The following is a 57,671-nucleotide window of genomic DNA, read 5'->3' on the forward strand; positions in this document are numbered from 1 at the left end:
GTCAAAAGTGAGTAAGGGGGTTCTAAATAGAAAGTCCATCTGTTTTTAGCTAGAAAATGCGACTTGTGTCCTAGCTAAGTAACTTATGGGGACAAATGACAAGGTTTTGTTAAAATTTGGGTCAAACTGCTTACTGTTATGGATGAAAGCAGAACACTTTAACTGCCACAATAGCAGACGAGAATTTTAGCAGTTCTACGCTAAGCGCGGGAGTACTGTATTCAAAGCAAGTCCACAGAATCCACAGAATCCACAAATTCCACAAAGAGTTTGATCATTCACCTAAGCATGTAAGATTTGGGAACATAAGTTATTGTCCATCGGCGGAATGGAGGAAAGTATCAAACACAGAAATGGATTTCTTCACCCGCTATAAACATCTTCAAATCATGCCAAAGAAAAGATGCATAGTTTATCCTAAAGATGTACAGAACATCACGGGAAGAAGCGAGCGCTACGGACAGTTGCTGCTTCAGAAAATCAGAGTTTTCCATAACAAGAAACCTCATCAATATGTCACTATACAAGAATTTTCAGATTTCTCCGGAATACCACCTGGCGATATCACCGACTATCTGTACTAGAAAAAGCAGCCTAGGTAATGATAAAACTTAGTGCTGCCCATGCCGCAGTAAATCCCCAGTAACTAATCATTCGGGGTTCCTCCCAGTCTCCTTCCTATTTTCGTCCTCCTATTTCCCTTTGGACTGAGAGTAGAGCGAGTGTAGCGTAAAAGAAGTGGGGTGATATATACAAAGAGGGAATTACTGCGAATTCACTTCCAAAATATCTATAAGTTAATCAGTTGTTCACTTTGAAAATCAAAAATAATGGGGATAATACATAGCAGCCTATTGGGGACAATAAACGGATCCATGGGCAATCTGGTGTTTTACCAGTTGAACGGAAAAACAGTGGTCAGACAAAAGCCAGGGCCCAGAAAGAAACCTGCCAGTGAAAGGCAGCTTTACCAGCAAAAGGCTTTCAGTGTAGGCCAGAAATTCGTGACTCCGCTTAGGGAAGCATTGAATTTTACGATGAAAAAAAAGGGTTCAAGTTTTGAATCCGGAACCAATAGGACACTGAGCTGGCTGATTAAAAATGCCATTCTCCCTGAGGAAAATGCTCCCGTGCTTTATCCGGAACGTGTCAAAGTATCCAAAGGATGGCTGGTGGGTTTGGAAGAGGGATTGGCAGAAAGGGAAGGTACCTCTATAAGAATCACATGGCAACCCAATGCCTGGCAGGGTTCAGGAAGAAATGAGGATAGTTTGTTTGTTATTGCTTACGCACCTGGATCAAAGCGAGTGTATACGCTATATAAAGGAAATTATAGAAAAGCAGGTGTTCAGGTGTTGGACCTACCATGGAGTGAACCTGAACTTGGACAGGTGTTTGTTTACGCTGCCTTTTACGCCCAGGATGGCTGTGTTCGTGAGTTTTCAGATTCTATTTGTCTTGGCAAGATATGAGAAGGCTGCGTTAAATAAATCAAAATCCACCTTTTTGCGAAGCTTGCGAACAGACCGCATATTCCATTGATAGTCAATATAATAAAATAGAATTTTCCTGCATGTTACACTTAAAACCCATATACATATGGCAAAACAAGCAGGAGTAATTACACTAAATGGAAAAGTAGGAAGACTGTCTTTCTACAAGACCAAAGACGGGTATTTGGCCCGTGAAAAAGGAGGCGTAAGCAAGAGCCGCATCATGAACGATGCCCGCTTTGCACGTACCCGGGAGAACCTCAAGGAGTTTGCCGACAATGCTACCTCGGCCAAACTATTCCGGGATGCACTTCGTCCAGTGATCGCCAAGATCGGAGACAGCAGACTGAACCTGAGAGTAACCCAGGTAATGATGAAAGTCCTTCAGTCAGATCTGATCAATAATCGTGGTGAACGCATGGTGAGAGCAGGAGACTGGACTTTGCTGAAAGACATGGAGCTGAATGCTGCAAGTTCTCTGGGAAGTACGCTCTTTTTGGAGATTACGTACACCGATACCCTTACGGAATGGGCTGCGGCTATCCCGGCATTTGTCCCGCAGGATTATATAGCCTTGCCTAAGGGTGCAACCCACCTGAGAATTACAGCCACTGGAGTAGGGCTGGATTTCACAACTGGTGGTAGAGCAGTGCAGACCAGTGTTTCAGGCTTGCTTCCAGTGATAGATCCGGTTCTGGCAATTAGTCTTTCAGTAGACAAAGCATTGCTGCCAGGTACACACCGAGCCTTTGTGCTGAGTGTGGAGTTTGTTCAGATGGTCAATGGCAGCGAGTACTCCATCAACAATGGAGCGCACAATGCTGCCAAGATCACTGGAGTAGAGCAAGTCTAAGATGAGACTGGTACTTCACCGTAAGTACAGAGCAACTCTTACCCTTGGGAGATTACTTCTTGGTCAAAACCAGATCTGCTTTACCCGGGAGCCTCCCAAGGCTTGCTTTGGAAAAGATATAGCATGTCTGGATGAAGGAGTCTATGAACTGGTAGCTATTCATTCCGAGGAAAGAGGCTGGGAGATAGGGATTGGCGATAGAGGCAAAATCTCCACCTACCAAAGAGAGGGAAAGTTGGAATCCAATTCCATCTATCCTGTGACCAGCTATCGAGCCGATGGTACTCCACTATTCACCAAACTCGCATTTCTCAAGCTGATGGAAAGGCTGGAGCGGGAATGGGAGAGGGGAGAAATAGTTGAGTTGCAGATAGTATCAGAGCGAATTCCTTATCTCCTGGAATCATGTCTGGAGCAGAGCTATTGCTGAGTTTGGCGGGAGGAGTAATTGCGCTCCTCCTTTCTGTCATCGCCTATTTTCTGAAACTCCTGATTCAGGATTCCAGACAGATGAATACCGAGCTTTCCCGAATGAAAGAATCGTTTATCCGACTGGAAGCAGAACAAATACTGATGAAGGCTATCCTACAAAGGAATACCAAGTCCACTTCCCGCAACCGAACTCTCAAATGGGATTGAAATCAGTTTGTTGAACCCGAAACCGGACATCCGACATCCAACACCGGACATCCAACATCTGTCCGCCGTGGCGTAACAAACAACAAACAACAAGCAACTAACAACTAAAAATGAACATACTAACCGAAATAAAAGACCGGGCATTAGCCCCTACACCGCCGTTTTTCCAGAAAGTGAAAAAGGCCGGATTGATCATCGCAGCTATTGGTACCGCAGTACTGACAGCACCAGGATTGGTGCCTGCTGTATTGCTCGCCTACGCTGGATATGCCGTGACAGCCGGAACTGTCTTGGTAACGATCTCTCAATTAACCGTCGACGACGGAGCATTTGAGAAGTTGTTGATGCATTAACTAGAATCTATTGATAATATTAAACCGGAGGGGATTCCTCTCCGGTTTTTTTGTGATTCTAACCCATTCTGACCTCTTAGGCCAATGTGAACACCGTATCCATGTAGGGGCGAATAAACATTCGCCCAATTAACATTTTGGGTGTCAGCCTGAGCATTTGAGAGACGAGATTCTCGAAATCCAAGGATCATCGAAGGTTTTTGATTCATACATTCCTTGCCACCGTTTCTGCCAATGGTCACGGTTCAAATTGATTTTGTATTACGCCTCCGCCACAGCGGACAGGCATTACAGGGCTAGAAATCGGTACTATCAAATTCAGCGATGGGCTGCACCCATCGCTAGGCTATTCTGACCTTTCAGGCCAATGTGAAAACCGTATCCATGTAGGGGCGAATAATCATTCGCCCTATTAATCCACACCGTGGTCTGTGTCTCACAGACCATTTTTCCATATGGATTCGTTTCCATTCCTCGGCAGAATTATCCGTTTCCCATGATGATCTAGGGCCGAGGGAAATGGCTACTTTAACTTTTTTGACCATGGGTTTCACCCATGGCTATTAATGGTTTCACCCCTTCAGGGTGATTCTCACACCTCTCTATTTTCATATATTTTAAACTTCCAATTACTCATTTTAAATTTTCAATTTCTTTCATTTTAAATTCTCAATTCCCTCATTTTATCCTGATAGCTATTGGGACCTTCATTTTAAATTCCTAATTCCCTCATTTTAAATTCTCCCAAACAACCAACAACCATATTCCGTTGTCCTGCTTCTCCAGAAGCTGGACGGATCCGACATCTCGTTTCCATCCCTTGCCTGTCCGCCGTGGCGTAGCTACCCATAGTGCCTACCTATGGCAGGCTTCCTAATCTCCAGCTCCTCATTTTAACCCGATATCTATATGGACCTTCATTTTAAATTCCTAATTCCCTCATTTTAAATTCTCCCAAACCAACCATTAACCAATAACCAACAACCAATAACTCCCGATTGCTATCGTGGACACCCATCTCTATGTTATTTTGGCCTTTCAGGTCAATGATATTACCGTATCCATGTAAAATCCCTGTATTTTCAATTTAAGCTTGGTTTCGAAAAATTTAAAATTTATTATCTTTGTTGTATGGGGACCAAAAAAGATAAGCTTACAGTGCAGATAGAAGATTTGACTCATAAAATGAAAAGCCAGATGCCGCGCATTAAAAAGGAGATCTGGATATATGAGCAGAAAGTTGCCATGGGCACATTGACAAAAAATCCTAAGGTGTCTCCACAGTTTAACTAATGGTAAAACTCCAGCTTGGTGAATTGGTTAAAAAAGCTGATCTCCCATTTTTTATTAGAGGATATAATTTCTACGCTGTATAAACAGTCAAAGAGTTAATCGTATATTTCTATTTCTCATTTTAAATTCTAACAAATCCACAGTATTCGATATTCAAAACTGTTTATAATTTATTATTTCCACTGTTTTTATTCCAGTCTTCCGACCTGCCTGCCTCAGACAGATTTGTGCTTTTGATATTGCAGTCTACCGACTGCCTCCAACTTCATCATTCATCATTCAGATATTCAACATTCAAAACTCCTACTCCAAGGGGGAGTCAGATCCGTTTCCAACTTCCCGACTCTTCAATTCCAACCATTTTAAATTTTAAATTCATCTCATGTTAAATTAATAGCACCCAATAACCAACAACTAACAACCGCTCTCTTCAGTATCGGAGCTACAAACCTGCTTCCTTAAAAAATAAAATAGGATACAAGTGCATAGCAAAGAACATTCGTTTTCTGAAGTGCAGCTCTGAAGTTATGTAAGGCGAGATTAAGGTGGTTCTCTACAGTCTTGGTGGAGATACCCAACTCTTCGGCAATTTCTTTATGAGATAATCCCTTAATTCTGGAAAGTTCAAAAACCTCTCGCCTTCGTTCTGGAAGGTACATCAGTGTCTCTTCTACCAGGTTTTTCAAATCTAGGTAATCCATACTCTCCTCTACATTATTGCTCGGCATGATCAAACTCATCTGATACTCTTGGGTTGCTTGAGTTTTAATCTTCTTCTTGAATTCATCAATGATCACATTCTTTCCGATTTTGTATAAATAGGAGTTGATGCTTTTTTCAGAATCAAGGGTGTTTCGGTATAGCCACAACTTCACAAAAACCTCCTGAGTGATCTCCTCTGCATCCATTTGAGAAAGACCGTAGTTAAGGCAGAATAGATAAATCTTCTTATGAAAAAGGCCATACAATTCATCAAAGGCCATTTTGTCCCCCTCTTTTAACCTACATACAAGCTCCTTTAAATGCTGACTCATTAATATTGGAATTGTCTAAAAACTGTGGCTAGTTGAGAATAAGGAATATTTCTTAAATATATAAAACCTAAAGTAAAAATTTTACGGAATAGGTAATTCCATTACTATTTTATTGTGTAAATCAGTTTGGGCAACTTGCACAAGATTTATTTTTTCAACTCGCTTGGGGGGTACATGCCTTTTTCCAGTATTACTATAAATGAAATCAATGGACCCAGAATTAATTAGGAAATTCTTTGACGGAAAATGCTCTCCCGAAGAGGTACATCAGGTGTTGATCTGGATTAATTCAGAGGAAGGTGCAAAGGATTTACAGGAGAAGTTTGAAAAATTCGAACCTACCAATAAGCAAGTGTACATCAATAGTCAGTCAGTATTAGATAAAATCCATGACAGAATAGAGCTGGAAGAAAATGAATCACTTTCCGCCAAGGAGAATAATGTAAGAAATATCCCTAGTAAAAAAAGGACTAAAAATACGCTCCTTAAACGATGGAAATTGGGGATAGCAATGTCCTTTTTACTCACTGTTATGGCATCTGCGGTTTGGCTGTTTTCAAACAGGCGACATGAGGAATTACTGACTTTAGATAAGGAAAATCAGATCGAGTACCTGACAAAACAGACTCAATCAGGGGAGAAGTTGACACTTAAACTAAATGATGGATCTATTATTCAGTTGAATTCAAATACTACAATCCGTTTCCCGAAACATTTTGAAGGGAACACCAGAGAAGTATACATGGAAGGACAGGCATTTTTCGACGTACATCGGGATGAAAACAAACCTTTCATAGTGCACTCCAGGGACTTAATTACAAGTGTGCTTGGTACTTCTTTCGCTATACTAGAAGATGCTGCCACTCAAGTCAGTCAGGTTGCCGTTCTGACCGGAAAAGTTAAAGTCTCTATGAGTTCAGAATCAGACCTTGAAGAAGCTGACGACCTCTACCTAGACCCAATGGATGCTGCTAGTTTTAATGGAGTACAAGGATCATTCGAAAGAATCAAAGTGGATTACGACAATGCTTTTGCATGGAAGGACAATGTGATTGTATTTCAGAATGCAACATTTATTGAGGTCCTAAAAAAATTGGAGGATTGGTATGGCGTCAACTTCCAACTGAAAAGTTCTTTCAAAGCACACAAAGATTACTCAGGAAGATTTGACGATCAGACGCTCGAAGAAATACTGATAGGGCTTTCCTTTACCTATGACTTCGAATATGAAATCAAAAACGATACAATAATTATTCACTAAAAACACTGCCTATGAACAGATAGAAGTAGCCGAAAAAACAAAAAGACCATCAATCAAAGCTGGATTTTGCCGTGCAGCGATGACCAATGATCTGATTGATTACAGACAACAGAATATTATCCATAAACAGAATTATTATGAAAGCAAAGTTACTGAAAAAAATTGTAACCATGGGAAAATACGCCTTTCTCGGAATGGTCCTTCAGTGCTTATTTTTAAGCACTTTATTGGCTAGTGAGAGCAGTGGCCAGACTAAAATGGAAGAAGTTTTTGTTTCTATAGAGCAAAAACAAATGCCTATTGAAGAAGTATTCAAGAAAATCGAAAGGGAAACGGACTTCCTGTTTTCTTTTAGAAAGCAGGACCTCAAGGACGCTGTGTTTACCAATGCAAATATTGGTGAACAGATCTCCATTGAAAGCCTTTTGCATGAGATTTCAAAAGAATCTAATCTTAAGTTTAAACAGGTCAATAATACCATTCACGTAGGAATTAAGAAATCTTCCTCAGCTGAAACAGCACTGGAGAAAGGGGTACTCGTGAAAGGTACTGTGGTGGATGAAAATCAACTACCTATGCCTGGTGTAACTATCTCCGTCATGGGAACTAACACAGGTACCGTTACCGATGTAGATGGGAATTACTCAATTGATGCACCCGCAGGATCTACTCTCGTTTTTTCTTTCATTGGTTATGTCAACCAAAACATTGAAATCGGAAGTCAAAGTATCATCAATGTCACCCTTGAGGAAGATACCCGCTCGCTGGACGAAATTGTTATTGTAGGTTATGGTACTCAGAAAAAAGTAAATCTCACCGGAGCAATTACTTCTGTGAAGACAGGGGATATCAATGAAATTCCAGCTACCAATTTATCCAATACGCTTGCAGGTAGAGCACCTGGTGTGAATGTTACTGGAACATCCGGCTTATCTGGAGCTTCTTCATCCATCAGAATACGAGGGAGCTTTGGTGACCCTTTATACGTCATCGATGGTATAGTACGCGATAAAAGTGCATTTGATGCGCTTAACTCTAACGAGGTTGACAACTTGAGTTTCCTTAAGGATGCTGCTTCCGCTTCTATCTACGGCTCTAGGGCTGGTAATGGAGTGGTATTGGTTACAACCAAAAAAGGGGTAGAACAGAAAATGACTATAGGTTTTCAAACCTCATACTCTACGTTTAGACCTACGCAGGAATTGCTTTCTGATAAAACTACTGCAACAGATGAACTGATTTACCAAAATAGAGTTGCTGAATTTTTAGGAACCGCTCCTCCAAATGGTCCTGAGGAATTTGCCTATTTTGAGAATACCAGCTATAACGTGAATGATTTTATTTGGCAAAATCCAAACAGTCAAAACTATGTGTTGAGTGTTAATGGAGGGAATGAAAAAGTCACTTACTATTCTATGTTAAGCTTTCTTGGCGAACAAGGAGCATACAAAAGTGTAGACCACGGCAAGTTTAACCTTCGTAGTAATGTGTCTGCAAAAATCACAAACAGAATCACGCTTGATCTCAATATAGCCGCTACTCAGCAAAACCATGATCGCTTTTACTGGCCGTTCTCAGGGGATGACGATTACGATGTATCGGATTTGTATAGAGTGAGTTTCAACTGGCCAAAAGTCTATCCTTATTATACTGAGGCAGACGGAACTCCTGCAGATCATGTCACTGAATTCCCTCTTCAGACTCCAATGGGAAGCTGGCAGGCATGGAGTGTAATTGACCAGATAGTAGGGGATCGCTACATCAAAACCAGAAAACGTCAAGTCAATTCTATTCTATCTCTGAATATAGATTTGAGTGATATGATAGATGGACTTTCTACCAAGGTCGTCGGTAGCTACCTAGCCACAGATTACATGAGAAAGAAGTACCTGACTTACCAGAAAAATTATGTGTTTACGCAGGCTGATCCAGATGGAAATAGATTTATTCCTGCTGCTCCGGATCCTGATAATTTCAATATTTTTAATTTTAGCCAGAACCAGGAGTTTTTAAGCTATGATTTGGAGACTGGTTGGAGTTACCAGTTTGATTGGTTTTTAAATTATGTAAAGACCTTCAATAAGCATGGCATCAATGCTATGCTTGTCTATGAGCAGGCTGAAAATGGTGCGTATGGAGCTTATTCCAAAGCAGAAGACCCTGTTACCAATTACGATCAGGACTTTGTTTATTCTCAGGATTCTGAACGCAGATACGGAAGTGGATGGGAAAACGTAGGAGCTAGACAATCTCTGATTGGTAGAGCCAATTATAATTTTGACGAAAAGTATATCGCTGAATTCTCCTTTAGATACGATGGCAATACGCTGTTTCCAAAGGGTAACCGCTGGGGCTTCTTCCCTTCAGTGTCTGCTGCCTGGAGAATAGCTAGTGAAGATTTTATGGCTGGCACCTCTAGCTGGTTGGACGACCTCAAATTGAGAATGTCCTACGGTACCACGGGAAATGACTTGGATGTTTACAATAACAGAATCAGTCCTTTCTCCTATGTCAATACCTATAGCAACGGTGGTAGCTACATTTTCGGAGATGAACTTTACACCAGTATTGTTCCGGGAGCTACACCTAACCCCAATCTGACTTGGGCTACTTCCACCACCTACAATGTAGGTTTGGATTTTGAACTGATAGATACCAGACTTTCTGGAACCATGGATGTGTTCTACAAGCAAGAAGTTGATATTCTTGGTTCGAGATTAGTTACACTTCCTGATAACTATGGTCAGTCTCTAGCACCTGAAAATTATGCGGAAAGATCCTGGAAGGGTGGAGAACTTTCACTCCTATGGAGAGATCAATCTGCTGGCGGTAAAGTGAAGTATTCTCTTTATGGCAACTTGGGCTATGCGCGAGATCAATGGGATAAACTGGATCAAGATCCTATCTACCTAGCTGGAGGCAACCGCGAAATGGAATCGCAGATTGGTCAACCTAGTGGTAGAATATTTGGACTTCGTTCCCTCGGAATTATCAGAACGCAAGAGCAACTTAATACGCTTTTGGAATCTGGCTTAAAACAATACGGAAGAGATCCGTACTTGGGTGGATTATATTTTGAAGACGTACGTGGAGACGGTTATACTCCAGGTCCAGATGGGAAAATTGATGGAAATGACTTCCAACTACTTTCTAACAATGCTACTCCAAGGTTGAATTATGGCTTTGGTTTTAACCTAGACTGGAATAATTTCTCAATTATTACCCATTTCCAAGGAGTAGGAGTGTATGATCGTATAATCAGCAACCAAGAAGGTGCGGGTATGAGACAACATGGAGGTTCAATTAGGCCATATTACCCTATATGGGCGGATGATGTGTGGACCCCAGATAGTCCAAATGCCAAATACCCTCGCCCAGTTGGTAAAAACTGGTATGAATCAGGAACTGGCTCCACTTCCTTCTGGATCAAGAATGGAGCCTATTTAAGACTTAAAAATCTAAATATTGGCTACAATGTCCCAACTAAAGTACTCTCGAACTTTAAGATCGCCAGTGCTAAACTCTTCTTTAATGGCACTAATCTCTTTGCTATCTCAGAAGTAAAAGAATTCCAAGACCCAGAGCAAAAGAACTACGATTCTTTCCCTTTGATGAAATCCTTCACACTTGGTCTTGATGTTAAATTTTAAAGAAACTATAATGAAAAGATTACTATATATACTCGGATTTATTGTGTTCTCCTTTGGCTGTAATGACATTCTTGAAATTGAGGATATCAACCATTACAGTCCTGAACTTGTGTGGGGTGATGAAAACCTTGCGAATGCTTACATGGCAAACCTTTATGGTATGTTTGGGAATTGGGATACCGGGGCGGATAGAACCAGTCAGCAAATTGCCGGTATTACCTGGTATGCAGATCGGATCACTATCTCCAACGGAGATTATAAGGATTGGAATTATAACAGAATTCGGCTTATTAATCAGGCCATTGTGGATGTAAATGGAGGCGGACTCGATCAGGAATTGAAGGATAATATTACTGGCCAAGCCTTGTTTATGCGTGCATTTACCTACTTCAACATGGTGATGTATCATGGGGGAGTACCTTATGTGAAAGTGCCTCAGGATCGATATGAAGATGATTTGTTCGTTGCAAGAAATACAACTGCCGAATGCTTCGATTTTCTTATTGAGGACCTAGATCAGGCTATTAGTTTGCTACCTGAAAGTATATCTTCAGGTTCTGGAGATTACGGAAAAGTCGATGCTAGTTTTGCCCTGGCATTCAAAGCTAAAGTACTGCTTTATAAAGCGTCCCCACAGTTCAACCCCTCCAATCCTTGGGAGAATAGCTACTGGACAGAAGCCCAGACAGCCAACAAAGCAGCTTATGAGTCTCTATCTGCACTCGGTTATGGGTTGGAAGATATGTATTCGGACATTGCTTTAGATGAAGGAAACAGAGAAACGGTGTTTTCTGTCATTAACAGCTATCCTAATAAGTCTGCCAATTGGGACTTTGGAGTACGCCCAGGTTCTGAGAGTAGAGGCCCTGCTTCAGCTTGCCCTACTTGGGAGTATATCAAAGAATTCCCCATGCTGGATGGGAAATTATACAATGACCCCACTGGACAATATTATATGACTGATGCCGAGTTTCTGCAGAATTACTGGAAAAACAGAGATCCTAGGTTCGACCAATCCATTGTATGGAATGGAAAAGTGTATGAAGTTTCAGGCAAATCCGGAAAAAGGCAATATACCTCACTTGGAATAGCGCATGAGCTGGACGACTTTGGTGTTAATCCGAACGCAGGTATCAATTCTACTAATCTGGATAGATATACAGGTTTCTTTATACTGAAGAATAGTATGTTGGATTTGACTCAACCAGAAGTTCAGCAATATGATGTGGATTATGTATTGATGCGTTTTGCAGAGGTCATGCTGAACTATGCTGAGACTTCCAATGAAACTGGCGATATGACAACCGCCAAGAATATTCTAAAGGAAATCAGAGAGAGAGCCGGAATACTTCCTGGAGTCGATGGTAACTATGGAATTGTGGCCACTACGCGTGAGTCTATGAGAGAAGCAATCTTAGCTGAAAGAAATATAGAATTTGCTTTTGAAGGTCATAGGTTCTGGGATTTACGCCGATTGAGAATGCTTGATAGGTTGGATGGACAGACTAAGCATGGGGTGGAAGCAATTGCAATTGACGAAAATGGAACAGAAATTTCTTTAAGTGTTGGAAGACAATTAGCCTCTAGCTATTCACTTACAGAGAAAAACTTCAAATATCAAGTGTTACAGGTTCCAAGGTCTGGTGTTCAAAGTAGCGTATTGCCAGAAAATTACTATTTCTTCCCTATACAGAAAGCCGTTTTGGACAGAAACAAACAAATGGAGCAAAATGTAGGTTGGGGCGGGACATTTGATCCTACCTTAGAATAAAGAATTTGCGTAGAATTTAATACAGGTAAGAAGGCTGGTCGAATTTCGACTGGCCTTCTTTGTAATTAACTGTTTCAGGGTGCTAAAAACTCTTCTTCATTCAACATTCGGGATTTTAAATACCTTCATTTTAAATTATACCCCCCTCCACAGTAGTCGGTCTTCATCCTTTTTCACAATTTATCATTTCCAATGTTTTTATTCCAATCCTCCTTATGTCCGGCGCGGAGGGCTGTCAAAATAGCGGGCCAGCGTCCGGCCTTGCGCGGGGAAGCATTATTTTGACGATGGTTTTTGGGTACTTTTGGCCGAAACCAAAAGTGCCAGAGAAATAAAGGGCTCATCTAGAGCAATTCTCCAGAGTTATGCTGTTGATATTGCAGTCTCCAGACTGTCTTCCAAATTCAACTTCCTCTCATTTTAAATTTCCAATTCTCACATTTTATCCTGATAGCTATCGGGACTTTCATTTTAAATTCCTAATTCCCTCATTTTAAATTCTCCCAAACCACCAACCATTAACCAACATCCGACAACCAACAACTCTCACGCCCAATTAACCTTCGTGAACATCAGTTTGGAGAGGGAAGATCTTCTCAGGAGCTGATTTCAAGCTTATAGCCTTTGCCTCGTATAACTACAATGTTGATGTTCGGATCAACTTCCATTTTTTTTCTGAGTTTTGATATAAACATATCAAGACTGCGGCCTACAATTACACCATCGTCCTCCCAGATCTCTTTTTGTAGCCGACTCCGCTCTATAACCTCGTTAGGAAACAACGCGAAAATTTGCAATACACGGGTTTCAGTTCTGGTCAGTTCGATGGTCTTTCCATTTATCATGAGCTTGCGAGTCTCTGCATCGAATGACATGGATCCCCAAGTGAACAAACTAGTATTCCGACTGTAGTGTGAGGACCTCCCCGGCTTGACAGATCTCAAAAAAACAAAACCAACAAATACTATTGCCAGAAGAGATCCAAATAAGTACACATTTTTTGCCAAGGAGATGCCCGCTGGATTAAATTGAATGTTGACCGTGTAACATCCTATAGGTTGCCTTCTTCCTAGGCAGGCTATAATGTCATCTTTCTTGTTTTTTGATATTGCATATCCATAAACTACACTGGCATCGGTACAGTTAACTACGTTCACAACATAATCACGTGCAAACGGACCTTCGGCTAACAAACGTTGTATAGTATTTACGAGGGAGTCGGGCTGAAAACTAAGCTCATTCTCAAAACTGACCTGATATTCATTTTCGGCTATCTTTTTTACCGGAAGCACCCGTGATGTACTGTCGCCTGACTGTAAAAGTATCTCATGCCCAATTCTGCGAAGTAAAACTTCCTGCCTGGCAAGATCAAAGTCATCACTGCCTACCATGCTGAATCCCACGCAGATCAACGAGATAAAGATAACCAGTACTGATCCATACAAGTAGTTGTGTTTTTCGGAGAGGAGCTTTTGTATGAGATCCATCGTGTCAATAGTTTATTTACAAAGTTTACATTCTTCTTTACAATCAGGATTCTTCGGACGGAGGATATCAAAGTAGATTCGTTGAATGAAACAATTGTAATGTAATAAAAACGATAAAATGATAAAATACTTTTCAGTCAACGCTTTATTCTTGATGTTAGTTTTTCTTACCTCCTGTGAACAAAACCAAACGAAGGAAACAAAAGAAATTATTAGCCCTATAGTTATCAAGCCCGAAATCAAAGACTCAATTACTACATACGTTTGGGATATCAAGCAAGACAGAAAAGGAAACATTTGGTTTGCAGCTAGTGATGGCGTTTACCGATACGATGGCAAATCGTTTATTAATATCACAGGTAAACTGATCTCAGTTTTCATTTTTTCTATTTTGGAAGATAGCAAAGGAAATTTTTGGTTCGGTACCTATGGCTCAGGTGCTTATTATTACGATGGAAAAACCTTTCAGAATTTCACAACCCAGGATGGGCTTGCACATAATTCGGTAAGGCCTATTTATGAAGATAAAGATGGTATTATTTGGCTTGGAACCGAAGGTGGAGTGAGCCGTTTCGACCCTTCGGTTCCGCTCAGGATAGGTGGGAAATCGTTTCAAAATTTTACAACCTCGGAAGGATTGACCAATAATGATGTTCATGCTATAGTTCAAGACAAAACAGGAAAAATGTGGTTTGGCACAAGGGGAGATATGACCATTTATGATGGAAAAACATTTACTACTCTTACCGATAAAGACGGCAAAACTTTTAAGAATGTATGGGCTATAATCAAAGACAAAAATGACAATATCTGGTTCGGTGCCGATGCTCTTTGGCGCTATGACCCTTCGGCTTCGCTCAGGGCGGGTGGCAGTGCCTTTACCCAAATTGATCAGATAGGTGCTGGTGTTATAATCAATGATAAGAAGGGAAACGTCCTGACTAGTATAGGTGGCCCCATTTTCCGGTATGATGAACATACATTGTCTGATAATAAGCCAGATGTAACAGTAATAAAGACAAAATATGAAGGACGTAGTATGCCTTTTGGATTGTTAGTGGCCGATGATGGAAGTATTTGGATTAGATCTGAACGTTATAGTTATGATGGAAAAACCCTCACTTTGTCTAAGTAAAATCACTAAATGAACTTTTAGAATATGAAATCGAGCATGAAGAAAAACTCCACACACTGGCATGATTATCAGCTTTGCGAGAATCCATGTGACAATTGAAAATCAAATTATAAACACATGAAAAATAAAAGAAAAGTTTTGTCCTGCCTGATTATCCTGTTAACAGGAGTAATCTATTTTGCCGTACATGCTCAACAAAAAAATGACACGCAACGCGCTGACTTTTCCGGTGTATGGAAATCCAAAGAGTCTATAAGTATGGGCGGAAATATTGTTTGCAGCTTCGATTCAGGTGATCGTATGCTGGCTAATTTTATGAAAATATCACAGCAGGAAAATGCTCTAAATATAGAAATATCAAGCTCTTTTCCTGGTACAGCGCCAGTTGCAGGCAAGGAAACACTAACCTTCGATGGAAAAGAAAGCCAAATTAATCATGGTCCGGAAAGAGGAAAAAAATTTAGCGTAAAGTGGTCAGCTGATGGACAAACTATGACTGTTAACTCAACTGTACACCTGATGATTGCCAGTCCTTATAAAGTAAATTCTCATGAACAAATGATTGTTTATGTAACAGAGGTTTGGAAGTTGAGCAATGATGGCAAGTCTATTTCTGTTCAGGCCAAAGCAAAATCAGACTCCCTTGGGGAAGAGCGTTTCTGGACTACCGTATTCGATAAAGCCAATTAGTATTCAACGACCTATTTGTGCAAGCTCGAGGTTCGGGCTTTTTTAAACATGCTTGTTTCCAGCTGTTTGTTAACATTTATCCACAATCCACTATGTTGCTTTTGTAGTTAATTGAGATTAATGTTTTTCAAATGGCCCGACTTTATAACGAATCATTGATTTTATATCCCTCCTCCGCCTTTTTTCTCAGCAATTCCCACCAGAACCATAGTAGAGGAAATGCTACTCATTTGTTCGAAACCCTCAAAGCTTTGTCCCTTTATTATGCCCAGGCATTTTCGCCATTATAAGGTATACAACCTTCAAACCTGCCCGGAATAGGGTTATAACGAAGTGCCTTTGTGGCTCCTGGCTCTGAAGTAAAATACCCCCATATGCTTAACTCTTTCATCATGGTAAAGAAATGAGGTTTATTGCCCAGTTGATTTTTCTTAGCATCTCTATCAAACTTGGATAATAATGCTAGTCTTTGCGGTTCTGAAAGATCAAGAAACCCTTTACCATAAGCAGTGTCAGCTTCCTTATCAATTGTTTTCAGGCCTTTTATGAAAATCTCTGCTTCCTCCTGATCATAACAGTCATTGACCATTGCTTTCATAAACTCACCTATGTGCCCTGCCTTGGCACCCGGGGACTGTTCAGTGTCAGGAAGAATGGTTTCACCTATTTCATCTAGTAAGGGCAAATCAGTGTCCCACAGCAAGGTTGAACTCTCCTTGGGAGTAGAACAGCCCGATAAAAATAACGGAGAGCCAATGACACTACCTCCTAGTAGGCTAGCTGTAAGTTTTAAAGCTTCTCTTCTTTCCATAGTACTATTATTAATTTTATGTATATCCGCTTTGTTACCAGTAAGGAACTGGTTAAAATTAGCATTTAGGCCACTTCGGTCACCGGTCACCGGTCTTCAATCCTAACATGCAAAGAAACTATGGCTACTGGCATCATACTATAGCTATAGGATCCGTATAATCATATTAATTTATACGCTCTTTCCATAGTTTATACGGCTTATCTACATCAGATTTGAAAGGTAACATCACCTTTTTTCCAGTGCCTGCGGATTCATAGGCTGCAAAAATTACTTCTAAAACAGCCCTGCCATCTTCTCCTGTCACTAAGGGTTGCTTGTCATTTTTAACGCAATCCACAAAATGTTCAAACTCCTGAGGGAAACCGTAGTTCCAACTTTCTTCATACATAGTATAGCTCCACCCGATGGTGTTTCCCGCTTTTTCTACAGCATAATCAACTCCCTTATTACTGTAAGTTTGAATGGAGTTACCCTGAAGCACATCAGCATAGGCTACTCCTTCTGACCCATGTATCTCTGCTTTATCATCCATGCCGCCCAGTTTGGTCCAGCTTTCCTCCATCACAGCTACTACCTCATCTTCAAATTCCAGGATCACAATGGAGTTATCGTCTCCCTTGGTTTTATCTTTATGTACGCTCGTCATCATTTGAGCATACACAGATTTGATGGCCTTGCCCGGATGCAGCCAACGAAAGAATTGTATGGCATGACAGCCCATGTCCATGGTCACCCCACCTCCCGACAGTTCTACATCCCAAAAGTGATCGGCATGTGGCCCATCATGTTTCTCTGACTGCTTGAAAAGTACAGGTTTGCCTAAAGCTCCCTGGTCGAGCAACCCCTTCATACGTACGTACTTAGGCGTAAAACACAACTCCTCAGCATACATGAGTTTGACATCGGCTTTCTTACAAGCTTCAATCATTAAATCAGCTTCTTTCAAATTCATGCAAAATGGCTTCTCCACCACCACATGTTTACCAGCTTTGGCAATCTTCAATGTGATTTCACAGTGCAAATAGTTAGGCGCTCCGATCACCACCATATCTATACCTGGCATTGCCAACATTTGATCCAAATCGGTAAAGTGATTTGGAATGTTAAACTTTTCTGCAAAACTCCTGGCATGTCCAGCTGATGGTGACATCACTGCCAAAACTTCCGCATCTTTTACCTTACTTAAAGCATCTGCATGTATGCTTGATATAAACTGTGAACCGATTAATCCTACTCCAACTTTCTTATCCATAGCTAAATTTTAATTGATTATAATTCGCCACTTTTAAATTGCTCCACCGCATAAGTTGCCGCACGGGCAGTAAGTGACATATATAAAATAGAAGGACTCTGATTACCGGTACTGCTCATACAAGCTCCATCAGTGACAAATACATTCTTACAGGCATGTAGCTGATTAAATTCATTCAAAAGCGAAGTCTTGGGGTCATTGCCCATTCTTGCTCCGCCCATTTCATGAATATCCAGCCCGGGTGCTTGTTTATTATCATAGGAGGTAAGATCTGTACAACCCATTTTCTCAAGCATTTTTCGGCTTTCCTTTAGAAAGTCCTTGACCATTTTTTCATCATTGTCATCATAACCTACATCCGTCACCAGCAGAGGTATACCCCAATCATCAGTTTTATCAGGACTTAAATAGACTCTATTGGAGGCTTTGGGTATGGTTTCACCTTGCATGTACATATAAATGCGCCAATCACCAGGTTTACTCAGTTTGTGCTTAAAGTCGGCTCCAAGTTGAGCTTCATTATCGGGCACTTGTTCTGTTCTGTTTCTATACGCTCCCGTGAAAATTGTATACCCACCAACGAAGTCGGTATCCTGCTCCTTCAAATTGCGATAGTTAGCGATGATACATTCTGTAGGGTTTTTTCCATAGAAATAGCTGTCCTCAAAACCATCAATCTTACCACCAGCACCTGCTCTATAGTTATGAAAGCTCACATATCTTCCTAATAGGTCATTATCGTTGCCCAACCCATTAGGAAAACGGGCTGACTTGGAATTGAGTAAAATCAAGCTGGAATTAAGCGCTGAAGCATTTACGAATATAATTCTGGCATTATAGATCATCTCCTCCTTGGTATTTGTATCTATTATCTTAACTCCGGAAGCTTTGCCGGAGGCTTCATCATAGATGATAGAATGCACCACAGAAAATGGCCTCAAAGTAAGGTTTCCCGTTTTTTCAGCCCAAGGCAAGGTAGAGGTGTTAGAACTGAAATAACCTCCAAATGGGCAACCCCGCATACACAAATTTCTACATTGGCACTTGCCTCTTCCCTGATCCAAATGGATCTGCTTGGGTTCGCTTACCTGAGCCCATCGTCCCTGTACCAAATGTCTTCCAGGAAAGTTTTCTTTGAGCGTATCCTGCATGTGTTCCTCCACACAATTAAGCTCATATGGGGGTAAAAATTCACCATCAGGCATGGCTTCTATACCGTCATTATTACCGCAAACTCCAATAAATTTTTCAACATGGGAGTACCAGGGAGCAATGTCATCATAGCCAATAGGCCATTCTATGCCATAGCCGTACTTTTTAGGAGCTTTGAACTCATAATCACTCCAGCGCTGACAGGCCCGCCCCCAAATCAGGGACTTACCACCCACCTGATAGCCCCGAATCCAGTCAAATGGGCGCTCTTGCACGTATGGGTGATCAGCATCCTTTACAAAGAAATGAGCGGTATCTTCTCCAAACCCAGCCGCCTTTGTAATTAATGGGTTTTCTAGATAAAACTCTTTAGGCATGCGGCCCCTATGCTCAAAATCCCATGGGGCCTTGGTCATGGTGGGGTAATCCTTCAGGTGCTTTACGTCTCTGCCTCTTTCCAAAACCAAGGTTTTTAAACCCTGCTCACAAAGCTCTTTGGCTGCCCAGCCTCCTGATATACCTGATCCAATTACAATGGCATCAAATTGCTTCTCCATAAGTAACTATAATTTAAGACTTCTTCTTTTTATTTTAACGCCTAACAAACTCTACTATTCAATTTCTGGCTTCCATAGCCCTTACGTCAACCTTGTTAGAGAGCTTCCATGTGCCGCACTTCATAGCCTGATTGACACAATCTTCCATTGGTTTGCTCTGAAGCCAATCTTATATAATTCGGCTCCTATATTATCTGCAGAAATGCTGTTGGCTTTAATAATCAGAGTTTAAGGTAGCAATTCTGTATTACTAAATTTAGTAGAACTGGGATCTAAAGGCGATCGAGCCTATAGAACCCAACATAATTTCCTCTCATTTTAAATTCTCCATTCCCTCATTTTAAATTCTTCGCTCCAGCACTCAACTCCATTCTCCCCTTTAGGGGTCGGGGGTCACCACCTCTGCGCCGTTGCGGAACCAACCAACAACCAACAACCAACAACTAATAATCTCCTCTCATTTTAAATTCCCAATTCCTTCATTTTAAATTTTCAATTCTTTTCATTTTAAATTCCAAATTGGTTCATTTTAAATTTCAGATCGTTTAAAATCCCCCTAGCCCCCTTTGAAATCAATTTTCTTCCATTCAAAGCTCCTACTCTAAGGGGGAGTCAGATCCGTTTCCAAACCTCCCAACTTCCTCTCATTTTAAATTCTCCATTCCCTCATTTTATCCTGATAGTTTGCGGGACCTTCATTTTAAATTTTCAATTCTTTTCATTTTAAATTCCCAATTCCTCCATTTTAAATTCTCCCCTCCGCGATAACTATCGGGAAGGGGTCGGGGGTTGCCACCTCTGCGTCCTTGTTCTCCTCGGTCTGGGGAAAGTTTGTCTGTTATATAAACAGTACTAATTGTCTTTTTTTGCTTACATGGACTTAAAGCATGATTACCATCATTGGTAAGTGTTTTGATTACTTATAATAAGCTTGATGAAAATTTAGTTTATTAAACTTCATTCTTCTATGACTTCAAATTACTGTCAGGATAAAGTCCTATGGTTCCCTGTAGGAAAGAAAGAGGAAGTTCAGATGGAGATTTCATTGTTAGAGAGAAAGAAAATCAAATCGATTAGAGTAGGTATAAGTCATGTAGATTTTAATACAGCACAAGGTGCACTCTGGTATGATTGGTTGATGTCAGTTTTGAGTAAAAAATTTGATCTTGAACTCTGTTTCGATAAATATTCCCTGGATCAACCTTCAAATAGCAATTCTGCGAACAATTCCCTATGCGAATTGGTTGAGTTGTTCATATATAAGTATGGACACCAATTTGATCATTTAGAATTGTGGAAAAATCCCCTGGATAAGTTTATTCCTATTACATCTTCTACTAATATCTATTCTGATGAACTGGTATTTGCAGCATCTTGGGCTATCTTTTTAAATAAAAAGGTCAACATTGGTGGGATTCAGGCTGGAGATTTTGAATGGTTGATCTTGTTGATTCATTCAGGGCTTCTCCGGAATGTAACCGCTATTAGATTAGATTCTGAAGGTGATCTGTGGAGTACTAATACACAGTTTTTTGCACAATCTATTAGAAGTATGTTGAAGGAAAATGGATTTAAAACACTTGTGTTTGATAACGCACCGACTATAAGCATGGAGTCCGTTTAGATCTTGCAAAAGCTGACTGAAAAATAAAAGGACCAAGTAAAGCAGACATATCTGGAGTCCAAACCTGCTGAGAATAATGTCTATAACCTGATTTCTGCCTCAATAATAAGTGATCATATATGTATCCATACATTGAAATTTTAAACATATAATTTTCTGTAGGTATGGAAGAAATCGAGCGTATGCTTTTGTCTACGGTATTTGAGGAGCTTGGAGAGTTACTAAAGAATCGTGCTACTGGAGTAGATACTGATAGTTTCGTATATAAATATTTGTTTAGAAGAATGCCCCAGATGTTCGAGAAGCATCAGGTAGACCTTCGTTCTCTTTCTATAATCTCCTTCACAGATTACTATTTGGTGACGGTCAATTTTAAGCATACTGCTAAGTTAAAATTGAAACCTTAGGCGATCTCATCAATTACCTCATAACTGAAGCCTAAAGTGCAAAGGGGATGATTTCAGCTCCTTGTTCAACCACCGTGGTCTGTGTCACAGACCATTTCCCATTAGGAATTCGTTTCCTTCCCTCGCCTGCCCGCCGCGGCGCAACTACCAACCACCCAACTCCATTCTCCCCTTTAGGGGTCGGGGGTCACCACCTGTCCGCTGTGGCGAACCACCAACCACCAACTTCCCACTTCCCAACTTCCATCCATTTTAAATTATCCATTCCTTCACTTTAAATTCCCGACTTCGACTCCTGTCACACTGAGCATTTGAGAGACGAGAGTCTCGAAATCGAAGTGTCAGTCTGACAAGTTGCACATGTTCAGCAACTAAAAACTCCCCAACCAACAACCACCAACCAACAACCACCAACCAACCCCTCTCTCTTCAATCAATTAACCTTCTTTTCCTCCAGACTGTCGAATAATATCTCTGTAAATTTCTCCCCACCTTCTTTATCCAAATGATCCATGTCTCTAAACATATAGTCTTGTTCCATATATAGACTATCAAAATCTATAACATGTAAATTGTTGATTATCAAAATACTATCTGCATTATAGCTTTCATTGTCCAAAATACCTAAATATGTCTTGGTCAATGGAAATCTCAAACCAATTAACTCTATATTGTTTGCCTTACAAATAGCTATAATCCTTAGCAAGGAACTTGACATTACTACTGAAGGCAAAGCAAATTCAAAGTAATTATTTATACGGTCTGTACTTATTTCTTTTTGCTGCAAAGCGGACATATCCTCCCAAGAATTCTTAGATCTACTTCCTCCCCACTTTGAGATATCAAACAATTCATTCTGCAGGAAATTTTTTATTATTAAACTATACCTATCATTCACAAACACACAATAATAGTTAAGGTACTTATCATGTATGAATTCCTTATAACTTGAATAATCCTCTCTATCACTATAATAAGCAGATCTGTCCAGGTTATTTTGATCCTCTCTCGTTGGGGATAGGGTGTGGTCATCTACACTGATATAGATTTTGTTTACGGTGGTATGTCGTATCAGAAATCTCAACTTACGCTCCATATCAAGATAGGAATCGCTTTGACCCGAGAAATTATGTACATCATGGATTTCAGTGAAATCACCTAGGGGAGTGCCATGGGAGTCCGCAAGAAGGTATTCTGAATACCCTAAATCAACTTGATCATAATCTCTAATATAAAATGCACGGATTAAAATGAACAATAAGAAATTGAGCACTACTAATAATAAGAGGAAAATAGAAACTTGTTTGAGGAACAGTTTTATCATCATAATATCAAAAGTTGAAATATATAAACTCTATTTCTTCTGAGGTATTCCCGAATATATCGATGATCAGGATGATCAGGAAATAAATGGACCATCTGTGGGCTTTGCTCGGCATTGCTTGCATCCTGGAAATGGCATATTGACCAAATCTGCCCTTCCATTCCACTACAAGAAATCCGAAGATCAATATCAATATGGTAAGTGCTCCGGGGAACACCGAGAAGTCAGGAACCTGAAATAGCTGTGCAGTAAATATCCCGGATATGTAGCTCATGGCATGACTCATACTCTCAGCCCTAAAAAATATCCATGAGAACACGGTCAATGCAAAAGTGCCTAGAATAGAAGAAAATTCCCTCAAACTCGGACGTCTCTTGTCCATTGCTACAGTCTCAAGATTTTTTCTGTTGGTACCAAACAACAACAATGGAATAAAATAAATGGCGTTCAGAGCTCCCCAAACTATAAAAGTCCAATTTGCACCGTGCCAAAATCCACTGACAAGGAAAATGATGAAGATATTCCTTATCTGCTGCACCTTACTTCCTTTACTGCCACCCAACGGGATGTATAAATAATCTCTAAACCAGGTGGAAAGTGAAATATGCCATCGGCGCCAAAACTCTGCTATATCCCTTGAGAAATAAGGGAAGGCAAAATTCTGCATCAAATTGAACCCAAATAATCTTGATGTTCCAATTGCTATATCAGAATAACCCGAAAAATCCCCGTAAATCTGGAAAGTGAAAAATACTGCGCCCAGCACTAAAGTACTACCTCCATATTCAGTGGAGTTGTTAAATATCGTATTGGCAAACTCTGCACAGTTGTCTGCAATAACTAATTTCTTGAATAAGCCCCATAGCACTTGTCGCAAGCCATCCTTTGCTTGTAAATAATCAAACTTTCTTCTTTCAAAAAACTGTGGAAGCAAATTAGATGCTCTCTCTATCGGACCGGCTACAAGCTGAGGGAAAAAACTAACGAATGCTGAAAAGGCTACCAAGTCTGTCGTAGCTCGTAATTTCCTTCTATATACATCTATAGAATAACTCATGGTTTGAAAAGTGTAAAAACTAATTCCAACCGGTAATATAATATTCAGGCTATTAGCTTTTATAGGCATGCCCATAAATGTAAAAGCTGTAATAAAATTATCTAAAAAGAAATTGTAGTATTTAAAAAACCCAAGCAGTCCTATATTGACTAAAATACTCAAAACCAAGAGACTCTTACGTAGGTGACGATCTTCCGCTTTATCCAGTTGTTTCCCTACTATAAAATCTACTAATGTGCTGAATGCTATTAAAGCCAAAAACCTCCAATCCCACCAGCCATAGAAAAAATAACTCGCGATTACAATTAGAAAGTTTTGTGACCTGATGCTTTTTTTAAAAACAAACCAATATAATACAAATACTATTGGTAAAAATACAGCAAAGTCAAGTGAATTGAAAAGCATGTGTAATTGAGGTTAATCCTTAATTGAAAAATAATTTACACTTAGTGCTGATCTATAAACATATGTATAAGTTTCTCCCTTAAAGTGTGTTACCAAAATTATTGCTCTTCATAGAATTATTTTTTTTTTATAGGAATGAATAGTCAAGAAAATATCATCCTCCAGATTCACTCACGCTCAGGTCCTTTCCTACTTCAACAAATCATGTTGATGCTAATTTTCCCACATCAACACGAATTCTTTAACTATTCCGGAGCTTTTTTTCTCCCTGCAGCTATCGCAAAGCCTTTATTAACGTACCTCTGGTATTTCAGCTCCAAGTAAACGAATTTTTGTCAGCTTTATCATTTTGCTCACTCATCCAGCTCATGTTCCCATCCACCAGTCCGTGGATTTTGAAAGGACCGTATACTTCTTAGGCATGGATAATTGATTCGAAAAATAGGAAGATAAAAACTAAAAGATGCCATTTCTTGGACTTTAAAATTTGACATCAACTCCCACTAATCCATTTCCTGACTTCTTTCATTTCCATTCCGCACCTTTAGGCCTGGGCTATTATTTGATCCACCTCCTCTGTAGCGGAATCAAGAGGCAAGAATCAAGTCATAAGAATCAAGATTTAACTTGATTTTCTTCCCTAGAGCTTTGGTACTTAGGTTCAGCCTTCTGCCTTACAGTTTACTTTTTAATTTGATTTTCGAAGAGGAAAATGCCATTCTTATTTGCGATTACGATGTCAGGTTTGCCGTCCTTGTTCATGTCTTCTACGGTGATATTCAGCCCAGCGCCCGAGTCATTGTCTATGATATGCTCGCGGAAAAAGGGACCTATCATGGGTGTGAATTCTATATAAAACAAATAAGGAGTATCAGCATCACCGGCGTCATTTCCATTATGCGCCAAGTATCTTTTTCCTGTAATCATTTCCTGATCTCCGTCACCATCCAGATCAGCCATTACCGTGGCATGAGTTTGTGCCGTTAGATTTGTGATTAGATGAGTTTTGAAAGTAGAATCATCTAATTGCTCCTGCCACCATACGCCAAGAGAATGCGCTGATGCACTGACCACATCATTTTTCATATCCCCATTTACATCTAGAATCTGCATGTGCGAAGCAGGTTCGCTGATTAGGACAGGGTGAAAAATCCAGTCGCCAGATTTCTGATTGGCTTTACCTTCAAACCAGCCTTCAGCTATCACTACATCATTGATTTTGTCACCATTGATATCACCAAAGCCAAGACCATGTGAGTAGCGGTCAGTTCCCGGTACATTTTCTCCCGAAAGAGCAAAGCGCTTCCATTTGGTTTCTCCGGGTTTGGTAGGAGCCTGAAGCCATATAATTTGCTTCTTTTCCGGATCTCCGCAAAGTATATCCAGTCGTCCATCTCCGTCTATATCAATGAATCCGGGCGATTCAATTGAAATCCCAACTGAATCAGCAATGATATGCTTTTGCCAACTGCTGCTTTCAGTTTTTGGGTTTTCAAACCAATAGCCGGGAGTTCCGGGATAATCTACAATTACTACATCATCCCAGCCATCCAGATTGACATCCATGCCAAGATTCAGGAAGGAATTACTGTATTCCTTTCTAGGGTCAAAAACCCGAGATGGTGAGATTTCATGTCGCGTCCAATTAGGCGCTTCAAACCAGAAATATCCAGCAACTATATCCATCAGGCCATCCTTATTTAGGTCAGCTACCGCTACTCCTTCGGAAAGGAAGTCGCGGGTAATTGTCGTTTTCTTGAAGTCAGACTCATGTTGTTCTTGACTAAGAGCTGGATTTGAAAAGAAGGAAAGAGCCAAAAGGCTAAACAGTCCTGTTCCGGAAATTTTAAAAATTTTACTTTTCATAATGTTGTTTAATTATGTCTGAGGGTTTTTAAGGTTCTAAGGTGATTTTAGCTAATTGCATTTTCAACTCATGATTGCTGTGAGAATCAGATTCAGCTAATGATTGCTTGAGTTTTTGCAAAGCTGCTGTTGATTCTGCAGTTTTTAGCTCACCAAGTTTCTGCACGGTGTATTTCAGAATCAATGGATTTGAAGCTTTTTCTGCCAAAGCCAAAGCTCGGTCAGCATCAAGATCTGCCAAGGGTTCTACTGCATACCAAAACATCAACGGCATATTGTGATCATCCATGTCTTCGGATCGCTGAACCAATGCATCCATCACTTCCCAACGCATAGCAGGTTCCAATCGAAGCATAGCAGAAGTTAAATAGAGTCTCACTAAAGCTGATTGATCTTTTTTAGCCATGCTGGCGAATTGTGCCAAAGTTTCAGTTGATACCCTTTCATCTTCCACTTCTAGTTGAATTGCCCAGCTTCGGATGTATTCATCAGGATCTGAAATCAATTCATTTAGGTCTTTTTCCGAAAGACTATTTGTCACATGCAATGTCCATAGCGCTCTTAGCCTGTTTGTCGTTTCTGGATTGCTCGCCAAAATGTTCTTTAGCACAGCCACGGCTTCCGGAGTCGCACCTCGTTCTTGTAGGATGGTTCTAGCTTGGCGGGCATACCATTCGTTTTTATGCGTTTGGTAAGTGGCAAGTTCTACGCTGCTGGCTTTGGATAAATCCACTTTTACCCAGACATCATTTTCATGGGAAATCTTAAAAATTCGCCCCAATGACTTGTCATGCACGTCTGGATTTGGGCTGTGACACTGGTTTTGATCATACCAGTCAATGGCGAATACTGAGCCATCTGGGCCATACTTGAAATTGAGCCATTGTGACCAGGAGTCGTTCATGGCCATAAAGTCATCCTGATGTTTCGCCACATAGCCAGATCCATCTCGGGTAAGTTGATCAATATTCAGTCGAGAGCCATTGATGTTATTCATGAAGATATTGTCGCGATATTCTTTGGGCCAGGTATCTCCACCCAAGTAAATCATGGCACCGGCATGTGCATGTCCGCCACCTGCAGATGCTGAGCGGAAGTTGCCGGCATGTGGCCCACGATCGCCTACCCAGTGCACATGATCTGCGATGGTTTTGATATCATCATAGGTGTAAGGGTTGAAATGTTTTCCGGCTTGTCTTTGGTAGCGAGCTCCCTGAATGACATGATACATATGAGGAATCACACAGACAGTGATGAATGGATGTCCGTAGCTATTGAAATCAATGCCCCAAGGGTTGCTGCTGCCTTCGGCAAAAACTTCAAACTCATGTCTCGTCGGATGATAGCGCCAAACTCCGGCATTGATTTTCGTACGCTCATCATCTGTGGATCCGGGCTTGCCTACATTGGAATGGGTGAAAACTCCATGAGTTCCATACAGCCAGCCATCTGGACCCCATCTCAGATTATTTAGTACCTCGTGGGTATCGTCTGTTCCCCAGCCATCAAGTAGTTTGACCGGTGGGCCTGTAGGTTTATCATTTTCAAAATCTGCAGGGATGAATAAGAGGTAAGGAGCTGCTCCAAGCCATACTCCACCCATTCCGACTTCTATTCCACTGACCAGATTGAGTCCTTCGGAAAATACTTTTCTGGAATCCAAGGTGCCATCGCCGTCAGTATCTTCGAAAATTAAGATGCGATCCTTTCCATCACCTTCTGGCGCTGGAGTAGGATAGGTGTGCCCTTCAACTACCCAAAGTCTACCCCTAGGGTCAAGTGTAAAGCTGATTGGTCGGATGATATCCGGTTCGGCGGCTGCAAGTGTGATGGTGAATCCTTCCGGTGGAGTCATGGCTTTGGCAGCTTCGATTCCAGAAAGTCCAGAGTTCAAAACTGGATCCAATGGAGGTAGAATGATAATGTCTTCTTGTTTTAATTCATTGGGAAAGTTTGGACGGCTTGCATAAAACTGGAAATCATCAAAGTTGATATGAGCCCATTTGTCATCTGAGATGTATGGGATTTGGGAGATGCCTGTTTCCTTGTCGATGATTCGGATGAAAATAGACTTGTCTAGATAGGAACTTAAATCCACCACAACTGGCTGTAGCGTGGCGCGACCTTGCCCTGTGGATTTGTAAATCACTTCATTCGATTCTGCTAATACCAGTTCTACTCGTGTATCTGCCAAGGCTCCTCCCGAAACCAAAAAACTTGCAAATGGCTGAGTCACCTGAAAAGGAACTGAAGTCAGCGTTCCTGTCAATTTATAATTCTTCGTTCCGCCGCTACTTAGGAAGTCTTTTCCCTCAAAGTTTATCTTATCCTCTTCGCTGTGAACGGGAGAAGGATCAGTAGTGAAAATAGGACTGACAAATGCATCTCCAGAAGCTGTCCAATCCTGAAGCGTACCTGTTTCGAAATTTAGATTTAACGCCTTTCCATCCTTCTGCGGGATAGTTCCGTTTATTTTGGTTTTGGTTTCATCTCCTTTTATCAATTCGAATCTCCCTACCATACCTGCCGCTCGGTGTCCCGGAATGGAGCAGAAATACGTGTCATCGCTAACAGCAATGAAGGTGATGCTTGTTGTTGAGCCTTTTTCCAGAATGGTTTCACTTTTGATTCCAAGCTTTTCCATGGCTACATCGTGCGTCATGATCTCTCCATTCGTGATGGTAATGGTGATTCGGTCACCTTTTTTCGCCCTAAGGGTAGGATTTCTGGTGCCATCTGGAGCAAAATATCCCAGGATCGTAGCTTGTAATTTGAATTCTATATCTGCAGGAGGATCATTTGGATCTATAGATGTGGCTTTTGAGGAAAAAGAATTGGCGCATAGAATGACGCAAAAAGCCATTAGTAAGCAATTTTTGATCATGGTGTTTGGGTTGATTGATAAATGAAGTAAATCCTAAATCAATCTATAATCTATTCTTTTTGAGGCAGTTCTTCAATAAAAATATCCTTAAATGCTACTTGAGCTTTTCCACCTCCATGAATTTGTAATCCAATCAAGCCTGATTGGGGAATTGTTTTGTCTTCTTCTGTATAATCTACCGTCTGATGTCCATTGATATAAAGCTGAATTCGTCCATTTTCAGCATGAACTTTATAATCATTCCAGTCATCTACGTTGATCCAAGTTATTACTTGAGCAGAGTCTGGGGCGGTCAAGGTGAGGTTTCTCCGGGATTCGTCATACAAACTCGCCCAATATCCTTTGCCCCAGTCAGCCTGATAGCCCTCCATTTCGTAAGCAGGATTTGTTAAACGTTTGCTGTGAAACTGAACTCCTGAATTAATGAAGCCTTCGTCTCCAGTCAGTTTGATTTTTAAGGTCAGGATGTAATTCTCATAACTTCGGTCGGTGACTAGGAATTCATTAGTTGGCACTGTTTCATCCAAAGAACCACCTACAATCATCCCGTCTTCCACACGCCAGGTATTCACCGTATCTCCTTGCCACCCAGCTAAGCTTTTGCCATCAAAAAGAGAAAGGGGCGAATCCACTGAGCTTTCTCCACAACTCATCAGGATGAATAAAAAAACAGCGAAAATCATATGGGTGGCTTTCATATGTATTTGATTGAAATGGAGTTTATGTCCTTATTATATATAGCTGTTACTAATTGATGAAACTTCGAATGTAGCATGTGAAATTTCGAATAATGAAGACTACAAACCAGCCAAATCCCACTTTTTGATGATCTCTTGGATGAAGGCTGAAACTTTAGCATTTACTTTTTTGAAATACTCATCGGCCTGTTCCTGATCAAAATTTGGATAGCCCTGACCTGCCTTGTAAAGTCCGATTGATGATGGGAACGGACTAGCAGACCATGTTCCAGCAGCAGGATATGCTGTGGTCATCTCAGCACTGTATTTTTCCTTGTGCACCAAAGTTGGATCGATAGCCTGTATGTAGGCAGTTTCGTTTAACCCAGCATGTCCACCGTCTTCATCGAAGACTTCAAATGTGACATCCGAGGCAAAAGACCACCAGTTCAGCACGAGAGTTCTCACGCCGAGCTCATTGGCTACTTCGGCAGCTACTTCTTGAAGGACTTTAGTTTGTCCACCTCCGTGTCCGTTGAGAATGATGATGTTTTTAAAACCATTTTTGGCTAGACCTCTTAGAATATCTCTGATGAAAGGACGATAGGCTTCTTCGGTGATTTGAAATGCTCCTGGAAAAGCTGCCATGCTTCCCGTAATTCCATAATTCAGAGTAGGAGCAATGAGTGCATTGAGATCATTTGCCATATCTCTGGCCATAGCCTCTGGGGCGCTATTATCAGCTCCATTGTTTATTACACCATGAGGTTCTAGTGTTCCGGTGGGTAAAAGCACGGTGGTGATTTTCTCTGGTACGAAGTCTGCAAACTCCATCCAGTTGATTCTATTCATTTCCCGGGTGGTTAATTGTTGGGAGAGAAGAGGCAAGGAAGTCAAAAACGCTAGAGTAAGTAGAATAAGAGGTTTCATTATATTTGGGTGAATATGGACTTATTGATTAAGATTCAACATTCTCGTTTGAGGAATCGATTTTCTCAAAGCTAAGGATGATTTCAGTTCCTTCGTTTGGTTTACTTTGGATGCTGAAAATCCCTTGGTTTTTCTCTGTAAACTGTCTTACGAGTAGTAATCCCAAGCCGGTTCCTTTTTCCTTATGGGTGCCTTCTGTTGATTTGATTCGAACCAAATTAGAGGAGATTTCTTCCATTTTGTTTTCAGAAATACCTACCCCTTCATCCTTAATATGAAGATTTATAAATCCATTCATCTGATTTACTGAATTCCATAATTTTATTTGACTATTAGGATTGGAGAATTTGATGGAGTTTTGAAGGCAGTTTTGTAAAATAATACGTAAGTGCTGAGGATCTACAAGTATGTGGATATCTTCAGAAATCAATGAAAAATCAATAGTGATATTTTTGGCAATCTTCTGGTAATCCAATTGGTCTACCTGTTCTTTTATAATTACAGAGAGGTTAGTCGGGGTTCTTTTTGTGAGAATTCCATCAAGCTGGGCATGGGACCACCGAAGTAGTTTTCTTAGCATCTCATCTGTATCGGAAACTTGTTTGATAAGAAGTTTCCTGACACTTTTTTGTTCGTCTTCATCTAGCAATCCTTCTTCTTCCAGTTCCAACAGTTCTTTTACAGACTTAATAGGAGCTTTGAGATCATGTGAAAGAATCGAAAATAGTTTGTTCTTTTCTGCATTGATGGCTTCAAGCTTTCCATTTTGGATTTGAATTTCCTTTTGCTTTTCCAGAAGAACTTGGTTTATTTTTTCTTTTTGTTTGATCACTCTTCCATAGAGGATAATCCCTATGATCAGCCCGATTAGGGCTATTATCAGAATGAAAGTAAATTTTTTATTGAATAGAGCATTGCTTTCTGCCAGTTCTTTTTCCTGTAGTAGGTTTTGATTGTCTGAGTTGGTCAAAAGAAGCTGCAGATAGCTGATTTCGGCATTTTTATTTTCATTATATAGGCTGTCCGAATAGGATTTATAAAGTTTGGAATGCTCAAAGGCCTGAACATATTGATCATGGGCTTCATAGATAGTCATCAGTGCTTTAGATAATCTAGCTTTGTCCCAATATCCCCGGGTTTTGTTTACGTAGCCTTTGGCAATATTTGCCAGTTCTAATGCTTTTCTTTGGTTTCCTCTGGCAATTTGTATTTCTGCCAATCCAGTGTAGGCAAATGCTTTTGCCCAATTGCTCAGCTCTCCAGTATAATTCAAAACACGGTTATAATAATCCTCAGACTCTTTCAGTTTTCCCTCATCAAAGTAGATCTTACCGGCTCTATTCAAAGTCATCGTGTAGATCACCCGATCATGATGCTCTTTTAGGTATTCCAAAGCCAAATCAATCGAATGATGGGCCTTTTCAAACTGACCGAGGTCAGACTCTCCTATACTTCTGTTGAAATAATTTTTGCCAACCCCGTAAGTGTCTCCCAGCCCTTTGTTTATCTCAATACAGCGGTCAAAAATTTCAATGGCTCTTTCAAGCTCATTCTGGCTAAGGTAAATAAGCCCCCGTCCGTTGAGGGCATAGCTCAAGCCTGATTCATCTAGGGTTTTGTTGAAAATTTCGCTTGCATTGGAATAATATCTCATAGACCTCACATAGTCACCTTCGACGTAATATAAGGTACCAAACAAGTTGGCTATATTTCCAACTTTATTGTCTTGTTCTAATAGTCGAGCGAGAGAGTCTGCTTGGGTGAGGTAGGCAAATGCACTATCCCATTCTACATATAAATAATATTCACTTTTCTTGATTAGCGAATCTAGAATCGCATCAGATTCCATTTCAGTAGTACTTTTTTGTTGAAAAGTGGTGAAAGCCCAAAGCAGGGAGATCAATAAAAAAGAATGGGACATTAGGTGACGTATGGAAATAAACTGTTTTAAAGGGGTAAGATAATTCACTTGTGATGAATTTATTAAAAAATAACTGTAAATACTTTTTAAAGAGATTACTATTTAAAAGCTAGAAGCATAGTGGCTTACATTCTTTTCTGATTTGGAAAGATTGCTTAATGGTTTCTTGTGATAGTATTTCGAAGCAGTTAGTTTGGAGAAGCGGTTATGTGGAGTATATAAGTGATCACTCATTGCTGATTTTTCACTCTGATCCATTTTTCAACGGCAATAATTATAATCTAATAATTAGGGTAAGTTTTTTAGCTGTACGTGTTTGTTTTATTCCACGCATTATTTTTTTATGTATATCTCCTTTTCTGCCAGGAAAGAGACTAAAGCATCATAGAATTTAGTAAATATTAGCATTTAGGCAACTTCGGTCTCCCGATTGCTATCAGGACCTCATCGGTCTTCCTGCCTTATAAGCAAAGAAATTTTGAGACTGGCATCATTGCGGATACACATAAGTGTGCCTTGAAGCGGAGGAATAAGTCCAACGCATGCTGTTGAAAAGATGATGGTAGGCCCATCGTGCAGGCTGTCAGCCAGACTTCACAAACCACTTTATGGTGCGTTTCACCGAAAGGTATTCGTATTGAGCGATAAAGAAAAGGCAGAAGTCATCTGTCAGGTGGGTAACGGGGAGCTGAACGAAAGTGAACCTCCATAGTAAAACATCGATATATCCATAGACCATACTGAAACTGAGGGGGTTTATGTGTCCTCAGGAATAAAGTCCGGCAGGAGTAAGCTGTTATTGGCCGGACAGTATGCGGTGTAAAGGAGGCAGGAACCCGTTACAGGCTTTTCAACGGAACAAGGGAACTCTTTCAGCAGTGCTAAGGGAAAGTACAAGCAGGGAACCTGTAAGGCGAATACCGAAATGCTGAAAGGGGGCGGATTCCATCGTAGTAGTTACGATATTCTGTGAAAGCAGAGGGGAGCGAAGGGTGGAACCAGAGTCGGTTTACATGGTAACAACAACTTGTAAAATGGGATGATTGATTATTATGAAACAAAGGAGCATCCTGTAAACAGGATAATGGTACTGGAGGCCTTCAAAAAGGTCAAGTCCAGCGGTGGAAGCGGTGGAATAGACGGACAGAGAATCAGCGACTTCGAGGAGGGACTAAACAGGAATGTTTACAAACTCTGGAACCGTATGAGCTCAGGAAGCTACCACCCTTCAGCGATCAAGGAAGTGTTGATTCCCAAGAAATCGGGAGGTACCCGAGGACTAGGGATCCCGACAGTTTCGGACAGGGTATGTCAACAGGTGGTCAAAACCTATCTGGAACGTATAGTAGAACCGACGTTTCATCCTGACAGCTATGGCTATCGCCCTGGGCGGAATGCTCATATGGCGATCCAGTCAGCAACCAGGAGATGCAGCAAAATTGGATGGGTACTGGACATCGATATCAGTGGATTCTTCGATAACATCCCCCACGATTTATTGCTGAAAGCGGTAGAACACTATACTAAGGAGAAATGGGTTCTGATGTACATCGAGCGTTGGCTTAAGGCTGATGTTGTGAAACAGGGAACAGGATTGATTGAAAGACGAGAGAAGGGTACTCCTCAGGGAGGGGTTATCAGCGGGCTGTTGGCAAATATGTTTCTCCACTTTACGTTCGATAAGTGGATGGCGAAACATTTTCCAAAAATACAGTTTGAAAGATACTCGGACGACATCATCGTTCACTGCGTAAGCAACAAGCAAGCAGCATTCATGAAAACCCGATTAGCGGAGCGACTGAACGAGTGCGGATTGTCAATGAATGCGGCAAAGACAAAGATTGTCTACTGCCGAAACGACCGAAACAGAGAGAACCCTGAGACGGCATCCTCATTCGACTTTCTGGGATATACGTTTAAGCCCCGCTATTGTCCTACAAAAGACGGACTGAAACTGATCACCGCTGCGTGTATGAGTGAATCTTCCAAGACCTCAGTCAGGGATAAACTCAGGAAATTTTCGATAAGGAAATTCAGAGGAAATATCCAAGAACTGTCGTCTGCTATCAATGTCATGTTAAAAGGCTGGATTAACTACTACTGTAGATTCCACAAATGGACAACAGTGGGGTTATGGTTTTGGCTAAACAGGAAACTGATAGAATGGAAGATGGCACAGAAACGAAGAATGGGTAAGCGGAAAGCAATCAGGTGGCTGGAAACAGTTTACCAAGGAAAGCCAAATCTGTTTGCCCATTGGCAATTAGTACCTCCAACTCTTGGCAGAAACAGGAGGCCTGACTTTGGAAGCGCCGTGTGATGGGAGACTATCACGCACGGTGCTGTGAGAGGTTTGGGGTGAAATTCCCCTTACCTACTCGACTTTTTAAGAATTTACATCATCTGAAATAGGTAGATAATTTTTTTTTAAGTGTACTCAATCCAGTCGCTCACTCTACTTCGTAAATCTTTTTCAAATCACCCAATCGAAGCAAATCCCGATAAGTGATTGAATATTTTAAGATGAAAACCAAAACCGGATTATTAACCTAAACACTCAGAAAATGAAAAATGAATTAATTAAGCCCCAGGGACTGGTGAAAAATGCAAACCGCAGACAGTTTCTAAAAACAGGCTCACTTTCAGTAGCCGCCGCCGGACTTTTTTTGGTAGGCTGTAACGACGATGACGACATGATGCCTCCTATGGATGGTGGAGTGAAGCTCGGATCGGGTGATATTGGAATTTTGAATTATGCATATGCATTGGAGCAGTTGGAAGCGGCATTTTATGCTGCCGTACTTACAGGAAGCTATTTCGCTAATGCAAGTGCAGAAGAGAAGACCATCATGGGGGATTTGGAGAAGCATGAAAGAGCTCACAGAGAGTTTTTCAAAGCGGCTTTAGGTGATGCAGCTATTGCTGATCTGGAAGTTAATTTCAGCGCTATTGATTTCAGCAATAGAACATCTGTATTGATGGCCGCTAAGACGTTTGAAGATTTGGGAGTTGCAGCATATAACGGCGCAGGACAATTCATCGAGAATGTAGATTACTTGGTGATTGCCGGTAAAATTGTTTCTGTAGAAGCAAGACATGCTGCTGCGATCAGAGATTTGATCAATCCAGGTTCTGCTGATTTTGCAGGAGATGATTTGATTGATGCAAATGGACTAGAGCGTACGCTAAACTTTACTCAGGTATTGACTGCTGCGAGCGCATATGTCACCACACCAATTGACTTCAGTCAATTGCCTTCATAATCCACCACTTTAAACTACACAAGACATGAACTTATTAAAATTGCTAGATAAAATGTGCCCGGATACCAATAGTCCGGAAGAGAAAGATATGTTTTTCTCCAGAAGAGAGGCTTTCCGCCAGTTTGGAGATATGAGTAAAAAAGTAGCGATGGCTGCTGTACCACTTGGACTTTTGTCGGCTTTGCCAAGAGTGGCAAAGGCAGATACTGCAAGTTTGATCGGCGTATTGAATTTCGCCTTAACCTTGGAGCATTTGGAGTACAGATACTACCAGACTGGTATTGAGTCAGGAGTAATTGATGGAGCAGATGCTGCGATTTTTAACAAAATCAGAGATCATGAATTGGCTCACGTAAACTTCTTGACTGAAGTAATCTCGAATGTGCTAATGGGTACGCCTGTAGCAGAGCCGGGATTTGACTTCACAGCTGGAGGCAACTTCTCTCCATTCACTGATTACCCTACATTTTTGGCCCTTTCTCAGGCATTTGAAGATACAGGAGTGAGAGCTTACAAAGGCCAAGCAGGTAATGTGATGGAAAATGATGTGGTATTGACTGCTGCGCTTTCGATACATTCTGTGGAGGCAAGACATGCTTCTATGGTAAGAAGATTAAGAACTAAGAAAGGTCAGGATACTGTAAAAGGTTGGATCACTAATGGATCTAACGGAACCCTTCCGGCTGCGACACAAGCAATCTATACGGGCGAAGAAAACGTCACGCATGGGGGTGTAAACGTCGTTAATTTGACTGGCATAGATGCTGGTGCTGTATCCGAAGGATGGGATGAGCCGCTTAGCAAAGATCAAGTGTTAGGAATTGCTTCACTTTTCCTAGCCTAGTAAAAGGTTATTAGTTGGGGTTGAGTGGTTTGATGTCACTTCCGTTTGGAGGTGGCATCTTTTTTTTGATTATTAATCTCCCGCCAAGGCGCAACGGCGTAAAGTTATTTTAATCATTCACTTGGTTACTCAGGTGAAATCTAAGTTCTAGCCTTTATAGTCTTGCTTTTATTGTTATACTGCTTCTCCAGAAGCTGGATTTTACCTGAACTTTCTTGAAAATTTCCCGCAGAAAGACGGAGATAAAATTCGCAGATTTCCGCAGATTTTGTTCCGCTTATCACTTAACATTCACTAACTGACAATATTCACGTTGAAAGGTTATAGCTCAATCTTATATAAACTACAGGGCTGCAATCTCGGATATTCCAAGAGGTCGGGATGCTCAAAATCATATTCGTAGGTCATACCAATTTTTTGCATCACACGGACGGAAGCTGCATTCTTAGAAGAAGCTAAAGAATACACTTTCTCAATCCCCAATTCTTTGGCAAATTCAAGACATCTGCTTGCTCCTTCACTGGCAAAACCTTGATTCCAAAACTTTTTCTGGATTCTCCAGCCTATATCCACGCAAGGCGTGAAGGGAGCGATGAAAGATTTTGTGCCTAAGCCTATCATTCCTAAAAACTCCCCACTTCCCAGAATCTCAACAGCAAAATAGCAATGGCCTCGATCAGCATAGAGTCTCGCCATCCTATCCATCAAAGCTTGGGATCCCTTTTTTGAAAGCGGATGCTGGAAATAAGTCATGGTCTCCGGGTCGGCGTTCATTGCAGCAAACGCTGGCAAATCTGAAGGATGCCAAGTGCGGAAACCAAGTCGCTGACTTTGGAATAAATAGGGTGAATCCATTGCTGAATTTAATAGATTCCAAAAAATAGTTGATCGAAATTTTTGATTTTCAAACTTAGTTTATACTTTAGTGTCATAATACACTATGACAGTATAACACTATGATCGTTTCAGTCAAAGATTTGAATTTTTCTTACCGTAAAAGGCCCATGCTTTTCGAAGGACTTCAGTGGTCTGTTCCCGAAGGTTCGGTGGTAGGTTTACTTGGTAAAAATGGAGCTGGTAAATCCACCTTGCTTCATTTGCTTTCCGGATTATTGTTTCCTAAAAGTGGGACAATAAACCTTGGGCAACATATTCCAAAAGATAGGAGGCCAGCTTTCTTAGAGGAGATATTCTTCCTGGCCGATGATGCCGCCTATCCGGGAAATATGAGCATTGGAGAATACCAAAAGTTAATGGGGGCTTTTTATCCAGCGTTTGACTCCTCCCAGTTTGATCAGATTTTGTCTGACTTTGGGCTGGAAAAGAAAGTCAAACTGAACGAGCTTTCATTGGGAGAGCGAAAGAAGGTTTTTCTTTCCTTTGGACTGAGTACGAATTGCAGGTTTTTGCTTTTCGATGAGCCGACTAACGGGCTGGATATTCCTTCCAAAAGTGTCTTCAGAAAAGTAGTGGCGGGTAATCTCAAGGATGAGCAGACCTTGATAATTTCAACGCACTTAGTAGCGGATGTGGAGAAGTTGATTGATCGAGTGGCCATTTTAAATGCTGGTAAGATTCAGCTGGATGCTGATTTATTGGAATTATCAGATCACTTGCTTTTCGGCAATTCTTCAAGTCTTCCTGATGATGGGTTGTATGCTGAGAAGTTTGGGACGGGCTACCAGTTTATCCGGTCTAGAAAAGAACAGGAAGCGCAAACTCCTATCAGTCTGGAACTGCTTTTCAATGCCGTTCTGAACAAAAGTTTAAGCAGTAACTCAATTTTTCAAACTCAAAATGCCGAAGTCCTATGAATGCTAACGCAATTAGTGCACGTCGTATAATCAATCTATTTCGCTTTGAGTTTTCGATACATCGTAAGTTTTATGAGATGGGTATACTCGGTATTTTTTTCATAATTACAGGTTTATTTGTCCTTATTTTTTTCGCCAATCGATATACTACAACCTTTGGACAATCACAATTCACTCTTTTATTTTATGTGGAACTTTTATTCTTAGTGTTTTTTGGAGTAGGGTTTAGCTTTGTTGATCTCCGAACCAAAAGGTCCTCGTTAGTTTATCTTTCGATGCCAGGCTTAGCCACAGAGAAGTATTTTGTTCAGTTCTTTACAAGAGTTTTGATGTTTCCTGTTCTTTTTACTGTTATGTATATTCTTTCAATATCAGTTTCTAAAAACTTGTTTCGGATGTCTGATTTTACCACTACCGATGTTGGTACTTCCTCTGTTCTGCTGGTGATAGATAACTTGGATATATGGGAGATGCTTGTTCCATTTTATTATTATTGGAATAAGTCTGCGATGGCGTATTTTTTCTTATTCGGGATTGCTGGATTATTTATTTCATTGATGTTTTCCGGAGGCATTATTTTCGGAAAATGGAATTCATTACTGATGCCATTGGTGTTTATTAGTTTTTGCGGATTGATTGCTTGTACTCCCGTAGTTTTGTCATGGATAGTAGTAGGTATACCTGAAGATCCTTCAAAGATTTTTACTCCGCAAATACATTTTCGACAACCGAAATTTTTTGAAAACACCCCATTGTTGTTGTTTGTCTTCACTGTTTTGGCTTGGGTGGCAATGGTTTTTTTCTATTGGATTACTTATTTAAAGCTCAAAGAGCGGGAGGTTTAAGATGGAGTTTAACGAATCAAAAAACATCTTTCTTCAGATTAGGGACTGGGTAGCGGACCAGATTCTTCAGGGGAAAATTGTAGCAGGAGAGAAGATTCCATCGGTCCGGGAACTGGCCGTGGAGATGGAGGTAAACCGCAATACGGTGATGCGTAGCTATAGCTTGATGGAGGAAGAGGGGATCATCGAAAATAAGCGCGGGATAGGTTTTTTCGTAGCGACTGACGCGAAGCGAAATTTGCTCAAGATGCAAAAGCAAACATTTTTAAGTGATGAATTGCCTTCTATTCTACATCAGATCGAAGTGCTCAAACTTAACTCAGTGGATCTACAAATCCTGATTCAAACCATTCAATCCAACGACCATGAAAACCAGTAATAAATATATTTTTTCTTTTTTGTCATTTGCTTGGCTAAGTATTATTGCTGTTATGCTGATTTCATATGAATTGGATGATTATGAACCTAAAGTGGTGAAAATCAAGACAGATTTAGCAGATTTTTCGGTTATTAAAATCGAGGAAGCATCAAGCCTACAGATCTTTCCTAGCGATAGCAATCGGTTGGATTATGATGAGTTAATTGGAGATGGAATTAAGCCTCCCAACACCGAACCAATTCAAGATTTTACAGTGAAAAATGATACGCTTTTTATTAAAAATCTTCGCAATACTAGTAATGGTGGTTACACTTTAAGAGTAAGTAATCTGCAGCATTTGATAGTTAAGAATACCTATAATATTGATTTGATAGGGTTTTCTCAGGATTCTCTTTTGATCACTTCAGAAAACAGTAATGTAACTATTTCTAAGAACTCTGAATTTTCATTTCTGTATCTTAAATCAGAGCCAAAATTCGATCTGACTTTTAAAGCTGTGAAAGAATTTAGCCTGTCACTAACAGAGGATAATTGTAATGTTTTTGGTGAAATCGAGGAGATTTCGGGAACAATAGGGAATTATGCCGGACTTGGTATTCCTAGAAAAACAGAAAAAGTGGATGTTGACACTACGATCAATGGAAAGATACACTATGTATTTAAGTAAGTCTAGGATATTAATCTCTGTAAATTAATCCGCGTTGTCGTTGAAATTTTAAACTACTCAATCATGAAAAATATTTTTGCACTACTGTTTCTACTAACATCTCTGAATTGCTATACTCAGCAAGCTGATAAATTCATTCTGGGAAAAACTGAAACTGGACGTATATAATTGAATAATTCATCGAGTTATTGAGCGTAGTGTACGTCCTTTGAACTTGGCTTCAGCTCAAATTAACCCAATATCTTTTCTGCTGTAATGGGTAAGTCATACACACGCTTACCACAGGCATTATATACTGCATTGGCGATTGCTGCCCCGGTAGGCGGCATGGAAACTTCACCGCCGCCTTCTGCTGCTTCATTGGGGCGATCGATCATAGCTACTTCCACTTCTGGGATATCAGAAAAGCGAAAGACAGGGTATTTCCTCCAGTCTGAGCTAGTGATCTTATTGTCTTCAAATGTTACCTCTTCTTTCAGTGTCCAGCTTGCTGCTTGAAGCATGCCACCTTCTATTTGGTTGATGATTCCATCCAGATTGATTATTTCTCCTACGTCTACTGCAGCCCACATTTTTAGGAGTTTGATAGTTCCAGAAGCTCGATCTACGCTCACTTTTGCTGCCGCAGTTGCATAAGCCGTGGTGTTTTTATACCGAGAAAAAGCATAGCCAATCCCTTCTCCTTCTTCCAGTTTTTCGCCATTACACATCTCTTGGATTTTATTGATGACTGCGATGGCTCTTGCATCTTCCAAATGTGCCAAACGGAATTCTAAAGGATCTTTTCCGGCTTTTTCTGCCAATTCATCCATAAAAGATTCAATGGAAAAAATAGTAGTATAAGAGCCCAAGCTTCTCAGAGAAGAAACGCGAAGTGGGCCATTAAAGAAATGAGCGTTCACCTGCATGTTTGGAATGCTATAATAAGGGTCAGCATTTCTGTGTCCACCTCCTAGGTATCCTCTGCCTTTTAACTGCACAGGATTCTCCAAATATCTAGTGTCTAAAAGTGTGGCTGGATCATTATCAGGCCGCATGCTATGGGAGTCTGTCCAAACATCTGTTTTCCAGGTTTTGATTTTTCCGTTAGCATCCAAACTTGCCTCCAATTCCATGATCATGGCAGTTCCATAAGGATCCCATGTGTGTTCGTCGTGGCGAGACCACTGTACACGAATGTGTTTTCCGGGATAAGACAAAGCCAGAATTGCAGCATCTGTAGCGGCGTCATCCGCTGTACTATGCCCAAAGCAACCAGCTCCGGGGACAGCAATTACGTGGAGTTTCTCCTGCTCCATTTTCAGCATCGCAGCGATTGCTCGTCGCATGGGGTATATCCCCTGACTATGTGACCAGATATGCAGAATTTCCCCATCGTACATCGCAATTCCACAGGCAGGGCCTATTGAGCCATGTTTGAGATAAGGTTTGGTATAACTTGCCTTGAAAGTATCTGTGCCGTTAGGTGTCGTGGTTATATCTCCTTCATTTCGAATGCTCTGAGGCTTTTCGGCAATGGATTTTAGATGAGCGAAAAGGGTTTCTTGCTTAGGAAATGATGGGCTTGGAGTCCATTCAGAATGTTTTCTTAAATATGCTTCTGCCTTTACTGCCTGATATTCTCTATCGGTGATTACACCTACAAAACTACCATTTACTACAGTTTTGATGATTCCAGAAATGGCTGTTGAAAGTCCGGAATCGTCAACTTTTACCAATTTAGATTGGTAGCCTGCTGGGCGTAAAACCCGCGCATGCACCATGCCTGGAAATCGTAAGTCCTGAATATAGACCTCTTCTCCCCGAACCATTTTCTCAATATCCTTGCGGGGAATGGCTTTGCCGACGTATCTATAGCCAGATTTTATTTTTAGAGGAACGGGCTTGGTTACCTCCATGTCAATTTGCGCCCCTTCCAGTATCTCTGCAAAATTCAGAGATTGATTGCTTTTTTTGGATTTCACTTTTCCGTTGTAAAGGATCAGATCTTCCTCAGCAATATTCAGTTTTGCACTTGCCAATTCCAATAATTTCTGTCTGGCAGTTGCTGCTGCATAGCGAACCGACATCGCACTGTTCGGGACAGAACTACTTCCAGCAGTATAGCCTTCGTCAGGAGTCACGCCTGTTTCTGCCAGATGTACTTCTACTTGATCCAGCTCCAAGTCCAATTCTTCTGCGGCTACTTGCCGAATTGCTGTTCTGATTCCTTGTCCTAATTCTACTTTTCCGGAAAACACCATCACCCGTCCGTCTTCCAATACGTGTAGCCAAGCGTTTACTTTACTTGCATTCCGCATACTACCAGGCAAATCACCTTCATAATTAACTCTAGCAGCGACTACTGGGTCCTGCTCTCCAAAACAGGAACTGAGCAGAGGGAAGCCCACGCTGATGTAGCCGATGTCTCTGAGGAATTTCCTTCTGGAGGTTTTTGAGAGTTCGATCATTTTCCTGATAGGTTTTTAGAGGCGGTTTTGACCGCTTGGATGATTCGGGTATGTGCACTGCAGCGGCATAGGTTTAACTGCAAAGCATCTCTAATTTCGGAATCATTTGGATTGGGGTTGTCATTTAGCAAACCTACAGAGGCCATTACCATTCCATTCAGGCAATAGCCACACTGGGCTGCCTGCTCTTGGTTAAAAGCGTCCTGAACTGCATGTAGTTTTCCATTCTCGCTAGCCAGCCCTTCCAAGGTTGTGATCTTAGAATCTCCGATTGATGCAATGGGTCTCATGCAGCTGGTAACAGCACTTCCATCTACCAAAACCATACAAGCACCACATTGAGACAGGCCACAGCCGAACTTCGGCCCGTTAAGTTCTAGGTTATCACGAAGCACATAAAGCAGGGGAGTATCGGGTTCAGTATCAATTACTTTTTGCAAACCATTGATATGAAGGGTGAATTTGGGCATGGACAAATAGGTTGAATTCTAAGATAAGGATTAGAAAAGTTATTTGAGAAAGATGGGCAGAAAAGTAGACGAAATAGTCTTTTAGATCCTTAAGGAATGTGAATAAATTAAAGATTATTGATTCGTTTTGCTGAGAAACACTTGGAGTTGGCTTTGCACAAGTGGATGGTGACAACTAACTGTATTACAGTTAGTTGTTGGTGAGTGAATTGATGATAATTCGCTGGTGAAAAAAGGAGGATGTCTTCAATACTTGCACCACTTTAAAAAAGAAAACCCTAACTATTAATATTTCAAATAGTTAGGGTTTTAAGCTGTAGAGAGTGGGGGATTCGAACCCCCGGTACGCGTTGAGGCGTACGACAGTTTAGCAAACTGCTGGTTTAAGCCACTCACCCAACTCTCTAGATATTTTTATTTGGCTTAGTTTTCGTTTTACTGACAAAGCACCCTTTCGGTGTTTCTCTGAATATGTGGCTTATTTCATTGCCATATTCATTTTGTAAAGCGATGCAAATATAAGTCAATTGAATAGATTTTAACAAGTCATTACCAGATAGGAATTCAATGATTAGATCTTTTTGTCTAATAGTCTGAATATCAAATAAAATAATTTGACAGTTAGTTTCTGGAAACATGAAAAATACCTTGTATAGGGTATGTTTTATTGAAAATCTCGCTCTAAATTTGATTTTAATTCAAAGCCGGAAACTATGATAATCCAAACAGCTACAGCAAATTTCATGATTGAGAGATGTGAATCTAAAAATGGTTGCATTACAATCCGCTCAAATTCCCAAGAAGAACTCCATAGGTTTTTTGGTTCTTTGGAAATATCTGAATCAAATGATCCATTCTATTCATTTGCTGTCCTAGCTTGTAAGCAGGAATTTGCAAACGCGATGATCATAATGGTGAAAGAAATTGATTATTCTGAGTTCTCTGAATTCAGCTTTCAAACTGCTTAAGAATCCTTTAATTTTTTCAAGTCCATTTACTCTATCCATAGTAAACTGCTGTCTCCGTAACTTAGAAAACGATAATTATTTGCTAGCGCATCCTTGTAAACGTGTCTCCAATCTTCCCCAAGAATAGTAGCAATTAGCAAAATTAGGGTTGAGCCAGGCTGGTGGAAGTTCGTAATCAATCCTTTGACAATTTTAAACTCATATCCTGGGAAAATAAAAATCTCAGTGGTACCCATGATTGTTTGAAGACCTTTTTCTTTCATATGTATAAGTATGGCTTCGTAAGATTTCTGGGCTGAAGGCAAATTTTCTCTGTCTTCATAAGGAAAAAGCTTTTCAATCCTCAATTCCTCACCTTTTCCTTCAAGTAGCTTTACACCATACCAATATAGACTTTCCAGCGTTCGAACTGATGTTGTTCCCACGGTTACAATTTTGCCCAGATTAGGGATGATTGTTTCTATAGTTTTCCTATCCACATGGATTTGCTCGCTGTGCATAGGATGCTCAGTGACTTGACTTGCCTTGATAGGCTGAAAAGTGCCTGCGCTTACATGGAGTGTTACTTGAGCTTCTTTTATTCCTTTCGTTTTTAAACGTTCAAAAATCTCAGGAGTGAAATGCAATCCGGCAGTTGGAGCTGCGACGGCTCCTTCTTTTTCTGAGTAAACTGTTTGATACCTTGATTTATCCTCTTCTACAGGCTTGCGGTTCAGATAGGGAGGAAGAGGAACTTCTCCACTTGCTTCTACTACATCTACAAAGGCCACTTCTGCATTATCCCATGAGAATTCCACTTGCCGGCTTTCTCTGTCAATTAATTTGGCAAAAAGTGTGATTGTGCTTCCCTGGAATGGAATCACCCCTTTCAATATCTCTCCGTCTTTCCATTTTTTAGAATTTCCTATCATGGTTTCCCAGATGACTGGATGCTTTGCCAGCATGATTTCAGGAATGACTGTAGTAGGAGAAATAGGCTGAAGTAAAAAGATCTCAATGCGTGCACCTGTTTCCCGCTGAAAAATCAATCGAGCAGGAATTACTTTGGTGTCATTGTAAACGAGTAAGGTGTCCGCAGGGAGTAAATCCGGAATGTTGCTAAAATTCAGATGCGAAATCTGACCATCTTTGTAGTGCAAAAGTTTCGAAGCATCTCGTTTTGCCAACGGGAACTTCGCGATTTTTTCCTCGGGTAATGTATATTCGTAAGCGGTTAAATCAATAGCTGGGATTTGCATATAGGCTGTTATTCTGCCTGCAAATATAGCCCAAGTCACTTCAAGTACCTTCCAAAAGCAGTCATAATCCATGTCCAATTCGTCCAAAATTACTTTTGAATACCTTAAGCGGACGCTGATTTTTAAATTTGATGCGGGTACTTCTAGAGGAGTTTTGAAGACTAAGGATGTATTCTGGATCAAAGCTTTCCATTCAGACAGACCTGAAATAATAGGCTGGGGAGAAGCCGCTCCTTTGGTGAAACTGAGCTTGGATGATCGCCCGGATTTTGAAGAAGTTCTTCGAAAAACATTAGATCAAATGTCTCAATTGCATTTTGGATCAGGCGAGGAAAATGTTTTAAACCAGTTAAGGGAGTTAATACCTTTTGAGTTGCCAAGTATTCGGTTTGCTTTAGAAACAGCGATTCTTGATCTGAGTGAAGGCGGGGATAGGAAGATTCTTGGAGATGGTTTTTATAAAGGAGTAAAGGCGATTGCCATCAATGGATTAATCTGGATGGGGCAAAAGGACTTTATGTTGGATCAAATCAAAGAAAAGCTCGAACAGGGATTTGACTGCATTAAGATGAAAATCGGCGCTATTGATTTTCAGCAGGAATTAGATCTTCTTGATTATATCCGAACTCGCTTTTCTAAAGATCAAATCACACTTCGGGTAGATGCAAACGGCGCTTTTTCGGAGAAAGATGCATTGTTTAAACTCCAGCAATTAGCTACGTATGAGTTGCATAGCATAGAGCAGCCAATTGCCGCTGGGAATTGGGAAACAATGAAGCAGCTTTGCGCAGCCACTCCGCTTCCCATTGCGCTAGATGAGGAACTAATAGGGGTTAAGAATAAGGCTGAGCTTTTGGATGAAATTCAGCCTCAGCATATTATTCTAAAACCCACCCTGCTTGGCGGGATCCTCGAAACAAAAGAATGGATACAGCTAGCAGAACGCCGTAAAATAGGCTGGTGGATGACCTCGGCTTTGGAGAGCAATATTGGATTGAATGCTATTGCGCAGCTTGCTGATAGCTTGGATGCTACTGTTCCTCAAGGTTTGGGTACAGGTAAATTGTACCAGAATAATCTGAAATCTCCTTTGGAAATAGAGGAGGGGAAAATTCATTATAATCCTCAGGTCGACTGGGAGCAACCTTCCTAGTCACCAAGTCTGAATAAGTAAACTGGACTGTGTACACTCACTTTCCAATCGGTCTGGGTAAGTATTCCTGTCTCCAGATCTCTCTCAAAAATGATCACATCATCACTTGCTTGATGAGCAGCAAGTAAATACTTGCCATCTGCAGTCAAATTGAAATTTCTTGGCATAATTCCTCCCGATAAGATCTGCTGAATGAATTCGTATTCCCCAGAAGCTTTCTTGCTGATCACAGAAATGGTGTTTGCATCACCTCGATTTGAAACGTAGATGTTTTTGCCGTCAGGAGATAATCTCACTTCTGCAGCTCCGACTCCACCTTCAAACCCTTCCGTTACCAATGATATTTTCTGTATAGGACTGATTTTTCCAGCATCAAAACTGAGAATATCCAGAGAAGCAGACATCTCTTCTACTAGCATGATCTCTTTTCCATCTTTAGAAAAAACCAAGTGTCTTGGTCCATCTCCAGGAGTGACTTTGTGTATATTGTTTAAAGTCAATGGCTTTGCTGCATCCTGATCAAAATTATAAACATAAACCTCATCGGTACCTAGATCCGCTACTAGCAAGAATTTACCGTCTGGACTGAATACTGTGCTATGTACATGTGGGGAATTTTGTCTGGCTTGGTTGATGCTGCTACCTTCGTGCTGAATAGTCTGTAAGTGAGTTAAATTTGCGTTTTCTCCAATTTTATAGGCACTAAAATTCCCTCCGCTGTAATTTGCAACAGTTAGAAATTCCTCGTTGGGAGAGAGAGCGATATAGCAGGGATGATCTCCGAAGCTAGGTAATTCACTTAGTTTTGAGAGCGATTGATCCTCTGAAGTCCGGCTCAAACTGATTATATTACCTCCTGGGACATTGTCTATTTCCTCTAAAGTAAAAACCTTGTCTCCTGCTGAATTTGCTAATACGAAGGAGGGATTTTGAATACCGGGGAAAATTGTCCGAACTTCTAGTTTGTTTTCCGAAGGAGTAAAATCAAGTTGATTTATGCCTTGGCTTGCATCATCTGTGTAGGTCCCTACCAAAAAAGAGTAAGTAATCGGGGTTTCGGTCATTTCTGTTGTTTTGTCTGTGGTGCAGGCGAAGGAGATGGCTAAAAACGCAGTTATTAAAAGTGATTGTTTCATGTAGTTATAATTTGCTTTTCTAAAGTTACCCCGATAAGCCGGGGCAGGCTATTGAATCTCGCATGGCTGAAAATCATTCCAATGTGAGTCGGATACGATATGCTCGATTTCATGCCGGAAAGATATTGAAATATCTGATATGAGGTTTTTGCATTTTTATCTGATAATTACTCATTTGGTTAATAAAAAGGAAGAGAATAAGTTTATTTGTTAATGAATACTCAATAATTATTTCAGTTTTTAGAATTTTTACTAATTTGCTTAACCATTAAAACGGAAGATGAATAATGTATAAAACCTATGATACCCAAGTAGCCAAGCGCTTCACTATTTACAACAGTTTATTTTTAGATCTTCCCTTCAATGACATCTACCGCACGGGAACATTGCTTCCGATCTTGGGGACAGCATGTCAAAATGGTTTCCAGAAAGGATTAACTCCAAAGGAAATTATTGCAGGGTTTTTCGATGAATTGATGCCTGACTCTACGGAATCTCAGCAATCTGATTTGCTTTTCCAGATGATCCAATATGTAGAAAGACAAGTAGTACTGTTTGATTCTATTGAGGATGCTGCCTATGAGAAGATCCATGATCTGAATGGAAAAGGAACTATCAAAGCTTTGATTGACCGAACAGACAATGATAACAAGCGAGAAGAGCTAGTAGAAAAGTTGAAAACTTTCTCTGTACGACTAACACTAACTGCTCACCCTACTCAGTTTTATCCTGGGAATGTCTTAGCAATCATCACTGACCTTGAGAATGCCATTCGTACCGATGACATTGGTAAGATAAATTCCTTATTACAACAGTTAGGGAAAACAGGTTTCACCAAACGAGAGAAGCCAACCCCTTACGATGAAGCGGTAAGTTTGATTTGGTTCTTGGAAAATGTATTTTATCATAGTATTTCTGATATTATGATTCGCTTATTGGGGTCTTTAAATATCCCGCTTCATGACTGGGAAAATCCAGGTTTGCTGAAGATTGGTTTTTGGCCAGGTGGAGACAGAGACGGGAATCCATTTGTCACACATACCATTACCAAGCAAGTAGCTGAGCGTCTGAAGAAGTGGGTGTTGAAATGCTACTACCGCGATGTGCGTAAAGTGAGAAGAAGGTTGACTTTCAAGCATGTAGAGGAAATCCTGATCAACATTGAGCGTGGTCTATATGCTACTCTATTTGAAAATGACCCTGTTTACAAGAGCAAAGATCAATTGCTGGCAGATTTGCTTTCAGCCAGAGAAGGTTTGATCAAATATCACGAGGGACTATTCCTGGATATATTGGATCAGTTTATTCTTAAAGTAAAAATATTTGGTTTTCACTTCGCATGCATGGATATGCGACAGGATAGCCGTAAGCACGATGTGCTGATAGAGGAGATTTTCCAACTTCAGGGCAAGGAGCTTCAGGGGACAGAAGATGAGCAGATAGCTCAGATCATGAGCCTTACTTCGATTCCAGAAATTGCTTCTTTCCAAGATCCGTTTAACCAAGAGATGTTGCAGTCATTTGGCGTGATAGATTCAATCCAACAGGAAAGTGGAGAGGAAGTTCTGAATCGCTACATCATCTCAAACTGTCAGTCAAGAAAGCATTTGCTGGAAGTGTTCAAACTGGCAAAATTGACTCTTGGTGCTGATAAGGAAGATCTTCCATTGGATATTGTGCCACTTTTTGAGACTATAGATGATTTGGCAGAAGCACCGGAGATTATGACGAGTCTTTATAATCTTCCAGAGTACCAAAAGCATTTGGCATTCAGAGGAAATAAGCAAACGATCATGCTTGGGTTCTCTGACGGAACTAAAGATGGTGGGTATCTACAGGCCAACTGGTCAATTCTTAGAGCAAAAGAGGAAATGACCAGAGTCTCCAGAGAGAATGGTATCGAAGTCGTCTTCTTCGACGGTAGAGGTGGACCTCCTGCACGTGGAGGAGGAAACATGCATAATTTCTATGCTTCTCTAGGTGAAAAAGTAGAAAATTCTGAAATCCAGGTTACTATTCAAGGACAGACAATTTCTTCAAACTATGGTAAGCAGGCTTCTTGTACTTACAATTTTGAGCAACTCCTCAGTGCAGGCTTGGAGAACCATTTGTATGGCGGTGCAGATAAGAATCTAAACACTGGCCAACGCGCATTGATAGATGAACTTGCCGGAGAAGCATATGAAGCATATAAGAAATTCAAAAGCCATCCGATGTTTGTTCCGTATTTGGAGCATGTGACTCCATTGAAGTATTTCGGAATGGTAAATATTGGTTCCAGACCATTGAAAAGAGGTAAAGGTGGCGAAGGTCTAAAGTTTGAAGATCTAAGAGCTATTCCTTTTGTAGGATCTTGGGCGCAGATGAAGCAAAATATTCCGGGTTTCTACGGTGTAGGAGCTGCAGTTGAGGTCTTGGAAAAGAAAGGGAAATTAGAAGAGTTGAAAGAGCTCTATAACAATAGCCTTTTCTTCAGAGCCCTTCTTGGCAACTCTATGCAGTCGCTGACCAAGTGTTTTTATCCAGCTACAGCATATCTGAAGGATGATAAGAACTACGGCGAGTTGTGGGAAATCATGTATGATGAATATCTCAGATCTATTGAGAAGCTCAAAGCAGTCTCTTCAATGGATGAATTGATGGGTGATAATAAAGTGATTAAAAAATCAATTGAAATTCGTGAGCGAATAGTATTGCCTTTGATTACAGTGCAGCAATTTGCCATTCAGAGAATTCTTGAAACAGGAAAGACTACGGAAGTGCTTCAAAAGTTAATCTTGAGAAGTATGTTTGGAATTATAAATGCAGCAAGAAACGCTGCGTAGATTCCAATAATCATATATTTAAAAGCCCGAATGATTTGATAATCAGTCGGGCTTTTTGCTTTAAGGGAATTAACCACTGAGGCCAAAAAGAGATGCTCTCCAACCTTCGAGGTTTACAAAACCTAGACGGTTTTATTATAAGTCTAAGTAAGCGTTTGAATCTGCTACCCGTTCCCTATAAAACTTTTCGCCATTGCGCCTTAGCGGGAGTTTTGGTTCTATCCTAGCTTGGCTAGACTTTCTTCCAAAGCTTTGATCTTGGCTTCTGCGTCAGCTTGTTTTTTGCGTTCCATTTCAATGACTTGAGCAGGTGCTCCCGCAACAAACCGTTCGTTGCTAAGCTTTTTCATTACTGAATTCAAGAAACCTTTATTATAATCGATCTCTTTCTGGATATTTTCTTTTTCCTCTTCCACGTTGATCGAGCCTCCCACTGGGATAAAGCACTCATCAGACTTCACCACAAAGCTGATTGCATTCTCTACTTTTTCACCAAAGTTCAGTGAGGATAGATTGGCTAGTTTATTTAATACAGTTGAGAATCTACCGTAAAGGGCTTCGTTTCTAGTATTGATCGTAAGGTCAAGCGCATCTTTCGGAGACATTCCTTTGGATGCACGTAGATTTCTTACTTGTGATACCACTTCAAAAATCTGTGAAGCATCCTCTATGATTTGTGAATCATACCCTTTTTCTCTTGGCCAAGAAGCCAGAATCAAGGATTCCTCTACAGATCTTTCTTTGATCTGATGCCAAAGTTCTTCCGAAATAAACGGCATGAAAGGATGAAGAATTCTTAATATGTCTTCAAAAAGAGCAATAGTCTTGTCGTAAGTCTGCTGATCGATAGGATGCTGATAAGCTGGCTTGATCATCTCCAAGTACCAAGAACAGAAATCCCCCCAAACCAACTTATAGGTCGTCATGAGCGCATCGGAAATTCTGAATTTCTCGAAGTGATCATTGATTTCCACCAAAGCCTGATTGAAGCGGTTCTCGAACCATTCTATACTAGAGGCATTGGCAGATCCGTCAAGGTTTGGATCAATTTCCCAGCCTTGAACAAGACGGAAGGCATTCCATATTTTGTTAGAGAAGTTTCTTCCTTGCTCCACCAATTTGTCGTCATACGGCAAATCATTTCCGGCAGGAGAGGAGAAAAGCATTCCTGTACGAACACCATCAGCTCCGTTTTGAGCGATAAGATCTAGTGGATCAGGAGAATTACCGAGCGACTTGGACATCTTTCTACCCAATTTATCCCGTACGATTCCCGTCAGGTACACGTTTTTGAAAGGCTTTTCGCCAGTATATTCATAGCCGGCAATAATCATACGTGCCACCCAGAAAAATAGGATTTCAGGAGCAGTCACCAAGTCATTAGTAGGATAGTAGTATTTTAGTTCTTCGTTCGGTTTGCCAGTGGTAAATACTTCTGGGTCAAAAACCGAGATAGGCCAAAGCCATGAGCTGAACCAGGTATCCAATACATCCTCGTCTTGTTTCAGGTCAGCTAAAGTGAATTTGCCATCATATTGCTCATTGGCGATTATCAAGGCTTCCTCAGCAGTTTTTGCTACTACAAATTCTCCGTTTGGAAGGTGGTAAGCTGGGATTCTGTGTCCCCACCAAAGTTGGCGGGAGATACACCAATCACGTACATTTTCCATCCAAGAGCGGTACATGTTCTTGAATTTTGGTGGATACAACTGGATCACATCATCCATTACCGCACTTAGTGCAGGCTTGGTGATTTCGTCCATTTTCAAGAACCATTGCAAGGAAAGCTTAGGCTCAATCACTGCATCAGTCCTTTCGGAATGACCAACGTTGGATTTGTAGTCTTCGATTTTCTCCAATTGATCTACTGCCTTAAGTTTTTTGGCAATCATTTTTCTAGCCACAAAACGATCTTCTCCTACAAGAATCTGAGCTTTTTCATTGAGTGTGCCATCATCATTTAAGATGTCGATCACTTCCAGTTTATGCTTAAGTCCTAATTCGTAGTCATTGATGTCGTGAGCAGGAGTCACTTTCAAACAACCTGTACCGAACTCCATATCTACGTACTCATCCTCGATGATCGGAATGGCTTTGTTGATCAGAGGAACGATGGCTTTTTTACCTTTTAAATGAGTAAATCTCGGATCATTTGGATTGACACAAATCGCTACATCGGCCATGATGGTCTCAGGGCGAGTAGTCGCAATAGTCAGGAATTGATCTTCCGTCCCTTCGATCTGGTATTTGATATAGTAGAGCTTAGACTGAATTTCCTTAGTGATTACTTCGTCATCGGACAAAGCCGTTTTGCCTTGCGGATCCCAGTTTACCATGCGGATACCACGATAGATTTTTCCTTTTTTGTGGAGATCTACAAAGACAGAGATTACTGCATCACTCAGATCAGCATCCATCGTAAAGGCAGTGCGATCCCAATCGCATGAAGCGCCAAGCTTCTTCAGTTGCTCTAGGATAATTCCTCCATATTTATCTTTCCATTCCCAGGCATGTTCCAGAAATTTCTCACGAGTCAGAGATTTCTTGTCTATTCCCTGCTCTTTTAGCATGTTCACTACTTTGGTCTCTGTAGCAATAGATGCGTGATCAGTACCAGGCACCCAAAGTGCATTTTTGCCTTGCATACGTGCTCGGCGAATCAAAACATCCTGTATGGTATTGTTCAGCATATGCCCCATGTGCAAAACGCCTGTGACGTTTGGTGGAGGCATAGTAATAGTGTACGGTTCTTTGGAATGATCAACTTTCGAAGAAAAAAGCTTGTGCTCCATCCAGTAAGCATACCATTTGGCTTCGGTAGATACTGGATCGTATTTGCTGGCAATAGACATATTCGGATTATTAATTAGAGGGGCAAAAATAGGGAATTTATACTTTGGAAGAAGACTATATGGTATAGGAAACAGCCTTTTTCAAATCATGAGCTACTTTTTAAACAAGAATAAACTTAGGGTCGATGAAAACCACTTAAGATTTATTTTATGTCGGGGATTGATTTGGTGGAAAAATTACTAGCCTAGCTCCTCTGCGGAAGTAGTGACACCTGTTGTACTTAAAGTAGTTGATAAAAAAAAGCAAGTGATAACTTGCCGTTTTTATGTTGTTGACTTACTAGTCATTGCGAGTTTTCTTCGCTTTTTCATCTCATATTCTTCGAGATCTTCAAAACGCGTATCAACATCAAGATTATTAAGATAATCATTGATTGTTTCTCTTATTTCTTGGAAGGACATATTATGGATGATTTTTCCATTTTTGGACATAGATAATTGTCCTGTCTCTTCAGATACAATCAAAACAATAGCATCTGTAGCTTCTGACATGCCTATAGCAGCTCGGTGGCGAAGTCCAAATTGCGCAGGCACTTCGCGCTCTGTTACTGGTAAAATACAGCGAGCGGCTTTTATTTTTCCGTTGTGGATGATGACAGCACCATCATGAAGCGGGCTATATTTATTGAAAATGGAGATTAGAAGTCTTTTAGATAGTTCGGCGTCCAAAATATCTCCACTTTCTGCATAAAATTTCAATTCAGTACTTTTTGAAATAACCATCAAAGCTCCAGTATTACTGCCTGCCAGCGTTTTAGATGCGTCAATGATAGGGCTAATATTGAAAAGAGAATTGTCCTTTTTTCTCCAGAAGAAAAGCATATCCTTCCAGACGTTGTCATCTGATAATAAAGAAGATCGGCCAATTAAGAGAAGGAATTTCCTTATTTCTGGTGCGAAAATAATGATGGCTGCTATTACACCCACTCCCATGAATTGGCCTAAAATAGCAGAAAGAAGCTCCATTCTAAGAGCTCGTACCAATAAGTAAATCAGATAGATAGAAAGAAAGCCAAGAAAAATCTTGATTGCTACACTTCCTTTAAGAAGTTTATAGACTTGATATAATAGGGCTGCAACCAAGGCAATATCTATGATATTGACGATGGAAATGTCTAAAAATCCTATTTTGAAAAGTAATGTCAAGGGTATAAAGTGTTGTATAATTTTAATGTTTCGTTTGCTTCTTTAACGTCGTGAACTCGCAGGATGTTTGCCCCATGACACAAAGCAAACATATTTAATGCTGTAGTGCCATTAAGTGCTTCTCCAGCTACTACATCTAATGCTTTTGATATCATGGATTTTCTCGAAATACCTACGAGCACTGGTAATGAAAGCGCTTGGAACTGATGAAGGTTCCGTAGCAAGAAATAATTTTGTTCGAGAGTTTTTGCAAATCCAAACCCAGGATCAATTATTACATCTTTGATGCCAAACTTTCTGAATTGTTCCAGTTTTTCAGTGAAATAATACAATATTTCTCCCAAAATATCTGAATAATTCGTTTTTTTCTGCATGTTTTGAGGATTTCCTCTCATATGCATCGCTACATAAGGAACTTGAAGCTTTCCTACAGTTTGTAGCATTTCCTCATCCAAATCCCCTGCCGAAATATCATTTACGATATGAGCGCCTGAAAGTATCGCCTCCTCAGCAACTTTTGCACGAAAAGTATCAACTGAAATTAATGTGTCCGGATAATTAGATACAATCCATCTGACAGCAGGAATTACTCGGTCGATTTCTTCTTGCAAACTTACCTCAGCTGCTCCTGGTCTGCTACTATATCCTCCAAGATCCAGTATGCCAGCGCCATTAGAGATGTGCGATCTGACTAATTTCGCAACTTTATCTATTGATTTCTCGGCTCTACTTCCTTCGAAGAATGAATCTGGCGTTAGGTTTACTATTCCCATCAGCTGAGGTTTATCCCAGCTGATAAGCCTTCCATCGATTAGAAGGGTGTTTTTTTGGGGAAATAATTTATCTTCGATTTTAGAAGACTTGCCCGGTAGAGGAAACATTAAACAAATATACTTTGGAGACGCAAACGAGTAACGAATATAGGGAAGTTATCAGCCGTTGTAAAGAACTATTTCGTAAGAAGACTATAGATTATGGTACAGCATGGAGAATTTTTCGGCTCTCCTCCATCACAGATCAGATTTTCATAAAAGCTCAACGTATCCGCTCTATACAGGAGAAAGGAAGTCAAAAAGTAAATGATCCTATTGAAGATGATTTCGTAGGGATTATTAATTATTGCCTGATTGCTCTACTTCAAATCAGTTATTTGAAAGATAAGCGGATGGAGATCCCCTTTGAGGAACTGGAACCCGCTTACGATCACTGGGTAAATGAAACGCGTGGTCTTTTGGAAAATAAGAATCACGATTATGGAGAAGCTTGGCGAGATATGAGGGTGAGTTCGATGACGGATATTATCTTGATGAAATTGTTACGGACAAAACAAATAGAAGATAATCAAGGAGAAACATTAGTGTCAGAGGGTATAGAAGCTAACTATCAGGATATGATCAATTATGCAGTGTTTTGTTTAATTAAATTAGACTATCATGTTTAAGCAAGGGTTTTTATGGGTGATTCGATTTATTGTCGGAGGCCTTTTTATTTTTTCAGGACTGATTAAAGTCAATGATCCTGTAGGAACAGCGATCAAATTGGAAGAGTACTTTGATGTGTTCTCGAATGATATAGCTGGTTTTTTCATCTATTTGAAGCCAATTGCATTGGAGCTTGGGATATTTCTAGTTGTGGTAGAAGTAGTTCTTGGTGTGATGCTGATATTGGGAGTAAAGAGCAGATTTACTGTCTGGGCACTAGGCTTAATGATTTTGTTTTTTACGTTTCTCACTTTTTACTCCGCATATTTCAATAAAGTGACTGATTGCGGGTGTTTTGGTGATGCAATTAAATTGACTCCGTGGGAATCTTTCTACAAAGATTTAATCCTATTGGTATTGATTTCTATACTCTTTTTGTTTCAAATGGATTTGCCAAAAACATTTCCGAAATGGGCTAAGGGTGTAACAGTAGTTGCCATGGTATTATCTTTTGTTTTGGCGGTATTAGCTGTTCGCAATCTCCCTTTTATAGATTTTAGGGCATATAAAATAGGGGTGAATATTCCTCAAAATATGCAGCCATCTTCTCCTTTGCAGTATTCCTACGTGATGAAAAAGGATGGGGAACTTCTGACTTTTGATCAGTATCCATCTGATGAAAGTCTGGAGTTTGTAGAAATGAATTTGAAGAACCCGGATGCATTACCGAAAATTTCGGATTTCGCAGTTTGGAACGAGGATGGTGATTTTTCTGAAGAAGTTTTCACCGGAAACAAAGTATTGATTTTAGTAAGTAGTATGGCTAAGCTGAATGATTCCAATCTAGATAAAATTGATCAGATGGTTAAATCACTAAAAGGCTCTCCTGTTCAGCCGGTATTTGTGGCTGCAGCATCTCAGGATGAAATCCAGAGTTTTACCAAATCAAGGGGCTGGGATGTGCTTTCACTTCAGGCTGATGCCACTGTAGTCAAAACAATAATCCGATCTAATCCGGGAATACTAGTGCTTAAAAATGGTGAGGTACTGGGAAAATATCATCATAATAACACTCCTGAGGCAATTGAAGTCTTGGATTTATACATGAAATAGGAGATGGGTAAGGATTTGAAAATCGTTTTGGTGGGACTTCCTGGTTCCGGGAAAAGTACGTTTGGAAAACAACTTGCTGCAGTGTTACAGTTTGCTTACTATGATCTAGATCAGCTGATTGAAGATCGTTTTCAGATGACAATTCCTGATATTTTTTCAAGATATGGTGAAGGTAAATTTCGTGAATGGGAGACAGAGGTTCTTCAGAAATTTTTGAATAGAGAAGATTCTTATGTTCTGGCTTCTGGTGGGGGCTGTCCCTGCTTCAATGACAACATGGACTTGATTAATGAGAAAGCAGTGTCCGTGTATTTAGATGTGCCATTAGAGGAGATTTCAATGAGGCTAGGTTTATCCAAAGCGCAAAATAGGCCAATGTTTTCAGGGCTTGATCAGGGCGAAATCACCTTGAAATTAAAAAGTTTGCTAGTAGAGAGAGATTACTTCTACCGCCAATCAAAAATAAAACTCAGCGGTGAAGACTTCTCCGCTGAGTTATTAGTGTCTGAATTGATTCGTTTGCTTAGAAACTAAGACCTAGTGTTAGCACTCCGTTTA

49 protein-coding genes and 1 tRNA gene (1 of these 50 running past the window's edge) are annotated in these 57,671 nt (G+C 40.5%); 27 read left to right on the forward strand and 23 right to left on the reverse strand.

Features of this window, described 5'->3' with window-relative positions:
- Nucleotides 1–389 precede the first annotated feature (389 nt).
- From ESV85_RS12745 to ESV85_RS12770, 6 genes are all read left to right on the forward strand, one after another.
- Nucleotides 390–584 carry a hypothetical protein gene (locus tag ESV85_RS12745; RefSeq protein ID WP_146918177.1) on the forward strand — a complete coding sequence of 65 codons (195 nt, stop codon included), beginning with the start codon at nt 390–392 and terminating at the stop codon, nt 582–584.
- Between the two features lie 246 nt (nt 585–830).
- Nucleotides 831–1,472 carry a DUF6266 family protein gene (locus ESV85_RS12750; protein WP_146918179.1) on the forward strand — a complete coding sequence of 214 codons (642 nt, stop codon included), beginning with the start codon at nt 831–833 and terminating at the stop codon, nt 1,470–1,472.
- Nucleotides 1,473–1,599: 127 nt separating this feature from the next.
- Nucleotides 1,600–2,346 carry a hypothetical protein gene (locus ESV85_RS12755; RefSeq protein WP_146918181.1) on the forward strand — a complete coding sequence of 249 codons (747 nt, stop codon included), beginning with the start codon at nt 1,600–1,602 and terminating at the stop codon, nt 2,344–2,346.
- Between the two features lies 1 nt (nt 2,347).
- On the forward strand, nt 2,348–2,776 hold the full coding sequence (locus ESV85_RS12760) for a hypothetical protein (RefSeq protein ID WP_146918183.1): 429 nt from the start codon (nt 2,348–2,350) through the stop codon (nt 2,774–2,776).
- On the forward strand, nt 2,752–2,985 hold the full coding sequence (locus ESV85_RS12765) for a hypothetical protein (RefSeq protein ID WP_146918185.1): 234 nt from the start codon (nt 2,752–2,754) through the stop codon (nt 2,983–2,985). Before ESV85_RS12760 ends, ESV85_RS12765 begins: the two co-directional genes overlap by 25 nt.
- Before the next feature lie 110 nt (nt 2,986–3,095).
- Nucleotides 3,096–3,338 carry a hypothetical protein gene (locus tag ESV85_RS12770; RefSeq protein WP_146918187.1) on the forward strand — a complete coding sequence of 81 codons (243 nt, stop codon included), beginning with the start codon at nt 3,096–3,098 and terminating at the stop codon, nt 3,336–3,338.
- 359 nt (nt 3,339–3,697) lie between these two features.
- Here the strand turns inward: ESV85_RS12770 and ESV85_RS12775 are convergent, their stop codons facing one another.
- A complete protein-coding gene (locus tag ESV85_RS12775) occupies nt 3,698–3,883 on the reverse strand; it encodes a hypothetical protein (protein WP_146918189.1) in 186 nt (61 codons plus the stop codon).
- Nucleotides 3,884–4,469: 586 nt separating this feature from the next.
- On the opposite strand from ESV85_RS12775, the gene ESV85_RS22315 reads away from it, so the two are divergent.
- Nucleotides 4,470–4,631 carry a hypothetical protein gene (locus tag ESV85_RS22315; protein WP_191322007.1) on the forward strand — a complete coding sequence of 54 codons (162 nt, stop codon included), beginning with the start codon at nt 4,470–4,472 and terminating at the stop codon, nt 4,629–4,631.
- A gap of 458 nt (nt 4,632–5,089) precedes the next feature.
- Here ESV85_RS22315 and ESV85_RS12780 read toward each other — a convergent pair whose 3' ends face one another.
- The gene (locus ESV85_RS12780) at nt 5,090–5,665 is read right to left on the reverse strand and encodes an RNA polymerase sigma factor (protein WP_146918191.1); all 576 of its coding nucleotides are present in this window, start codon (nt 5,663–5,665) and stop codon (nt 5,090–5,092) included.
- A 208-nt stretch (nt 5,666–5,873) separates the two neighbouring features.
- Between ESV85_RS12780 and ESV85_RS12785 the strand changes: the two genes are divergently transcribed.
- The 3 genes from ESV85_RS12785 to ESV85_RS12795 all read left to right on the forward strand — a co-directional run bounded on the left by ESV85_RS12785 (nt 5,874) and on the right by ESV85_RS12795 (nt 12,347).
- On the forward strand, nt 5,874–6,926 hold the full coding sequence (locus ESV85_RS12785) for a FecR family protein (protein WP_191322008.1): 1,053 nt from the start codon (nt 5,874–5,876) through the stop codon (nt 6,924–6,926).
- 137 nt (nt 6,927–7,063) lie between these two features.
- Nucleotides 7,064–10,576 carry a SusC/RagA family TonB-linked outer membrane protein gene (locus tag ESV85_RS12790; protein WP_146918194.1) on the forward strand — a complete coding sequence of 1,171 codons (3,513 nt, stop codon included), beginning with the start codon at nt 7,064–7,066 and terminating at the stop codon, nt 10,574–10,576.
- A 10-nt stretch (nt 10,577–10,586) separates the two neighbouring features.
- Entirely contained in the window at nt 10,587–12,347 is a 1,761-nt protein-coding gene (locus ESV85_RS12795) for a RagB/SusD family nutrient uptake outer membrane protein (RefSeq protein ID WP_146918196.1), read from the forward strand.
- A gap of 596 nt (nt 12,348–12,943) precedes the next feature.
- Here ESV85_RS12795 and ESV85_RS12800 read toward each other — a convergent pair.
- Nucleotides 12,944–13,834 carry a winged helix-turn-helix domain-containing protein gene (locus ESV85_RS12800; protein ID WP_146918198.1) on the reverse strand — a complete coding sequence of 297 codons (891 nt, stop codon included), beginning with the start codon at nt 13,832–13,834 and terminating at the stop codon, nt 12,944–12,946.
- A gap of 118 nt (nt 13,835–13,952) precedes the next feature.
- On the opposite strand from ESV85_RS12800, the gene ESV85_RS12805 reads away from it, so the two are divergent.
- Together ESV85_RS12805 and ESV85_RS12810 are read left to right on the forward strand one after the other, a co-directional pair.
- Nucleotides 13,953–14,969 carry a two-component regulator propeller domain-containing protein gene (locus ESV85_RS12805; RefSeq protein ID WP_146918200.1) on the forward strand — a complete coding sequence of 339 codons (1,017 nt, stop codon included), beginning with the start codon at nt 13,953–13,955 and terminating at the stop codon, nt 14,967–14,969.
- A 117-nt stretch (nt 14,970–15,086) separates the two neighbouring features.
- On the forward strand, nt 15,087–15,659 hold the full coding sequence (locus ESV85_RS12810) for a hypothetical protein (RefSeq protein WP_146918202.1): 573 nt from the start codon (nt 15,087–15,089) through the stop codon (nt 15,657–15,659).
- Between the two features lie 262 nt (nt 15,660–15,921).
- On the opposite strand, the gene ESV85_RS12815 is transcribed toward ESV85_RS12810, so the two are convergent.
- The 3 genes from ESV85_RS12815 to ESV85_RS12825 form a co-directional block, all read right to left on the reverse strand.
- Entirely contained in the window at nt 15,922–16,470 is a 549-nt protein-coding gene (locus ESV85_RS12815; protein WP_146918204.1) for a gluconate 2-dehydrogenase subunit 3 family protein, read from the reverse strand.
- A gap of 166 nt (nt 16,471–16,636) precedes the next feature.
- Entirely contained in the window at nt 16,637–17,725 is a 1,089-nt protein-coding gene (locus ESV85_RS12820; RefSeq protein ID WP_146918206.1) for a Gfo/Idh/MocA family protein, read from the reverse strand.
- A 17-nt stretch (nt 17,726–17,742) separates the two neighbouring features.
- Nucleotides 17,743–19,434 (reverse strand): GMC oxidoreductase, encoded by a 1,692-nt coding sequence (locus tag ESV85_RS12825; RefSeq protein WP_146918208.1) that lies wholly within the window; start codon nt 19,432–19,434, stop codon nt 17,743–17,745.
- Nucleotides 19,435–20,401: 967 nt separating this feature from the next.
- Here ESV85_RS12825 and ESV85_RS12830 point away from each other — a divergent pair.
- Nucleotides 20,402–21,058 (forward strand): hypothetical protein, encoded by a 657-nt coding sequence (locus tag ESV85_RS12830; RefSeq protein ID WP_146918210.1) that lies wholly within the window; start codon nt 20,402–20,404, stop codon nt 21,056–21,058.
- A 164-nt stretch (nt 21,059–21,222) separates the two neighbouring features.
- Nucleotides 21,223–21,465, forward strand: a complete 243-nt coding sequence (locus ESV85_RS12835) for a hypothetical protein (RefSeq protein ID WP_146918212.1) — start codon at nt 21,223–21,225, stop codon at nt 21,463–21,465.
- Nucleotides 21,466–21,898: 433 nt separating this feature from the next.
- On the opposite strand, the gene ESV85_RS12840 is transcribed toward ESV85_RS12835, so the two are convergent.
- The 7 genes from ESV85_RS12840 to ESV85_RS12870 form a co-directional block, all read right to left on the reverse strand.
- Nucleotides 21,899–22,792 (reverse strand): hypothetical protein, encoded by an 894-nt coding sequence (locus ESV85_RS12840; RefSeq protein WP_223275993.1) that lies wholly within the window; start codon nt 22,790–22,792, stop codon nt 21,899–21,901.
- A gap of 4 nt (nt 22,793–22,796) precedes the next feature.
- Nucleotides 22,797–24,251, reverse strand: a complete 1,455-nt coding sequence (locus ESV85_RS12845; protein ID WP_146918213.1) for an MBOAT family O-acyltransferase — start codon at nt 24,249–24,251, stop codon at nt 22,797–22,799.
- A gap of 681 nt (nt 24,252–24,932) precedes the next feature.
- Complete coding sequence (locus ESV85_RS12850) at nt 24,933–26,117, reverse strand: FG-GAP repeat domain-containing protein (protein WP_146918215.1); 1,185 nt, start codon at nt 26,115–26,117, stop codon at nt 24,933–24,935.
- Between the two features lie 28 nt (nt 26,118–26,145).
- Nucleotides 26,146–29,001 carry a PVC-type heme-binding CxxCH protein gene (locus ESV85_RS12855; RefSeq protein WP_146918217.1) on the reverse strand — a complete coding sequence of 952 codons (2,856 nt, stop codon included), beginning with the start codon at nt 28,999–29,001 and terminating at the stop codon, nt 26,146–26,148.
- Nucleotides 29,002–29,051: 50 nt separating this feature from the next.
- Complete coding sequence (locus ESV85_RS12860) at nt 29,052–29,699, reverse strand: DUF1080 domain-containing protein (protein ID WP_146918219.1); 648 nt, start codon at nt 29,697–29,699, stop codon at nt 29,052–29,054.
- A 99-nt stretch (nt 29,700–29,798) separates the two neighbouring features.
- On the reverse strand, nt 29,799–30,530 hold the full coding sequence (locus tag ESV85_RS12865) for a creatininase family protein (protein ID WP_223275994.1): 732 nt from the start codon (nt 30,528–30,530) through the stop codon (nt 29,799–29,801).
- Between the two features lie 106 nt (nt 30,531–30,636).
- Nucleotides 30,637–32,529: a tetratricopeptide repeat-containing sensor histidine kinase gene (locus ESV85_RS12870; protein WP_146918223.1), complete on the reverse strand. Its 1,893-nt coding sequence runs from the start codon at nt 32,527–32,529 to the stop codon at nt 30,637–30,639.
- 1,084 nt (nt 32,530–33,613) lie between these two features.
- On the opposite strand from ESV85_RS12870, the gene ltrA reads away from it, so the two are divergent.
- From ltrA to ESV85_RS12885, 3 genes are all read left to right on the forward strand, one after another.
- Entirely contained in the window at nt 33,614–34,849 is a 1,236-nt protein-coding gene (gene ltrA, locus ESV85_RS12875; protein ID WP_223276000.1) for a group II intron reverse transcriptase/maturase, read from the forward strand.
- A gap of 244 nt (nt 34,850–35,093) precedes the next feature.
- Complete coding sequence (locus ESV85_RS12880) at nt 35,094–35,792, forward strand: ferritin-like domain-containing protein (RefSeq protein WP_146918227.1); 699 nt, start codon at nt 35,094–35,096, stop codon at nt 35,790–35,792.
- A gap of 25 nt (nt 35,793–35,817) precedes the next feature.
- Entirely contained in the window at nt 35,818–36,636 is an 819-nt protein-coding gene (locus tag ESV85_RS12885; protein WP_146918229.1) for a ferritin-like domain-containing protein, read from the forward strand.
- A 321-nt stretch (nt 36,637–36,957) separates the two neighbouring features.
- Here the strand turns inward: ESV85_RS12885 and ESV85_RS12890 are convergent, their stop codons facing one another.
- Entirely contained in the window at nt 36,958–37,491 is a 534-nt protein-coding gene (locus tag ESV85_RS12890) for a GNAT family N-acetyltransferase (RefSeq protein WP_146918231.1), read from the reverse strand.
- A 101-nt stretch (nt 37,492–37,592) separates the two neighbouring features.
- On the opposite strand from ESV85_RS12890, the gene ESV85_RS12895 reads away from it, so the two are divergent.
- The 4 genes from ESV85_RS12895 to ESV85_RS12910 are packed head-to-tail and all read left to right on the forward strand — an operon-like array spanning nt 37,593 to nt 40,341.
- Nucleotides 37,593–38,450 (forward strand): ATP-binding cassette domain-containing protein, encoded by an 858-nt coding sequence (locus ESV85_RS12895; protein ID WP_223275995.1) that lies wholly within the window; start codon nt 37,593–37,595, stop codon nt 38,448–38,450.
- A complete protein-coding gene (locus tag ESV85_RS12900; RefSeq protein WP_146918233.1) occupies nt 38,447–39,295 on the forward strand; it encodes a hypothetical protein in 849 nt (282 codons plus the stop codon). The genes ESV85_RS12895 and ESV85_RS12900 overlap by 4 nt, the downstream gene beginning before the upstream one ends.
- A 1-nt stretch (nt 39,296) precedes the next feature.
- A complete protein-coding gene (locus tag ESV85_RS12905; RefSeq protein WP_146918235.1) occupies nt 39,297–39,674 on the forward strand; it encodes a GntR family transcriptional regulator in 378 nt (125 codons plus the stop codon).
- On the forward strand, nt 39,661–40,341 hold the full coding sequence (locus tag ESV85_RS12910) for a hypothetical protein (RefSeq protein ID WP_146918236.1): 681 nt from the start codon (nt 39,661–39,663) through the stop codon (nt 40,339–40,341). The genes ESV85_RS12905 and ESV85_RS12910 overlap by 14 nt, the downstream gene beginning before the upstream one ends.
- A gap of 230 nt (nt 40,342–40,571) precedes the next feature.
- Here ESV85_RS12910 and ESV85_RS12915 read toward each other — a convergent pair whose 3' ends face one another.
- From ESV85_RS12915 to ESV85_RS12925, 3 genes are all read right to left on the reverse strand, one after another.
- The gene (locus tag ESV85_RS12915; RefSeq protein ID WP_146918238.1) at nt 40,572–42,791 is read right to left on the reverse strand and encodes a xanthine dehydrogenase family protein molybdopterin-binding subunit; all 2,220 of its coding nucleotides are present in this window, start codon (nt 42,789–42,791) and stop codon (nt 40,572–40,574) included.
- Nucleotides 42,788–43,261 carry a (2Fe-2S)-binding protein gene (locus ESV85_RS12920; protein ID WP_146918240.1) on the reverse strand — a complete coding sequence of 158 codons (474 nt, stop codon included), beginning with the start codon at nt 43,259–43,261 and terminating at the stop codon, nt 42,788–42,790. Before ESV85_RS12920 ends, ESV85_RS12915 begins: the two co-directional genes overlap by 4 nt.
- Before the next feature lie 317 nt (nt 43,262–43,578).
- Nucleotides 43,579–43,667: transfer RNA gene (locus ESV85_RS12925), tRNA-Ser, on the reverse strand.
- Between the two features lie 307 nt (nt 43,668–43,974).
- Between ESV85_RS12925 and ESV85_RS12930 the strand changes: the two genes are divergently transcribed.
- Entirely contained in the window at nt 43,975–44,229 is a 255-nt protein-coding gene (locus ESV85_RS12930; protein ID WP_146918242.1) for a hypothetical protein, read from the forward strand.
- Between the two features lie 26 nt (nt 44,230–44,255).
- Here ESV85_RS12930 and ESV85_RS12935 read toward each other — a convergent pair whose 3' ends face one another.
- Complete coding sequence (locus tag ESV85_RS12935; protein ID WP_146918416.1) at nt 44,256–45,467, reverse strand: S-adenosylmethionine:tRNA ribosyltransferase-isomerase; 1,212 nt, start codon at nt 45,465–45,467, stop codon at nt 44,256–44,258.
- A 70-nt stretch (nt 45,468–45,537) separates the two neighbouring features.
- On the opposite strand from ESV85_RS12935, the gene ESV85_RS12940 reads away from it, so the two are divergent.
- Nucleotides 45,538–46,620: an o-succinylbenzoate synthase gene (locus ESV85_RS12940; RefSeq protein ID WP_146918244.1), complete on the forward strand. Its 1,083-nt coding sequence runs from the start codon at nt 45,538–45,540 to the stop codon at nt 46,618–46,620.
- Here ESV85_RS12940 and ESV85_RS12945 read toward each other — a convergent pair.
- Nucleotides 46,617–47,756 carry a lactonase family protein gene (locus ESV85_RS12945; RefSeq protein WP_146918246.1) on the reverse strand — a complete coding sequence of 380 codons (1,140 nt, stop codon included), beginning with the start codon at nt 47,754–47,756 and terminating at the stop codon, nt 46,617–46,619. The two genes, ESV85_RS12940 and ESV85_RS12945, sit on opposite strands and share 4 nt — an antisense overlap.
- A 287-nt stretch (nt 47,757–48,043) precedes the next feature.
- Here ESV85_RS12945 and ESV85_RS12950 point away from each other — a divergent pair, with 287 nt between their 5' ends.
- Nucleotides 48,044–50,581, forward strand: a complete 2,538-nt coding sequence (locus ESV85_RS12950; protein ID WP_146918247.1) for a phosphoenolpyruvate carboxylase — start codon at nt 48,044–48,046, stop codon at nt 50,579–50,581.
- A gap of 218 nt (nt 50,582–50,799) precedes the next feature.
- On the opposite strand, the gene ESV85_RS12955 is transcribed toward ESV85_RS12950, so the two are convergent.
- From ESV85_RS12955 to folP, 3 genes are all read right to left on the reverse strand, one after another.
- Nucleotides 50,800–53,433, reverse strand: coding sequence for a valine--tRNA ligase (locus ESV85_RS12955; RefSeq protein ID WP_146918249.1), 2,634 nt, complete (start codon nt 53,431–53,433; stop codon nt 50,800–50,802).
- 264 nt (nt 53,434–53,697) lie between these two features.
- Nucleotides 53,698–54,579: a diadenylate cyclase CdaA gene (gene cdaA / locus ESV85_RS12960; RefSeq protein WP_146918251.1), complete on the reverse strand. Its 882-nt coding sequence runs from the start codon at nt 54,577–54,579 to the stop codon at nt 53,698–53,700.
- A complete protein-coding gene (gene folP / locus ESV85_RS12965) occupies nt 54,576–55,460 on the reverse strand; it encodes a dihydropteroate synthase (RefSeq protein ID WP_146918252.1) in 885 nt (294 codons plus the stop codon). The genes cdaA and folP overlap by 4 nt, the downstream gene beginning before the upstream one ends.
- A 14-nt stretch (nt 55,461–55,474) precedes the next feature.
- Here folP and ESV85_RS12970 point away from each other — a divergent pair, with 14 nt between their 5' ends.
- The 3 genes from ESV85_RS12970 to ESV85_RS12980 are packed head-to-tail and all read left to right on the forward strand — an operon-like array spanning nt 55,475 to nt 57,647.
- Nucleotides 55,475–56,020, forward strand: a complete 546-nt coding sequence (locus tag ESV85_RS12970; protein WP_146918254.1) for a DUF1599 domain-containing protein — start codon at nt 55,475–55,477, stop codon at nt 56,018–56,020.
- On the forward strand, nt 56,013–57,113 hold the full coding sequence (locus ESV85_RS12975) for a BT_3928 family protein (protein WP_146918256.1): 1,101 nt from the start codon (nt 56,013–56,015) through the stop codon (nt 57,111–57,113). Before ESV85_RS12970 ends, ESV85_RS12975 begins: the two co-directional genes overlap by 8 nt.
- Nucleotides 57,114–57,116: 3 nt before the next feature.
- On the forward strand, nt 57,117–57,647 hold the full coding sequence (locus ESV85_RS12980; RefSeq protein ID WP_146918258.1) for a shikimate kinase: 531 nt from the start codon (nt 57,117–57,119) through the stop codon (nt 57,645–57,647).
- Here the strand turns inward: ESV85_RS12980 and ESV85_RS12985 are convergent.
- Nucleotides 57,637–57,671: the 3' end of an OmpP1/FadL family transporter gene (locus tag ESV85_RS12985; RefSeq protein WP_146918260.1), read on the reverse strand. Its footprint extends 1,480 nt past the window's final position; the window shows 35 of its 1,515 coding nt (coding positions 1,481–1,515); its start codon lies beyond the right edge, outside the window; its stop codon occupies nt 57,637–57,639. The genes ESV85_RS12980 and ESV85_RS12985 overlap by 11 nt on opposite strands.

It is taken from the genome of Algoriphagus aquimarinus (assembly GCF_007997215.1).
Lineage (GTDB): Bacteria > Bacteroidota > Bacteroidia > Cytophagales > Cyclobacteriaceae > Algoriphagus > Algoriphagus aquimarinus_A.

Excerpts from the sequence above, each read along its gene's own strand:
- ESV85_RS12745 (WP_146918177.1), top strand. The coding sequence starts at position 390 with ATGCCAAAGAAAAGATGCATAGTTTATCCTAAAGATGTACAGAACATC.
- ESV85_RS12750 (WP_146918179.1), top strand. The coding sequence starts at position 831 with ATGGGGATAATACATAGCAGCCTATTGGGGACAATAAACGGATCCATG.
- ESV85_RS12755 (WP_146918181.1), top strand. The coding sequence starts at position 1,600 with ATGGCAAAACAAGCAGGAGTAATTACACTAAATGGAAAAGTAGGAAGA.
- ESV85_RS12760 (WP_146918183.1), top strand. The coding sequence starts at position 2,348 with ATGAGACTGGTACTTCACCGTAAGTACAGAGCAACTCTTACCCTTGGG.
- ESV85_RS12765 (WP_146918185.1), top strand. The coding sequence starts at position 2,752 with ATGTCTGGAGCAGAGCTATTGCTGAGTTTGGCGGGAGGAGTAATTGCG.
- ESV85_RS12770 (WP_146918187.1), top strand. The coding sequence starts at position 3,096 with ATGAACATACTAACCGAAATAAAAGACCGGGCATTAGCCCCTACACCG.
- ESV85_RS12775 (WP_146918189.1), bottom strand. The coding sequence starts at position 3,883 with ATGGTCAAAAAAGTTAAAGTAGCCATTTCCCTCGGCCCTAGATCATCA.
- ESV85_RS22315 (WP_191322007.1), top strand. The coding sequence starts at position 4,470 with ATGGGGACCAAAAAAGATAAGCTTACAGTGCAGATAGAAGATTTGACT.
- ESV85_RS12780 (WP_146918191.1), bottom strand. The coding sequence starts at position 5,665 with ATGAGTCAGCATTTAAAGGAGCTTGTATGTAGGTTAAAAGAGGGGGAC.
- ESV85_RS12785 (WP_191322008.1), top strand. The coding sequence starts at position 5,874 with ATGGACCCAGAATTAATTAGGAAATTCTTTGACGGAAAATGCTCTCCC.
- ESV85_RS12790 (WP_146918194.1), top strand. The coding sequence starts at position 7,064 with ATGAAAGCAAAGTTACTGAAAAAAATTGTAACCATGGGAAAATACGCC.
- ESV85_RS12795 (WP_146918196.1), top strand. The coding sequence starts at position 10,587 with ATGAAAAGATTACTATATATACTCGGATTTATTGTGTTCTCCTTTGGC.
- ESV85_RS12800 (WP_146918198.1), bottom strand. The coding sequence starts at position 13,834 with ATGGATCTCATACAAAAGCTCCTCTCCGAAAAACACAACTACTTGTAT.
- ESV85_RS12805 (WP_146918200.1), top strand. The coding sequence starts at position 13,953 with ATGATAAAATACTTTTCAGTCAACGCTTTATTCTTGATGTTAGTTTTT.
- ESV85_RS12810 (WP_146918202.1), top strand. The coding sequence starts at position 15,087 with ATGAAAAATAAAAGAAAAGTTTTGTCCTGCCTGATTATCCTGTTAACA.
- ESV85_RS12815 (WP_146918204.1), bottom strand. The coding sequence starts at position 16,470 with ATGGAAAGAAGAGAAGCTTTAAAACTTACAGCTAGCCTACTAGGAGGT.
- ESV85_RS12820 (WP_146918206.1), bottom strand. The coding sequence starts at position 17,725 with ATGGATAAGAAAGTTGGAGTAGGATTAATCGGTTCACAGTTTATATCA.
- ESV85_RS12825 (WP_146918208.1), bottom strand. The coding sequence starts at position 19,434 with ATGGAGAAGCAATTTGATGCCATTGTAATTGGATCAGGTATATCAGGA.
- ESV85_RS12830 (WP_146918210.1), top strand. The coding sequence starts at position 20,402 with ATGACTTCAAATTACTGTCAGGATAAAGTCCTATGGTTCCCTGTAGGA.
- ESV85_RS12835 (WP_146918212.1), top strand. The coding sequence starts at position 21,223 with ATGGAAGAAATCGAGCGTATGCTTTTGTCTACGGTATTTGAGGAGCTT.
- ESV85_RS12840 (WP_223275993.1), bottom strand. The coding sequence starts at position 22,792 with ATGATGATAAAACTGTTCCTCAAACAAGTTTCTATTTTCCTCTTATTA.
- ESV85_RS12845 (WP_146918213.1), bottom strand. The coding sequence starts at position 24,251 with ATGCTTTTCAATTCACTTGACTTTGCTGTATTTTTACCAATAGTATTT.
- ESV85_RS12850 (WP_146918215.1), bottom strand. The coding sequence starts at position 26,117 with ATGAAAAGTAAAATTTTTAAAATTTCCGGAACAGGACTGTTTAGCCTT.
- ESV85_RS12855 (WP_146918217.1), bottom strand. The coding sequence starts at position 29,001 with ATGATCAAAAATTGCTTACTAATGGCTTTTTGCGTCATTCTATGCGCC.
- ESV85_RS12860 (WP_146918219.1), bottom strand. The coding sequence starts at position 29,699 with ATGAAAGCCACCCATATGATTTTCGCTGTTTTTTTATTCATCCTGATG.
- ESV85_RS12865 (WP_223275994.1), bottom strand. The coding sequence starts at position 30,530 with ATGAATAGAATCAACTGGATGGAGTTTGCAGACTTCGTACCAGAGAAA.
- ESV85_RS12870 (WP_146918223.1), bottom strand. The coding sequence starts at position 32,529 with ATGTCCCATTCTTTTTTATTGATCTCCCTGCTTTGGGCTTTCACCACT.
- ltrA (WP_223276000.1), top strand. The coding sequence starts at position 33,614 with ATGGTACTGGAGGCCTTCAAAAAGGTCAAGTCCAGCGGTGGAAGCGGT.
- ESV85_RS12880 (WP_146918227.1), top strand. The coding sequence starts at position 35,094 with ATGAAAAATGAATTAATTAAGCCCCAGGGACTGGTGAAAAATGCAAAC.
- ESV85_RS12885 (WP_146918229.1), top strand. The coding sequence starts at position 35,818 with ATGAACTTATTAAAATTGCTAGATAAAATGTGCCCGGATACCAATAGT.
- ESV85_RS12890 (WP_146918231.1), bottom strand. The coding sequence starts at position 37,491 with ATGGATTCACCCTATTTATTCCAAAGTCAGCGACTTGGTTTCCGCACT.
- ESV85_RS12895 (WP_223275995.1), top strand. The coding sequence starts at position 37,593 with ATGATCGTTTCAGTCAAAGATTTGAATTTTTCTTACCGTAAAAGGCCC.
- ESV85_RS12900 (WP_146918233.1), top strand. The coding sequence starts at position 38,447 with ATGAATGCTAACGCAATTAGTGCACGTCGTATAATCAATCTATTTCGC.
- ESV85_RS12905 (WP_146918235.1), top strand. The coding sequence starts at position 39,297 with ATGGAGTTTAACGAATCAAAAAACATCTTTCTTCAGATTAGGGACTGG.
- ESV85_RS12910 (WP_146918236.1), top strand. The coding sequence starts at position 39,661 with ATGAAAACCAGTAATAAATATATTTTTTCTTTTTTGTCATTTGCTTGG.
- ESV85_RS12915 (WP_146918238.1), bottom strand. The coding sequence starts at position 42,791 with ATGATCGAACTCTCAAAAACCTCCAGAAGGAAATTCCTCAGAGACATC.
- ESV85_RS12920 (WP_146918240.1), bottom strand. The coding sequence starts at position 43,261 with ATGCCCAAATTCACCCTTCATATCAATGGTTTGCAAAAAGTAATTGAT.
- ESV85_RS12930 (WP_146918242.1), top strand. The coding sequence starts at position 43,975 with ATGATAATCCAAACAGCTACAGCAAATTTCATGATTGAGAGATGTGAA.
- ESV85_RS12935 (WP_146918416.1), bottom strand. The coding sequence starts at position 45,467 with ATGCAAATCCCAGCTATTGATTTAACCGCTTACGAATATACATTACCC.
- ESV85_RS12940 (WP_146918244.1), top strand. The coding sequence starts at position 45,538 with ATGTCCAATTCGTCCAAAATTACTTTTGAATACCTTAAGCGGACGCTG.
- ESV85_RS12945 (WP_146918246.1), bottom strand. The coding sequence starts at position 47,756 with ATGAAACAATCACTTTTAATAACTGCGTTTTTAGCCATCTCCTTCGCC.
- ESV85_RS12950 (WP_146918247.1), top strand. The coding sequence starts at position 48,044 with ATGTATAAAACCTATGATACCCAAGTAGCCAAGCGCTTCACTATTTAC.
- ESV85_RS12955 (WP_146918249.1), bottom strand. The coding sequence starts at position 53,433 with ATGTCTATTGCCAGCAAATACGATCCAGTATCTACCGAAGCCAAATGG.
- folP (WP_146918252.1), bottom strand. The coding sequence starts at position 55,460 with ATGTTTCCTCTACCGGGCAAGTCTTCTAAAATCGAAGATAAATTATTT.
- ESV85_RS12975 (WP_146918256.1), top strand. The coding sequence starts at position 56,013 with ATGTTTAAGCAAGGGTTTTTATGGGTGATTCGATTTATTGTCGGAGGC.
- ESV85_RS12980 (WP_146918258.1), top strand. The coding sequence starts at position 57,117 with ATGGGTAAGGATTTGAAAATCGTTTTGGTGGGACTTCCTGGTTCCGGG.